The following is a 56,554-nucleotide window of genomic DNA, read 5'->3' on the forward strand; positions in this document are numbered from 1 at the left end:
CCAGACAGCGGAGCGGTAGTTCAGTCGGTTAGAATACCGGCCTGTCACGCCGGGGGTCGCGGGTTCGAGTCCCGTCCGCTCCGCCAGTAAATTGAAAGGCCTTCCCCATCGGGAAGGCCTTTTTGCTTTCTAATACCTCAAGTTCATCTGCTCAACTGCCCCCATTTCCTCTTTGCCGTATCAATTCAACTTCATTCAAGGGCTCTTGCCGCCCCTTTCTTATCCGCCTCAGTAGAACACGCAGAGCCAGACTGTGGTCATGTCGGGGTGAGTCCACTCCACCCTGTGTTTCTGACGGGCGGGAATATTGATGTGATCGCCCGGGCCCAGCTGTACCGATTGTTGCTCCTGGGTCTGCGGATCGATGAACAGCAGGCTGGCCTCTCCCTGCACGACCAGGACCCACTCATGTTCATCCTGATCGTACCATTCTCCCGGTGCCGTCTGATGGCCGTGGGAGAGAATGCGCTCGATCCGCAGGTGGTTGGTGCTGACCAGATCCTGAAAGAGTTCGGTAGGCAGTGGCGAGGGAATATCGTTCAGCAGATTGCGCGTGTGCATGGGTCATCTCCCGTCTGGCAGTGCGAATGGTTCTCTGCAGTATAGAGGCCTGCCTCGTGGACGAAGGTGGGAACAGCAGCAAGCTGGCATGCAGATTTGTGCCCGAACGAGAACGATTACTGCCATTTTGATGAAAAAGTCAGGGAATTCGCTGCAATTTCGACAAATTCTTGCTATTTTGCGCGCCACAAAAGCAAACGATTTCCTTCACACTTTCAGGATGAGTTATGGCAAAGCAAGATATGGCCGCCCAATCAGGGAACGGCGGCTTTTTGGACTCTTATTTTTCCATTTCTGCGCGCGGCAGTAGTGTGCGCCAGGAGCTGTTGGCCGGGCTGACCACCTTCCTGGCCATGGTCTACAGCATCATAGTGGTGCCGAACATGCTGGGCGCGGCCGGCTTCGAGCAGGGCCCCGTCTTCGTGGCGACCTGCTTGATCGCCGCTTTCGGTTCCCTGCTGATGGGACTCTGGGCCAAGCTGCCCATGGCCATTGGTTGCGCCATCTCCCTCACCGCCTTCACCGCCTTCAGCCTTGTGCTGGGTCAGGGGCTGAGCATTCCCGTCGCTCTCGGCGCCATCTTCCTGATGGGGGTGCTGTTTACCCTCATCAGTATCACAGGCGTGCGTCAGTGGATCCTGGACAACCTGCCCTCCGGCATCGCCCACGGCACCGGCATAGGTATAGGTCTGTTCCTGCTGCTGATCGCCACCAACGGCGTCGGCATGGTGATCAAGAACGAAGGGGCGGGTCTGCCGGTGCAGCTGGGTGAGGTGACCTCCTTCCCCGTCATCATGACGGTGCTGGGTCTGGCCGCCATCTTCGGCCTGGAGCGTCGCAAGGTGCCGGGCGGCATCCTGATGGTGATCATCGCCATCTCCATCCTCGGTCTCATCTTCGATCCGAACGTGGCCTGGCATGGCTTCTTCGCCATGCCGAGCCTGACCGGCGAGAAGGGTTCGCTGGTAGGCAGCATGGATCTGCTGGGCGCCCTCAACCCAGTGGTCATTCCGACCGTACTGGCACTGGTGATGACAGCCGTGTTCGACGCCACCGGTACAATCCGTGCCGTAGCCGGTCAGGCGGGTCTCATCAATGAGCGTGGTCACATCATCAGCGGCGGCAAGGCCCTGACTGCCGACTCCGTCAGCAGCATGGTGGCTGGCGTCGTGGGTGGGGCTCCGGCCGCCGTCTACATTGAATCTGCCGCAGGCACCGCAGCCGGTGGCAAGACGGGTCTGACCGCAGCCCTAGTCGGCCTGCTGTTCCTGCTGATGATCTTCCTCTCGCCGCTCAGCTATCTGGTGCCGGCTTACGCCACAGCACCGGCGCTGATGTACGTCGGTCTGCTGATGCTGGGCAACGTCACCAAGCTGGACTTCAGCGACTCTGTCGATGCGTTGGCTGGCATGCTGTGCGCCGTCTTCATCGTGCTCACCTGCAACATAGTGACCGGCATCATGCTGGGCTTCGTGGCGCTGGTCGTGGGTCGCCTGTTTGCTGCCGAGTGGAAGAAACTCAACGTCGGTACCGTCATCATTGCCGTGGCACTGGTGGTCTTCTATGCCGGTGGCTGGGCCATCTAAGGCTGCCGGTTAGCGTGAAGGGCTCCTGCGGGGGCCCTTTTTCATGGTTGTGAGGCCGCTTGCAGTTTCCCTCCCGTTTGCCTCTCGCTGTTTCAGATTGAAACGCCAACGACCTTTCTCCTGTTTCAAATCCGAACCGAACCGGCCGTCATTTTTATCCCGATTTATCCCGTTAGACTGGCTTCATCAACCATTTGCCCACCCGTGCGGTGGCAAGCCAAGGAGTGAGCCATGAAGAAACTGATCAATGCCGTCGATGCCGTGGTCCGTGAACAACTGATGGGGATGGCAGCCGCCCACCCCGAGCTCAAGGTACGTATCGAACCCCACTACATAACCCGCGCCGACTCTCCCGTGATGGGCAAGGTGGCGCTGGTCTCCGGTGGTGGCAGCGGCCACGAGCCGATGCACGGTGGTCTGGTGGGCAAGGGGATGCTGGATGGTGCCTGCCCCGGCGAAATCTTTACTTCCCCGACCCCGGATCAGATGTACGAGTGCGGTCAGGCGGTCGATGGTGGCGCTGGCGTGCTGTTCCTGGTGAAGAACTACACGGGTGACGTGCTCAACTTCGAAACCGCGGTCGAGCTGCTGCACGGTGACGGGGTCAAGGTCGGCTTCTCGCTGATCGATGACGACGTGGCGGTGAAAGACAGCCTCTACACCGCCGGCCGTCGCGGCGTCGCCACGACTGTGCTGTGCGAGAAGCTGGTCGGCGCCGCAGCCGAAGCCGGCTATGACCTGGCCCGTTGCGAGGCGCTTGCCCGTCGCATCAACAATCAGAGCCGCACCATAGGCGTCGCCATGCACGCCTGTACCGTGCCTGCCGCCGGCAAGCCCTCCTTCACCCTGGCGGACAACGAGATGGAGTTTGGGGTGGGCATCCACGGTGAACCCGGCATAGCGCGCCGCCCCTTCACCGACCTCGATACCCTGGTGGGCGACATGTTCAGCGAGCTGGCGGACAACACCCCCTATGGCCGCACTCTGCGCCACTGGGACAGAGCCTCTGGCAGCTGGCAGGAAGAGCACACCTTCATCAAGCCGCTCAACCGGGGCGATCGTGTCATAGCCCTGGTCAACAGCCTGGGGGGCACCCCGATTTCAGAGCTGTATGGCGTCTATGGTCGCCTCGCGGCCCTGTGCGAAGAGGCGGGCATCCATCTGGTGCGCAACCTGATAGGCCCCTACTGCACCGCCCTCGACATGACCGGCATCTCCATCACCTTGCTCAAGGTGGATGACGAGCTGATGACCCTGTGGGATGCCCCCGTTCACACCCCCGCCCTGCGTCGCGGTTGCTAAGGAGCCCTCATTCTCATGCTAAGCAAACATCAAATCGTCAACTGGCTGCTGGATTGCGAACACATCTTCACCGAGCAGCGTGACTACCTCACGGCATTGGATACCGACATCGGCGATGGCGACCACGGCCTCAACATGCAGCGCGGCTTTACCAAGGTGGCGGAGAAGCTGCCCGCGGTGGCAGACAAGGATATAGGCCAAGTGCTCAAGACCACCGGCATGACCCTGCTCTCCTCGGTCGGCGGCGCCAGCGGCCCGCTCTACGGCACCTTCTTCATTCGGGCGGCGGCCAGCACGGACGCCTGCCAGAGCCTGACCCTGAGCCAGCTTGGCAAGATGCTGGCGGATGGTGTCGAGGGAATCGTCTCTCGCGGCCGCGCCGAGCCGGGCGACAAGACAATGTGCGACGCCTGGTGGCCTGCGCTGGCCGCCCTGCAACAGGCGCAGCAGCAGGAGTTGCCGCTGGCCGAGGCGCTGGACAAGGCTGTGGCTGCCGCGGCGGCCGGCACCGAAGCCACCATACAGATGCAGGCCCGCAAGGGGCGCGCCAGCTATCTGGGCGAGCGCAGCATAGGCCATCAGGATGCCGGAGCCACCTCGACCCTGCTGCTGCTGACCGCCCTGCGTGACAGAGCGAGGTTGTGACATGATAGGTATCGTAGTTGTCTCTCACAGCGCCATGCTGGCGGCCGGATTGAAAGCGCTGGCCGACCAGCTGGGCAGCCCGGCACGGCTGTTGCTGGCGGCCGGGGTCGATGATCCCGACCACCCCATAGGCACAGATGCCATCGCCGTGATGAGTGCGATCGAAGAAGCAGACGACGGCAGCGGCGTGCTGGTGCTGATGGATTTGGGCAGCGCCCTCTTGAGCGCCGAGACCGCCCTCGAGCTGTTGCCCCCAGATCTGAGCGCCCGGGTGCGGCTCTGTCCCGCCCCGCTGGTCGAGGGCACCCTGGCCGCCGTGGTGGCGGCAGGTTCAGGTATGAGCCTCGACGAGGTGGCCACAGAGGCGCTCGGCGCCCTGGGGCCCAAGCAGGCCATGCTGCCTGGCAGCGCTGCGCAGGTCGCCACTGAGACGGCACCGGCAGCCGACGAGGGCTGGCTGCGCTGCGAGGTGGTGGTCGACAACCCCCACGGCCTGCATGTGCGCCCCGCCGCCCGTCTGGTGGCTGCACTCAAGCCCTTTGCCGCCGAACTCAAGCTGCAAAAGGGGGATAAAGAGGCCAACCCCCGCAGCCTGACCCGGCTCACCATGCTCAACGTGCGCCAGGGAGACAGGCTCACCCTGCTGGCACAGGGAGAAGATGCCGAGGCCGCCCTGACCAGCTTCCAGCAACTGGCAGACGAGCGTTTCGGCGACTGATCGCCAACCCGTTTCAAGGCGCAGCGCTGGCCTTGTGTGCCAGTGCTGCGCCACTCAAGACGAAGGGCTCCCCGACATAGCCGCCCCTTCGCCCCGATTCTTAAGAGATAAAGAGAGAGGGATAGAATATGGACCGCATCATCATCAGCCCCAGCAAATACGTGCAAGGCAACGGGGCCCTCGCCAACATAGGCAACTACGTCAAGGCGCTCGGCGCCAAACCGCTCATCCTGGCCGATGCCTTCGTCACCAAGCTGGTTGGTGACACGGTTGCCACCAGCTTCCACGGCGTGGGCATCAAGCCCGAGTTCGACTGCTTCAACGGCGAGTGTTCACGCCCCGAGATCGACCGCCTGCTGGCCCGCTGCAACCAGACGCCGTTCGACGTCATCATCGGCATAGGTGGCGGCAAGACGCTCGATACCGCCAAGTCGGTCGCCTTCTACCAGAAGGTGCCTGTGGTCATAGTGCCGACCATAGCCTCCACCGATGCGCCAACCAGTGCGCTGGCGGTCATCTACACCCCGGAAGGACAGTTCAGCGAATACCTGATGATCCCGACCAACCCCAACATGGTCATCATGGATACCGGCGTCGTCTCCCGCGCCCCGGTACGGCTCTTGGTCTCCGGCATGGGGGATGCGCTCTCCACCTATTTCGAGGCGCGTGCCAACAAGGTTTCCGGTTGCAAGACCATGGCCGGTGGTGCCTCTACCCTGGCGGCCCAGGCCATCGCCGAGCTCTGTTACAAGACACTGCTGGCCGATGGCTACAAGGCCAAGCTGGCGGTGGAGCAGGGGCTCTGCACCAAGGCGGTGGAGAACATCATAGAGGCCAACACCTATCTGAGCGGCATCGGCTTCGAGAGCAGCGGTCTGGCCGCCGCCCACGCCATCCACAACGGCCTGACCCAGCTGGCCGAGTGTCACCACCTCTATCACGGTGAGAAAGTCGCATTCGGTACCCTGGTGCAGCTGGTGCTGGAGAATGCGCCCATGGCGGAGATCGAAACCGTGCTGGCTTTCTGCCGCTCGATCGGCCTGCCGACCAACCTGCATATGATGGGGGTCAAGGAGCTGGACATGGCGCGCCTGCTGGAGGTGGCCAAGGCTTCCACCGCCGAAGGGGAGACCATCCACAACATGCCGTTCAAGGTCACCGCCGAGGATGTGCTGGCGGCCATAGTCACCGCCCACCAGCTGGGGCTGTAACCTCGCCACTGCTGACCTTGACATATAAAACGGCCCCGCATCTGCGGGGCCTTGTTGTTTTATGCCTGACCGGTTTCATCGGGTAACAACAGGATCCCAGTCGTCAGGAGCCGTGATAGTCCGCGGGATCGATACCGATAAGCTTGAGCCGCCGCCAGAGGGTGGTGCGGCTGATGCCCAGATGCTGGGCCATCTGGCTCACCTGCCCCTTGCAGGCGTGGGCGCAGCGCAAAATGGCCTGGCGCTCCAGCTCGGCCAGGGTGAGCAGCGGCTGCCCCACCACCTCGTCTTCCACCAGCCGATAACCGTGCCGAATGGCGGCGGGCAGCGCCTCCGGCGGGATCTGCTCACGACTCGAGTGGAGCAGGGCATATTCAACCGCGCTGCGCAGCTCCCCCAGATTGCCGGGCCAGGAGTAGGCGAGCAGGCAGTCGAGGGCCGCCGGACTGAACTGGCGTACTGGCTCGCGCCCCTGCGCCCCTAGCTGCTGGCTGATGAGGGCCGGCAAGTCGGCGCCGCGCTCCCGCAGTCCCGGCAACCAGAGCTCGCACGCCTGCAGGGCGTAGAGCAGCTGGCGCCCAAATTGCCCCTCCTGCACCCTCTGCTCCAGCGCCGCGCTGCTGGTCGCTATGATCCGCACCTTGAGCGGCAGTATGCGGGCCGAGTCGAAGCGCTGGATGCGGCCTGTCTTGAGCAGTTGCAGCAAAGCCGCCTGCATCGGAGCGGAGAGACACTCCACCTGCTCCAGCACGAGCGTGCCGCCATGGGCCAGCTCAAACTTGCCGGCCCGTTCCTGCCCCGCCTCGTCGGAACCCATCAGCTCCAGCGCCATCCGCTCGCTCGGCAGCGCCTGACAGTTGAGGGTGATGAGCGGCCCGGCGGCCTGCTCGCTGCCGAAGTGAATCGCCTCCGCCAGTTGGGCCTTGCCCACCTCTTCCTCCCCGCGCAGCAGCATGGGGCCCTGGCTCCGTGCCGCCTGGCGGGCGTAGCGCAGCAGCTTGCGCATGGCGCTCGATTCGCCCACCAGGGCGGAGAGTTCGGGCACCGCCTGGCGCAGCTGGTTGATGGCCCTGAGCCTGTCCAGCGGGTGCAGCAGGGCGATAAAGCTGACCCCGTCCGGCCCGGGCAGCGGCTTGAGGCTTATCAGCGCATTGATAAACTCCCCGGTCTGCACCCCGATCCGCTCCAGCGTCACCTCCACATGGCTCAGTGGCGTCTGCCCCTTGATGGCGAGCTGCAACCGCTGTGGCAACAGCAGGTGCTGCTCCAGCGGCTGACCGAGGCAGAGCGCGGGATCGAGCCGCAGCCGACTGGCCGCCAGCCCGTTGAGGTAGCGCAGCCTGCCCTGGGGATCCCAGGCCAGCACGCCGTCATCCATGCCGTCGAGCAGGGCGTAGAGTTCGCTCAGATGGTGCTGGGACTCCTGCATCAGAGTCTCCATCTGTAGCAGATGGGCCAGTTCGCGACCGGCGCTGACTGTGAGCGCCAGATCCCCGGCACTCGCCTCTTCCACCTTGCAGATCAGCGCCATGATGGCGACCTGACGGCCATTGCTGTTGTAGACAGGGCTGGCGCAGCAGTGCCAGGGGTGCAGGGTGCGGTTGAAGTGCTGGGGGCCGCTGACGCAGAGTGGCATCCCCTCCAGCGCCGCCAGGTTGATGGCATTGGTGCCGATGCGCCCCTCGCTGAAGAAGGCGCCGAGCCCGAAGCCCAGCGCCTCCAGTTCTGCCAGCGTTTCGCGATGGCCGGTGCGGGCCAGCAGGCAGCCGCTCTCGTCGGTGAGCAGCAGGACGCAGGGGCGCCCCTCCATGAACTCGTAGAGATCCTCCAGCGCCATCTCGCCTGTGGTGAGCAGATCCCGTTTGCGCTGGCGCAGGCTCTGCAGGGTTTGCCCCTTGGCGCTGTGGGGCGGGTGCCAAAGGGTCGGGCTGGTCTGGTGGGCGCAGCGCAGCCAGGAGGCCTGCAGATAATCGGGCCAGGGCTGGAGCGGCTGGAGGTCAGATGGCGTGGTCACAGCTATGTCCGGCAAAAGGAGAAGCCGTCATTTAACCACGCTCCCCCCGCAGATTCAGTGACCTGCCTCAGAGGGTGGCAATGCCATGCCGTCTAGGTCGGTCGCGGCGCGGGCAAACTGTTGCTCCAGCCAGCAGCAGAAGGCGCGGCACTGAGGGCTGCTCTCGCTCTCCTGATGGACCAGCCAGCTCCACTGTGGCCCCTTGACCGTGCGGGAGGAGAGCGGCAGCAGCAAGCCCTGTTGTCGTGCGGGAGCCGACAGCAGCGCGCTCGCCAGCGCCACGCCGAGCCCGGCGCCGGCCGCGTCCAGCAGCAGGCCGGGATCGGAGAAGTTGAGCCCCCGGGTCTGCAACTGCAGATCCTCCCCGCCTTTGAGCGTCCAGTGGTGCCAATCCATCTCCCGCTCTCCATGGAGACTGGTGCGCTCCGCAGGGGGTTGGGCCAGCACGGCCGGAGTGGCGAGGGGGAGCAGAGCGTCCTCCAGCAGTACCCTATGGTGGCACTCGGCCTGGGGGGCGAGATCCCAGCGCAGGGCGATATCTATGGTCTGCTCGGTCATGACGGGTACCTCGTCGCTGGTAAACAGCCAGAGATCGATATCGGGATGCAGGCGGTGAAAGTCGGCCAGCCGGGGCAGCAGCCAGTGGCGGGCTATGGCTGTGCTGGTATTGAGCACCAGCTGGTTCGGTTTGCGGTACTGCTCCAGCCGCTGGATCCCCACCGCCAGTTGCAACAGCACGCTCTGGGTTGTCTCCAGCAGGTCCTGCCCCGCATCGGTGAGGGCGACCGAGCGCCCCTGCCGATGAAACAGCGGCTGGCCGAGCAGCTCCTCCAGCGAGCGGATCTGCTGGCTGATGGCCGACTGGGTGAGGTGCAGTTCCTGTGCCGCCTGATGAAAGCTGCCGAGTCTGGCCGCCGCCTCGAAGCCCCGCAGCACATTGAGTGGAGGCCAGTGTTTGAACATCATTGATTAGCTCCGCTTATCACTTATACCGAAAATCGATCGTTTGTCCGCCATCATCGCGGCGGCTAGTCTATTACTCAGCGTTATCTGATTAACAGCGCTTGTCATTCATATCCTATTTTTGTCATCAATCCGGAGTCGTTCCGCCTCCGAAGGAGCCATCCCATGTCATCCCGACGCCATGTATTGAAACAGCTGGCCGCCATCGGCGCCCTGGCCGGACTGGGCAGCCTGCCACGGGCACAGGCTGCCAATGTGGCTACCCCTACTGGCTCCCAGGCCACTGCCGTTGGCCGTTACCAGATGCCGGACGAGGCCGCGCCTCAGACTCGGGTCTGGGTTGCCTTTGGCGCGAGCGCCGATATCTGGGGCCGCAATTGCAAGGAGGTGCAAGCCACCATAGGCCGGCTGGTGCAGGCCATGGTGCCTTATACCCAGGTGAACGTGCTCTGCCGCAAAGTCGAAGAGGCGCTGGCCCGCAAACTCTGTGGCGAGCAGAACACCCGCTTTATCGTCGCCGAGCTGGACGACATCTGGCTGCGGGATACCGGCGGCGTCTTCGTCCAGAGCAGCGAGGGAGAGCTGGGGCTGGTGGATTTCAACTTTAACGGCTGGGGCGACAAGCAGGAACACGAACAGGATGCGAGCGTGGCCGAGCTGATCAGCAAGCAGGCGGATGTCCACTATCTGCAGAGCAAGCTGACCGGCGAGGGGGGCGGCATAGAGGTGGATGGCAATGGCACCGCCATCCTGACCGAGAGCTGCTGGCTCAACAGCAACCGCAACCCGGGGGTGAGCAAGGCGCAACTGGAGGCGGAGCTGAAAGCCAATCTGGGACTGCGTAAAATCATCTGGTTGCCGGGCATCAAGGGCCGTGACATCACGGATGCCCACGTCGACTTCTACGCCCGCTTCGTGCGTCCCGGCGTGGTAGTGGTCAATCTGGACAACGACCCGGAGTCCCACGACTACGAGGTGACCCGCCGGCATCTGGCCATCCTCAAGCAGGCCACAGATGCGGACGGCAACAAGCTGGAGCTGCATGTGCTGCCGCCACCGCTCGACGTGCGGGACAACCGCTTCAGCCGCAGCCGCGACTTTGCCGCCGGTTATATCAACTATCTGCCGATCAACGGCGCCGTGCTCGCCCCCGAGTTTGGCGACAAGGCGGCCGATAGTTACTGCCGTGAGCTGTTGGCCCGCCTCTACCCCGGCCGCAAAATCGTGCAGATCAATATTGATCCTGTGGCCGCCGGTGGCGGTGGCATTCACTGCATCACCCTCCACCAACCTGCCTGACCCTCCCCTACCGACCGATAACCCGGTGCGTTGCGACGCCCCGGGTTATTTCTTCCAGCTCCCCTATTCCATTCCCCCTGACTCGCCGCCAGACACTTGGCCAGCTACGCCAGATAAGACGTTGCCCCGCTCACACTCCTGACCTGTTCACAACACCAAGGTCGGGTGGCGCTTTCCATTGCCGCTCTAGAAGTGTACTTTTGCCCGATGGCCAAAAATAGAGCCAAAGGAAGACGTCTGGCGAATGCGTTCAGCACCAGAGATTGGTCGGCAATGTTGTGATTTAAAATGAATTTTTCGTGGCGGCGATCAGGGCAAACCGGAGTTATATGGAAGGCTCTATTAACGGATTAGTACCACTTTCCATCGAATCACTGTTAGGCAACACACGGAGGTAGTTCGTATGTGGGTAAGAGATCAATACTCTGGTCCAGGCGGCGGTCGCTACACAGGCCCCGGTGGTGGTTTGTACACTGGGCCTGGTGGCGGCATGTACACAGGCCCCGGAGGGGGGCTATACACAGGGCCAGGCGGCGGCATGTACACAGGTCCCGGAGGGGGGCTATACACAGGTCCGGGCGGCGGCCTGTACTCAGGCCCCGGAGGCGGGCTTTATACGGGGCCTGGCGGTGGTCTCTACACTGGACCTGGTGGCGGGCTTTATACCGGTCCTGGTGGTGGAGGTTATACGGGGCCAAGCAACGAACCGTACATGAGTAACATCCCACCGTGGCATGTTTTCGTGCAAGAACTTGAACGCAGAGGCATGCATCAACTTGCAAATAAAATTCGGTCTGTGTTGCGCATTTGAAGTGGTATCGCCCAACAATATGCTCAAATCGTTCGCTTCGCTCACTGGGACGGGCTAAAGCCCGCCCCTTAGCCAAACGTTATGAAATCAGGACACCCACCTTGCTGAACAAAATTCCGTATAGCCAGCCCGTGGATTTCAATTAGCCGTGAGGCGTAATCGAACTTACATGGGACGGTAATATATGGTGCATGCCGGTTGGCGCTGCTCAGTCAATCTGACACGATCGCCATAAATCACGATCGTCAAAAACAAAAGAGCCGCCCATCGGGCGGCTCTTTGCATCAGCTATTTATGGCTGAACCTTCACTCAGCCTTGGGCGTTGCGGCGACGGCAGCCCCCTCTGGCTGGTGGTCACCCTCCTTGATCCAGGCATCCAGCAGGGTGTAGCCCACCGCCAGCACCACGGGGCCGATAAACAGACCTATGATACCCATCGCCAGCAGGCCGCCGATAACCCCCACCAGAATGAGAATGAGCGGCAGGTCGGCGCCGCGCTTGATCAGGAAGGGGCGCAGGAAGTTGTCCATGGTGCCCGCCAGCAGTGACCACACCAGCAGGAAGGTGCCCCAGGTGGTGTCGCCGCTCCAGTAGAGATAACCAACGCAGGCCAGCAACACGGGGAAGGGGCCGATCTGGGCGACGATCAGCAGGAACATCACCACCACCAGGATCATGGTGTAGGGGATGCCGGCAATCAGCAGGCCGACCCCGGCCACCGAAGATTGCACCAGGGCGGTGACCACCACCCCCATGGCCACGGCACGGATCGCCTGGGAGGCCAGCACCGTGGCATTGTCACCGCGCTCCCCCGCCAGGCGGTGGGCGAAGCGGCGGATGCCGTCGGCTGCTTTCTCACCCGAGTGGTAGAGCAGGCCGCAGATGGCAACGGTCAGCAGGAAATGGACGAACAGCAAGCCCAGATTGCCGGCCTGGGAGGCGAGCCAGCGGGCGGTCTGGCCAAAATAGGGGGCCAGCTTGGTAAACAGCACCTGACCACCGCTCGCCAGGATCTGCTGCCAGAAGTCGTAGAGCTTGCCGCCCACCAACGGTATCTGTTGCAGCCAGAGCAACTCGGGCGGCGGCGAATGGCTGATGGTGGTGCCGAGCTCGATCAGCATGGGGGCCTTCTCCGCCACGTTGGCCAGCGCCATGAATAGCGGGATGACGAAGATCAGCAGCAGTATGCTGGTCATCACCAGCGCCGCCAGGGCGCGCTTGCCCCACAGCAGGCGCTGGGCCATCCGCATCAGCGGCCAGGTGGCTATGGTGATCATGGTGGCCCACACCAGTGCGGGCAGGAAGGGGCGCAGCACCATGAAGCACGAGATGATGAGGATGCTGAGAAACAGCACCCCTAGGGTTATCTTGGCCAAGTCCACTTTTTTCATATTCATAGCAATCCCTTGTCGGGGCCGGAGCCCTTGGGTAGCGGGTCAGAGTTCATGAGTGAGAGTATCCACCAGAGGCCGGCGCTCAACCAGAGCCCCAGGCAACCATAGAGTAGCCACTGGCCGAGCAGGATGAGCCAGGAGCTGGTCAGCCAGAATGGCAACGCCCACAGCAGCGCCCCGAGGGGCAGGCCGCCGAGCAGGGTGATCGCCAGGGTGTACCAGGGTTTTTGCCGCTCTCGCGGCAATGGCAGCCGCATGCCGAGGGTCAGACCCAGACTGAACATGGCCAGGCCTGCCAGCGCCGAGGATTGGCTCCACCAGGCGGCCAGTGTGCAGATGAGGCTGAGCCCGCCCCAGATCCATGGCCGGGCAGCCATGCCGGACAAACCGGAATGGATCGTCAGCATCAGGGCGCCCAGCAGCAATCCCGCCGCCACATCCGACAGGAAGTGGACGCCGAGCCAGACCCGGGCCAGCCCGGTCAGGGCCGCCAGCAGCAGTGCCAGCGAGGCGCCGCGCCAGGGGTTGGCGGGCCAGCACCATCTGAGCAGCAGGCCCCAGAACAGCAGCGCCGAGGCGGCGTGACCGCTCGGCATGCCAAAGCCCTGGGCACTTACGTGCGCCAGCGCGGGATCGAGATGGAAGGGTCTGGGCCAGCCTATGCCCTCTTTGGCTAGCTGAACCAGCAGGGTGAGGGTCAGCATGGCCAGCAACAGCTGACGCAGACGGGGCCAGCCCAGCAGCGGCAGCAGCAAGGGTAGCAGGGCAAGCTGAAAGGCGGCTGAACCAAACAGATTGCTGGCATCAAGCCAGGGTGCACTGGCCCCGATCCAGCGCTGCAAGCGCTGGATCAGCGGGACTTCCGCCCGGTGCAGAGCATTGCCTTCACCGCTGAAATCCGGCAGCCACAGCACCGGGCTGTCGGGGATGTCGGCCAGCTGGGGGGCCAGCCAGTCGAGCTGCGCCGGAAAGCGGCGCTGCCCGTCAGGCAGCCGGGATGGGGCTATCAGCCTGGCGTTGAGGATCTCGCCACCCAGGTTGGGGGCCCGCAGCAGGGAGACGAAGCCCGAGCCTGTCTGCGCCCGGATGGGTTCCAGCGTCTGGCAGGCAAACAGCACGGCGCGCTGCCATGGTCCCAGCTCGGCGATGATCCGGCCGCGCAGACCTGTCTCTTCAAACAGCTCGCGCAGTGCCGCCTGCTGGGGCGTCTCGCCTGCATCTATGTAGCCGCCGGTCAGGCTGTAGCGGGAGGAGACCCTGTCCTGTACCAGCAACAGCTGTTGTTGATGTTTGACCACGCAGACGGCGGCCGTGGGGGTGGCCGAGACAGGCAGTGTCAGCAGCAGGGCGCAGAGCAGTAAAAAACAGGAACGGAACATGGTGCCTGAGCGTTGGGGGACTATGGGCGCAAGGGTCACAGAAATCAGATAGTTGGGCAATGGTTTCCTGCCTGGGGCCCACCGGATGGCGGGTTTGGCTCTGGTCCTGCCTGCGCACAAGGATTGCCCTGTGGTGAGGCAGTCCCTAGTATTGGCAGCTATGTTATTTTCATGCAGCAAACCTTGGGACCTTCCATGAAACAGTTTGGTTTTTTTCTGGGCATCGCCATCGGCGTCATTCTGATACTGTTCGGCAGCATAGTCATCTTCCAGGCCCTGCCCGCCGCCCTGGACGTGCTGGAGATGCCGAGCCGTATCCCGTTCGTGCGCGAGGTCTACACCTGGCTGATGACCAGTGCCAACGGCCTCACCGGCCAGCTGGAGCAGAATTTCCTGGAGGCGTTCCAGACGGTACTCAAACTGATACTGCTCATCACCTTCATGTGGGTCTGCGTCAAGCTGGTCAACATGGGCGTGCTGATCATCCGTGCCGGGGTGGACCTCATCCGCACCGCCATCGAGCACAGCGAAGGTGCCCAGACCAAGAAGTCCGAGCACGACAGCCACTTCCAGTAAGCAGGCGACACCATGAAACAGGCCACCTTCGGGTGGCCTGTTTGCATCTTGTGTTCACTCGATCGTGGGCAGGTGATCCGCCGGCGGTGACTGCACCACATCCTGATAGCGGGCGATAAGCCGCTTGAAGGCCTCCCCCTGTCTGACCTTGTCGAGCGCCTGTTGCAGGCGGGCGACCTGCTGTTTGTCGGCGGCGGGGTTGAAGGCAAAGCAGTTGTCCTGCTCCGCCAGGGTGGCGACCGTGACGAAGGTGTCCGATGGAAAGCCTAATTGCCTGGCCTGATGGAACAGCATCACCTCGTTGCCGGCCACCAGATCAGTACGGGCCATGATGAGCTGGCGCACCACCTGATCCATCCGCTCCACCGCCATCAGGTTGGCGGGGCTGATGCCCCGGTTGAGCAGCAGTTGTTCCCCCACATCCGCCTGCATGACGCCGATCTGCAGCCTGGCGAGATCGGCCTTGCTGGCCACCCTGGGGGCATCCCGCTTGCGGCCCACCAGCGACACCCGGGAGTGGCTGATGGGGCAGACCCAGAGGAAGTGGGGATCCCGCGCCTGGGTGCGGGCCGTGGTGAACAGCACGGCATCCGGCTGCTGGGTCAGCAGATACCAGGCCTTGGCCCAGGGCATGAAGTGGATGGGCTGTTCCGGTTCCCCCATCTCCTGCCACATCAGCCGCAGCAGCTCGACCGCCAGGCCGGTGCTGTTGCCCTGCTCATCCTGGCCGTTGAACGGCATGTTCTGCTCGGAGTAATAGGTGAACGCCGAAGCGGGCAGTGCTGTGCCCAGACAGCAGCAGATCATCAGGCTGAGCAGACGCGACATGGCAGCACTCCTTGCAACAAATCGTCCTTCCAGTTTAGGGGGCTATGTCGAGAAGTTCATGATTTCACGCATCCGGTAGAGTGGATGGCGAGCAGCTGTGGCGGGGAGCTAGGGGGAAGGAAAACAGCCAGGCCATCTTGCGATGGCCTGGGGAGGGACTTACTTGAGCAGGGCTTCCATCTCGGCTTCGGCAGCTGCGCGCGCGGCCTCGGCCTTGGCGGCCGCATCCGCCGCCGTCGTTGCGGTCGCACTGGCGCTGCTGACTGCCTGCTTGGCGGGGCCGGTCACGGTCTTGCTGGCCTGCTGCTGTACTGTGGCAGTGGCGTTGCTGACCGCCTGTTTGGTCGGTTCGACCACGGCCTTGGTGGCCTGTTGCTGTACGGTGGTAGTGGCGCTGCTGACCGCCTGCTTGGCGGGCTCGGTCACGGCCTTGCTGGCCTGCTGCTGTACCGTGGCGCTGGCGCTGCTGACGGCCTGCTTGGCGGGCTTGGTCACGGTCTTGGCGGCCTGTTGCTGTGCCGTTGTGCTGGCATTGCTGACGGCTTGCTTGGCGGGCTCGGTCACGGTTTTGGCGGCCTGCTGCTGTGCCGTGGTGCTGGCGCTGCTGACGGCCTGCTTGGCGGGCTCGGTCACGGCCTTGGTGGCCTGTTGCTGGGCCGAGGTGGTGGCGCTGTTTACTACCTGCTTGGTGGTGTCAGCCATGGTCTTGCTGGCGCCTTGCTGCAGGGAACCCAGCACGCTGCCGAATACCGAGCTGGTCGTGGCGGCGCCGGTCAGGCTCTTGGTCGCCGAGCCGGTCAGACTGTTGGTGGCGCCGGAGAGTGCTGTGGCCGTCGGGTTGCCCTGCGCCTGCCAGTTTTGCATCTCGCTTGGCCAGGTCGGTGCGCCTGCGGCCAGGTTCTCGCCAAATACCTGGGGTGTACCATCGCCCTTGAGCAGCATGACAGACATCTGGTTGGTCTGTGAGTTCCACACCATGCCGGCCTGCTTGGCAACGTCCGGCACGGGGGCGTAGCGGGAGACCACATAGAACAGCGGACCCTCCTGCTGCAGCTCGTTGGCTGTCTTGAGCAACTGCATGGTGCTGTCGTAATTGGGGCCCAGAATGCCGGTCATTCGATCCTTGATCATGGGCTGTTCGAACAGGTTGGCTTCGTTGGGGTCGAAACCGACCAGCGGCTTGAGCAGGGCCCACATCAGTTGACTGGTAGGGCTCATCAGCAAGAGGGGGGCGACGCAGGCGGACAACATCAGGCTCAGGCAGGCCGCCTGGAGCAACGGCATGATACGCATTGGGATAATATCCAAATAACGATTTGATTAATAAGGTTATATTCGTCGAGAACCGACAAATCCACCGGGGTTTTCCTGCGCCGTTTTTGACGGGTGTGAGCAGGCGCTGGCAGGCTATCATATTGGCTTGGGAATGCCAGTCGGCGTATGGCTTATTAATCAAGTTTGCGCCGTTTCCGGTCGCTTTCATTCCGTACTGAGCAAGGAGTGACACCATGAATGCAAGCAAGTGTGGGGTGGGTTGCCTGCTGCTGGTTTGGCTGGGCAGTGCGACTGCTGTCGCCGGGCCAGCCGACGTGACACGGGTGCAGGCGGGAACCGAGCTGGTGCTGCCGCTGGGGTCGTTGCCGGAGCGAGTCTGCTGGTATCAGGATCAGAAATATTCGCTGGGTGCCCGCATTCAACAGGGCGACAGCTGGCTGGAGTGCGGCCCGCAAAACGCGCTGGAGAGCAACGGGCCACTGGCCTGGCGCGAGCCGGAAAGGGCGTCGCATGCGGCCGGCAAGGCGGCGAATAGCAGCACCATCAGCGTGGGTCAGTGAGGCTTTTCTTGATCCAGCTAAAGACATGGACGTGACCTCTATCGCATAATGCGGCTCTTTTCCTCTCTTGGCTGGAACCTAAGAAATGGCTCGTCGCTCTTCCAATGCACAACGTCGTCGCAGTAGCTGGTGGTACAAACGCTTGTTGGCAAGGGAGCGGGAAGAGCGCGAAGCGCGTTCCGTCCGGGATTGATACCGCAGTGAAAACGGAGCCCAGGGCTCCGTTTTTTATTCATCACCGCTGGCGGGTAACGGTGCCGCTCTTCCAATGCACAGCTTGGTTGCCGTAACGGGCGGTACAAACGCTTGTTGGCAAGGGAGCGGAAGAGCGCGAGGGCGCCGCGTCCGGGATTGATACCGCAGTGAAAACGGAGCCCTGGGCTCCGTTTTTTATTCATCACCGCAGGCGGGTAACGGTGCCGCTCTTCCAATGCACAGCTTGGTTGCCGCAGCGGGCGGTACAAACGCTTGTTGGCAAGGGAGCTGGAAGAGCGCGAGGGCGCTGCGTCCGGGATTGATACCGCAGTGAAAACGGAGCCTCGGGCTCCGTTTTTTATTCATCACCGCAGGCGGGTAACGGTGCCGTTTTTCCAATGCACAGCTTGGTTGCCGCAGCGGGCGGTACAAACGCTTGTTGGCAAGGGAGCGGGAAGAGCGCGAGGGCGCTGCGTCCAGGATTGATACCGCAGTGAAAAACGGGGCCTCGGGCTCCGTTTTTTATTTATCATGCACCGTCATTACGAGAATGGGGGCCAGCAGGCCCCCGTTTTGCTTTTGCAGATGTTGGCTGCCTGCGGCTTAGCGTTGCAGGGCGGCCAGTGCCAGTTCGACCCGTTTGGCGTACTCGGGGTCGGCCTGCTCGAAGTGCCTGAGCTGGGCCGCGACTATGGCGTCATCCTCCACGTGGATCAGGGAGCGCGCCAGGTTGGCGGCGAGGCGCGAGCGCTGCCCCTCGTCCATGATCCGGAACAGGTTGCCCGGCTGGCTGTAGTAATCGCTGTCGTAGTCGCGAAAATCGTAGTGCAGGGCGGCTCCTTCCAGACTCAGCGCCGGCTCGTGCTGCTCGCTCGGTTGCTGGGTACCGAAACGGTTCGGCTGGTAGTTGGGGCTGGCGCCGCCGTTGCTGTCGGCCCGCATGGCACCGTCGCGGTGGGCACCGTGGTGGAACGGGCAGCGCGGGGCGTTGACCGGCAGCAGGCCGTGGTTGACGCCGAGGCGGTAGCGCTGGGTGTCACCGTAGGAGAAGAGCCGCCCCTGCAGCATGCGGTCAGGCGAGAAGCCGATGCCGGGCACCACGTTGGCCGGGGTGAAGGCGGCCTGCTCCACGTGGGCGAAGTAGTTGTCCGGGTTCTGGTTCAGCTCCAGCACCCCCAGCGGGATCAGCGGGTAGTCGCTGTGCGGCCACACCTTGGTGAGGTCGAACGGGTGGATCTGGTAGGTCTGGGCCTCGGCCTCCGGCATCACCTGCACATAGACCTTCCAGCGCGGGAAGTCGCCCTGCTCGATGGCGTTGAACAGATCCGCCTGGCTGGTCTCTCTGTCCTGACCGACGGCATTGGCCGCCTCTTCATCTGTGTAGAAGCTGTGGCCCTGCTCTGTCTTGAAGTGGAACTTGACCCAGAAGCGTTCGTTGGCGTCGTTGATGAAGCTGAAGGTATGGCTGCCGTAGCCGTTCATCTCCCGCAGGCTCTTGGGGATGCCGCGGTCGCTGAAGAGGATGGTGACCTGGTGCAGGGATTCCGGATGACGGGACCAGAAATCCCAGGCGGCGGTGGCGCTGCGCAGGTTGGTGCGCGGATCCCGCTTCTGGGTGTGGATGAAGTCGGGGAATTTCAGCGGATCGCGAATGAAGAACACCGGGGTGTTGTTGCCCACCAGATCCCAGTTGCCCTGCTCTGTGTAGAACTTGAGGGCGAAGCCGCGCACGTCGCGCTCGGCGTCGGCGGCGCCCTTCTCACCGGCCACGGTGGAGAAGCGCAGGAACACAGGGGTCTGCTTGCCGACGGCATTGAACAGGTTGGCCTTGCTGAACTGGCTGATGTCATGGGTCACGGTAAAGGTGCCGTAAGCGCCCGAGCCCTTAGCGTGAACCACCCGCTCCGGGATCCGTTCCCGATCGAAGTGAGCCAACTTTTCCATCAACCAGATGTCTTGCATCAGCACGGGGCCACGGGGGCCGGCGGTGAGGCTGTTGTTGTTGTCGACAACGGGGGCGCCATTGGCACTGTGCAGGGTCTTGTCGTTCATGGTGCTTCTCCTTGTTGGTGAGCCTTGAGTCTATAACAAGGAAAAACCCCGGAACCAATGGGCCTTCCCTCGCCCTTTGATAGGCATCACGAATGGGTGGGGCTGGGGGGATGACCGGACCCTTCTGATGCTGCATGATGAGGTTTTCGAGAAGGAGCCTCAGATGCAGATCACCATTCGTCACGCCGAACCGGCCGATGCTCCCGCCTTGCGGGATCTCTATGCCATGCCCAACGCCCAGGCGGGCACCCTGCAACTGCCGTATCCGACCCTGAGCGTCTGGCAGAAGCGGTTGGAGAACGGCAGCGTGGTGGCGCTGGTGGCCGAGGTCGACGGCCTGCTGGTGGGCCAGCTCTCGCTGCATATCGAGCCCAATCCCAGGCGCAAACACGTGGCCTGCATCGGCATGGGGGTGCGGGATGACTGGGCCGGCAAGGGCATAGGCTCGGCCCTGTTGGGGGCCGCGCTGGAGATGGCCGACAACTGGCTCAACCTGCAACGTGTCGAGCTCACCGTCTACACCGACAATCCGGGGGCGCAGGCGCTCTATCGCAAGTTCGGCTTCGTCGAGGAGGGGCTGGCCCGCGGCTTCGCTTTTCGGCAGGGTGAATACGTGGATGCCCTCTACATGGCGAGGATCCGGCCATGATCGACTACCGCCGCCGTCTCGTCCCTGTGCTGCGGGCGCTGGAGCGAGATCCCGATCTCTCCATCGAGGCGCTGGCGGATCGGGCCTGCCTCTCCCTCTACCATTTTCACCGGGTGTTCACCGCAGTGGCGGGCGAGGCGCCGGGGGAGATGTGTCGGCGGCTGCGCATGCAGCGGGCAGCCTGGCAGCTCTGCTACACGGACGCCAGCGTCACCGCCATCGCGCTGGGGGCGGGCCTTGCCAGTTCACAGGCGTTCGCCAAGGCGTTTCGCCGCCATTACGGTTGCACCCCTGGCGAGTTTCGCCGCGACAAGCGCAAGAATGGACACCTGGAGAGCAAGGATGGACACGCATGGGAAGGTTCGTCCCCTTATGCTGAAGGCCACTCATCAGCAAGGAGCAACACCATGAAAACTGTCGAGATGGACGCCCGTACCCTGGCCTATATCCGGGTCACAGGCCCCTATGGCGAGGGGTATGATGCCGTCTGCGGCCGCCTGTACCAGTGGGCGGCCACCCGCGGACTCGATCAGGGGGAGTGGATCTTCATCTACCACGACAACCCTGAGGTGACGCCACCGGCCCAGTGCCGCACCGATATCGGCGTCACTGTGCCTGCCCAGACCCGGGGCGAGGGGGAGGTGGAAACCCAGCTCATTCCCGCCGGGCGTTATGCCCAGTCCCGCTACCTCATCACGGATCGCAGCCTGTACGGGCCGCGCTGGCAGGAGCATGTGGGCGACATAGTCGCGGCCGGGCTGGAATTTGGCAGCGGCCCCTGTTTCGAGCTCTACCACAGCGTGAGCAACGATCCCCTGCGCGACGATGTCAGCTTCTGCTCCAGCGTGCGTTAGGCATCAATCAATGACAAGAAAACGAGGCGCCCACGGGCGCCTCGTTTTCTTGTGAGATGGGTGACACCGTCTCGGCACAGCCGCACCCGTGAGAGCAAGATGTCTGCCCGCATCAAGGCTGGCTCGGCACCTTGTACCGACGCGACTTCCACCACCAGCGCAGGCGGATCTGCGGGATCAGGCATATGGGCCAGCATGAGACTACAGGCCGAATCTGGCCCGCTCGGTTAGGGTTGGCTGGGCACCTTGTCCCGGCGCGATTTCCACCACCAGCGCAGGCGGATCTGGGAGATCAACATGCCTGCCAGCATCAGGGCACAGCCCACCATGGCGCGTTCATCCAGGGTCTCGCCGAGCAGCAGCACACCGCCGATGGCGGCGAAGACAGTCTCCAGACTGAGGATGATGGCGGCGTGGGCCGGATGGGCGCCGCGCTGCCCCACCACCTGCAGCGTGTAGCCGATACCGACCGAGACCAGACCGGCATAGAGCAGCGCCTGCCAGCCCGCCACGGCGCCGCTCATGGTCGGCGTCTCCATGGTGAAGGCAACCCCCAGGCTGAGCAGGCCGCACACCAGGAACTGGACGCCGGCCAGGCGGATCGGCGCGACCCGGCTCGAGTAGTGATCCAGCACCAGCAGATGAATGGCCCAGAACAGGGCGCCGATCACCTGCAACAGGTCGCCGTAGCCTATGGTGAACTCCTCGGTCACGCTCAGGTAATAGAGCCCGGCCATGGCGATGAGGGCGCCGATCCAGGTGTTGGCCCCGGTCTTGTGGCGCAGGGCCAGGCCGATGACGGGTACCAGTATGATGTAGAGGCCTGTGATGAAGCCCGCCTTGGCGGCCGTGGTATAGAGCAACCCCACCTGCTGCAGGGAGGCGGCGCTGAACAGCACGACACCGGCGAGCAGGCCCCCGGTCAGCAGCAGGCGGCGATCACCGGACTGACCGGTGGGCTGGCGTGACTTGAGCCACCATAGCAGCGGCAGCAGGGAGGCGGCACCGAGCAGAAAGCGCAGGCCGTTGAAGGTATAAGGCCCCATGTGATCCATCCCCAGCCGCTGGGCGACGAAGCCCAGCCCCCAGATGGCGGCGGCCATCAGTAACATCATGTTCGAACGCATACGAATTCATCCCTGAAAAGGTGGCGGGCAGGCACCCGTCCGCAAAGCTCCAGCCACCAAGATAACCGTGCTCGGGGGGATTTGTCTTTAACGCTCGCGAGTTTGGTCCGCAGGAGGGGCCGCGAGGGGAAAAGGGTGGCAGCCGCAGAATGGCCGTGCAGGGGCCGGATTGATCCGTATGGCTGCTGAATAAGCGTCGCCTTCAGCTGTTGGCGAGCTTGGCCAGCAAGGGGATCAAGGGGAGCAGCAAGTGCCTTGCTGCCCAGGCTCAGGATCAGCCGTTATTGCGGTTTCATGGCGGCTGCCTTCAGCTGTTGGCGAGTCTGGCCTGCAGGGGGATCAGGGTGAGCAGCAAGAGCCTTGCTACCCAGGCTCAGGATCAGCCGTTATTGCGGTTTCATGGCGGCTGCCTTTAGCTGTTGGCGAGTCTGGCCAGCAGGGGAATGAGGGCGAGCAGCAAGAGGTTGCCGCGCAGGATCCAGATCACCCAGAACTGCTGCTGGATGGAGACCATGGGGGCCCGACCCTGGCGAAGGGAGCGGCGCCAGCGATAGAAGAGGCGGCTGGGGTAGCCAAAGCTGATGGCCATCACGAAGAACAGCAGCAGCTTGGTGCGATAGCCGGGGTTGGCGAGCAGCACGGCGGGCTGTTCGGGGTGGGCGAGCACCTGCAACACCCCCGTGATGAAGATGAGCAGCAGGGCCAGCGCCGCCAGGCCGTCGGCCAGCAGCAGCTTGCGCACCTGTTCGATGGACATGCCGCGCCGGAACAGAAAATACTCTGAGGTGATGGCCCCGGTCAGGGTGATCACGGCGCAATAGTGCAGCGCCATCAGCAGATCCGGGTTCAACATCCGTGTCGACTACCTCTTGTTGAGCACATAACCAGCTTCCTTTTGGACGCCATCCCGTGGTGCTGATATTCTGACACTACATCATGTCTGACGGTAGCAGGAGTCCGGGTTGGATAAGCGTGTTGTCTCCAAGAAAACCTGGTCCCTGGTTGCCCGGATGCGGCTGGGGCTGCTGCTGCTGTTCATTCCCGTGCTGATGCTGGGCGGCATCTACTATCTGCACATGGAACGCAGCCTGCAAAACGAGTTGCAGCAGCGTCTGCTCGCCACCAATCACCAGTTGCGTCACGTCTTCATCGAGCCCTATCTCCAGGAGATGGAACGGCAGTTTACGCTTATCTACGACCAAGTGAAGGTGGAAGATATCAGCGGCCCCCGCCTGTACAATACCGAGACCTATCTGAAGGAGTGGCGGCTCTACAAGGGGGTGATGGCCGACCTCATCTACATCTATGTCGGCACGGCCGAGCGCCAGATGCTGATTTACCCCAAGTGGGAGGCGGATGCCAATTTCGATCCCAGGGTACGCCCCTGGTATCAGCTGGCCAGCCAGCATCTGGGCAAGATAGTCTGGACCGAGCCCTACTACGACTACACCAATGGCAACCTGGTGATCGCCCTGGCGCGGGCCCTGACCGATGCCAGCGGCAAGGTGCGGGGGGTGTTTGCGGTCGATGCCATCCTGGCGCCCTTCTCGGCCCAGCTGAACCGCCAGGCCGACAACGGGTACCAGATGATAGTCAACCAGTCCGGCAAGGTGCTGGTGCACCCGGATCCCGCCCAGTTGCTCAAGCCCATGACCCATCCCCAGTGGCTCTCCCGCTTCAAGCAGGGGGATGGCATCTTCCTGGACAAGGCCTCCCAGCTGTTCGTGGCCTACAGCAAGTTGCCTGAACGCAACTGGGTGCTCATCAGCGTGCAACCGGCGGCCAGCGTCCAGGCCGCGATCGACAGGGTCTCCCTCAATGTGCTGCTGATGGTGGCGCTGGCCTGCGTGCTCTATTTCGTGCTGGCACTGGTGTGGTCCCGCTATTTCCGCCGCATGCTCGACGAGATCTCCTCCATGATCCGGGCCAGCCGGACCCAACCCGATGACGTGCCACAGGGCGGGATGAGGGAGCTCAAGGACGTCTACGCCGAGCTGGCCGAGGTGGGCAAGGATTATCACGAGGCGCGCCAGCAGGCCCATCTGGACAAGCTGACCGGCCTCTACAATCGCCGCTTCTTCGACGAACGCCTGACCCGGCTGTTGCTCGAACACCAGCCCTTCTGCCTGGCCATGGTCGATCTCGATGACTTCAAGCGGGTCAACGACAACTATGGCCACCAGACCGGGGACGTGGTGCTCAAGCGGGTGTCCAAGCTGGCCATGCGGCTGCTGGGGGATCATGGCTGGGTCTGCCGTTACGGCGGGGAGGAGCTGGTGGTGCTGATGGTCAACCCGGACACCCACTTCTGCCTGATGCTGCTGGAGCAGTTTCGCAAGGGGGTGGAGTCACTGGACTGGCGCGAGCCTGGCCTCAGACTCACCTTGAGTGGCGGGCTGGTGGCCAGCCATGGGGTGACGCACGGCCAGACGCTGCTGGAGGTGGCCGATGCCGAGGTCTATCGTGCCAAGCGCGATGGCAAGAACCGCATCTACCTGGGCAAGCCGCAGGAACTGGTGGCCGGAGAGGGGAGCTTGCCAAAAGGCAGCCTGTTGAGCAACGAAGAGGCCTGAGGGCCTCTTCTTCATTCAGCCGATCAGCCGACCAACTGCCAGTCCAGGGTGGGCCAGGCCTGCTCGACGGCGACCTGACGCAGGCCGGGAGCCGGATTGACCGCATGGGGATGGGTCACGGCCCGCAGCAGTGGCAGGTCGTTGTGGGAGTCGCTGTAACCGTGGCTCTCCTGCCAGAGGTTGTCGTTCCCGGTGAAGAGCTGGTTGATGCGGGCCACCTTGCCTTCCCGAAAGCTGAGAGTGCCGCGAGTCTGGCCGGTCAGCATGCCCTCTTCCTCATCCAGCAGTATGGCGACGCAGTGATCCATCCCCAGCATCTGCGCCATGGGGGCCACCAGATGCTCGCCGGAAGCGGAGATCAGCACCAGCTCGTCACCGCGCTCCCTATGCCACTCGATGCGTGCCAACCCTTCCGGATAGATGCGCGCCCGCAGCACCTGCTCGGCGAAGTGCTGGCACTGCTGGCCGAGCCACTGGCGCGACTTGCCCGCCAGCGGCCGCAGGGTGAAGGCCATGTACTGATGCATGTCCATCTTGCCCTGATGGTAGAGGGACATCATGGCCTGCTCCTCGGCAATCATGTCCGCCGGGGCCAGCTCCTGGGCCACCATGTACTCCAGCCAGAGGCTGGCGGAATCCCCGGCAATCAGGGTCTCGTCCAGATCAAACAGTGCCAGTGCCATGACGGCTCCTTGGGTTGGTGGCCGGCATCTTGATGCCGGCCGAAAACAGAATGGGATACATGGCCTTATGCTACCTCACACAGCTGATCCCGGGCCACCGCCAGAGTGACACTTGTGCCTGCCGGCAGCAGATCCCGGGCCGAGCGGTTGAGGCAGTCCACCGTCAAGAGTCCCGCCTCGCACGCCACCTGATAGCGGATGACGTTGCCGAGCAGCTGCTGCTGGCGAACTATGCCGGGCAGGCTGGGCTCGCTACTGGTCGCCCCTGCGGGCAGCAGTGTGATGGACTCCGGCCTCAGCGCCAGCTTGCCCTGAAAACGGGGGCCGAACAGGGACTTGCCCTGCTCTGCGTTCAGCAGGTTGTAGTTGCCGATAAAGCTCGCCACAAACTCGCTGGCGGGGCGGGTGTAGATCTGCTCAGGCGTGCCGCTCTGGACTATGGATCCCTTGTTCATCAGGAAGATCCGGTCCGACATGGTCAGCGCTTCTTCCTGATCATGGGTGACGAAGATGGTGGTAAGCTCGAGGCGCTGCTGGATCTCGCGGATCTGCAAGCGCAGGCTGCGGCGGATGCGGGCATCGAGGGCCGAGAGCGGCTCGTCCAGCAACAGGATCCTTGGCCGCACCACCAGGGCGCGGGCCAGCGCGACCCGCTGGCGCTGGCCACCGGAGAGCTCGCTCGGATAGCGGCGCTCTAAGCCATCCAGCTCCACCAGACTCAAGGCCTCCTGCACGCTGGCCGCCAGCTCCCGTCCCGGCTGGGGTTTCATCTTGAGGCCGAAGGCCACGTTGTCCCACACCGTCATGTTGGGGAACAGGGCATAGCTCTGGAACACCATGCCGATGCCCCGTTTCTGGGGTGCCTGCCAGGTGATCTCTTCACCGGCCACCCGCACCTGACCGCCATCGACCGGGGTGAGCCCGGCCAGCGCCCGCAACAGGGTGGATTTGCCGCAGCCTGAGGGGCCGAGCAGGGTCACCAGCTCCCCCTTGCGGATGCCGAACTCTATCCCCTCGAACACCTTGGTCTCGCCGTAGGATTTGTGCAGTTGGGTTACTTCTAGATGGAACATGGTTGGTCACCGATGAAAGCGAATAATGGGCCAGCCCAGGCTGGGGGCGGTATGGAGTCGGTCGGTGTGGTGCGGGTTGTCCGGTGGATCATGGCGCGTCACCGATGGAATCTGTTTGCCGCCCAGGTGAGCAGCAGGGTCAGCAGGAAGTAGCTCATCACCAGCGCGCTGGTGAAGTGGCCCGAGGTGGCGCGCATGTTGTAGAGGTAGACCTGCAGTGTCTCGTAACGGGTGCCCACCAGCATGTTGGCGAACACGAACTCCCCGAGCAGGAAGGAGAGCGACAGAAACAGCGCCGCCAGCAGCCCCTTGCGCAGGCAGGGGATCACCACCAGCGCGAAGGCACGGGCACTGCTGGCCCCCAGCAGGTGGGCGGCATCCATCAGATCTTTCAGCGGTACACCCTGCAGGCTGTTGGCCAGCGCCCGGTACATGAAGGGCAGCACGACTGTGAACCAGGTGCCGATCAGGATCCAGGGCGTGCCGACTATGGGCAGCGGACCGTCGGCGTAGATCTGCAGCAGCCCCACCGAGGAGACCACGGGCGGCACCGCGAAGGGGAGCAGGATCAGCAGGTTCATCCAGGGATCCAGCCTGGGGAAGTAGTAGGCCACCACCAGCACGGTCGGCACCAGCACCAGGGTTCCGAGCAGCAGGGTGGCGAAGCAGACCAATAGGCTTCGGCCAAACGCCGCCAGAAAGCGCGGGTCGCCCCACAGCTTGAGATACCAGTCGAGAGTGAAGCCGTCTGGCAGCAGGGTCGCCCCCCAGCGGGTGGAGATCGAATAGAGAAAGGTGGCCAGCAGCGGCAGCAGCAGGGTGGCGACCAGCGCCCCCAGCACCCATCTGGGCCAGCGCGGCGTCAGGTCATGCATCTTGTCGTCTCCCGCCATGATGTGGGCCAACTGCACCCAGCTTGTTCGATCCAGAACACGGTGTCAGGTCATGCATGGGATTGCCCCTTGTTCACATAGCTCTTCTTCAGCAGCCACTGGTTGGCGGCCGTCACCACTCCCAGCAGCACCATCAGGATCACCGCCAGCGCCGCCGCCAGATTGGGCTCGAGGAAGATGTCGCCTGAGACCAGGCTGGCCACCCTGATGGTCACCAGGTTGAAGTTGCCCGTGGTGAGGGCGTAGGCGGAGGCATAGGCCCCCACCGCGTTGGCAAACAGGATGATGAGAGTGCCGAGCAGGGCGGGAGTGAGCACAGGCAGCGCCACGTGCCACACGTATTGTCTCTTGCTGGCGCCCAGCAGGGCGGCGGCCTGGGGCCAGTCATCCTGCAGCGCATCGAACGCCGGATAGAGCAGCAGCAAGGCGAGCGGGATCTGGAAGTAGGTGTAGATCAGAATAAGGCCCGACCCCGAGTAGAGGTTGAAGCCGTCGATCCAGCCCCAGGATTTGAGCAGCAGTGTGACGGCGCCGTTGATGCCGAGAATGATGATAAAGGCGAACGCCAGGGGCACGCCGCTGAAGTTGCCGGTCATGGTGACAAAGGCCAGCAGCAGCCGCTTCACCCGCTCGCCGTTGTGGCGCAGCGCAGCGGCGCCCAGGGTACCGATGACGAGCCCCGCCAGGCTGGCTATGCCGGCGATACGCAGGGAGTTGGTGAAGGATTGCAGGTAGAAGGGGGAGCCCAAAATTTCCCGGTAATGGTCGATGCCCCAGCCATCCGGGGTCTGGAAGCTGCCCACCAGCACCCACACCATGGGGGCGAGCTGGAACAACATCATCAGCAGGATAAAGGGGAGCAGCACCAGGGCGGGCAGCCAGTGGCGGCGGGCTCCGTGCAGGATCTTCACGGGTTGATCCGCCGCGATCCTCGTGGTGGCAGGCATCATCAGTGCACCTCGCGCATAAAGGCCGCCTTGAGCAGCTGTGGTGCGGCTGGCTTGTCGTGGGGAATGCCCAGCAAGTCGGCCATCAGGGCGCAGAGCTGGGTCTGGGCGATCGTCGCGCCCTCCGGCCACTGGGCCACAAAGGCATCGCCAAACAGCCAGAGCGGCACGCTGCGCTCTTCTGGCAAGGTGCCGCCGTGGCTGAGATCCTCGTTCATGCCGTGATCCGAGGTGACCACCAGCTGATACCCTTCTGCCAGCCACTGGGGCAGCAGATCGGCCAACAGGCTGTCCATGCGGCGCGCCTGGTTGCGGTACTGGCGAGAATCCAGGCCAAACTTGTGGCCCGCATCGTCCACCCCCATGGGATGGATCAGCAGGAAGTCGGGGTCGTACTGGGTGCGCAGCCATTCGCCGTCCAGCAGCAGGTGGCTGTCGGGGTAGTTGTCATCCCAGTAGAAGCAGCCGTGCTGGATCGGCAACTTCTCGTCATGGGTGTAACGATCCCGCAGCGCCAGCCAGGGGCTGCGGTTATAGAGTTCGCTCACCCAGTGATAGGCCGCGGCGGCGGTGCTTTTGCCCGCGGCCCGGGCGAGATGGAAGATGGATTCATGCTGGCTCAGGCGACTCACCCCGTTGTGGGTGATGCCGCTGGTTACTGGCGGTACGCCGGTCAGGATGCACTCGTAGAGGGGCCGGGAGAGAGAGGGCAGGGCGCAGCTCAGGGTCGTATACAGGCCGCGCTCTGCCTCCACCATGCCTGTGAGGTAGCCCATGGTGTGGGCTACCTCGGCAGACAGGCCATCCACAAGTACCACTATCACCTTGTGTTGCACAGGCTGTCCTTACTGCATGTTGATCATGACGGTTTCCTGCCACTGGCGCGGCAGGGCCTTGGAGCTCTGCTCCCAGGCGGCATGATCCTGCACCGGCTTGGCATTGGCATATTGCTCGGCGGGCAGCAGCTTGGCTTTCACATCGTCCGGCAGCACCACGTTGCTGCGGATGGGGCGGGCGTAGCCACGGGCCAGGTTGATCTGACCGGCATCGGAGAGTATGTATTCCCGCGCCAGCTTGGCGGCGTTGGGGTTCTTGGCCCACTTGTTGATGATGGTGGTGTAGCCGGCGATGACGGAGCCGTCGCTCGGGATCACCACATCAAACTTCTTGGGGTCTATCTTGTCGCGGTAGTTCAGCGCGTTGAAGTCCCACAGCACGCCCACTTCCACCTCGCCCTTCTCGATATTGGCGATGGAGGGGTCGTTCAGCGACAGGCGACCCTGCTTGGCCAGCTGGCCGAACAATTCCAAGGCGGGCTTGAGATTCTTCTCGCTGCCGCCGGTGGCATAGGCCGCCGCCAGCACGCCGTTGTTGGCCTGGGAGGCCACGCCCACGTCACCCAGAGTCACCTTGTAGTCGCCGCCCAGCAGGGATTGCCAGCTGGTGGGGGCGGCCTTGACCAGATCCTTGTTGATCAGGAAGGCGATGGTGCCGGTATAGGCCAGCATCCAGTGGCCGTCCGCGTCCTTGGCCCAGTTCGGAATATCGGCCCAGGTGGAGGGCTTGTAGGGCTGGGTGACCCCCTGCTTGACCGCGACCGGGCCGAAGGCACCGCCCACGTCGCCGATGTCGGCGGTGGCGTTGGCCTTCTCGGCGGCGAACTTGGCGATCTCCTGGGCCGAGCTCATGTCGGTATCCTGATGCTTGATGCCGTAGATGTTGCCCAGCTGCTGCCAGGTGTCCTTCCAGTTGGCCCAGCTGTCGGGCATGCCTATGCTGCTGAGCTGGCCTTCACCGCGGGCGGCTTTCTCAAGATCCGCGATGTTCTCGGCGGCAAACAGTGGCTGACTGATGGCCACCAGGGCCAGTGCACTTGCGATCACGCTTTTCATCATCCCATCCCTCTGGACTAGGTCAGTTAAGGTTCGAGAGGGATGCTAGAGGGGAAATATGACGGTGGCGGGGCGCTTTGATGGCAGTTTGATGACAATCGCCCTGTCACGGCACTGTCATCCACAGCGGTTACAACTCAGGACCGACAGCCGCTGGTCTACTCCAGGCGGACGCAAACCGGAATGACCGACAGGGATGTGACAGTGACAGAGCGATTGAGCGAACAGGGTGTGGCCGCTGGCCGCAGCCCCTCCAAGTGCGAACAGATTTGCCAGACCCTGCGCCGCTATATCGGCAGCGGCCAGCTGGGGGCTGGGCAACAGTTGCCCGCCGAACGGGCCTTGAGCGAGCGTTTCGCCACCACCCGCATCACCATCAAGGAGGCGCTCTCCAGCCTGGAGGCGGACGGCCTCATCTACCGGGCCGAGCGGCGCGGCTGGTTCGTGGCGCCGCCCCGGCTCACCTACGACCCTGCCATCCACACCCATTTTCACCAGTGGATCGGCGAGCAGCAGCGCATTGCCGAGACCCGGGTGCTGGCCCACGGCAGTGCGCTTGCCAGCAGCGAGCTGTGCCGCTGGATGGGGCTGGATCCCTTCACCCCGCTCTACGAGATCCGCCGCCAGCGATTGATCGACGGTCGACCCGTGCTCCACGTCAGCCACCACCTGCTGGCCAGCCGTTTCCCCGATATCGCCAGCGCGCCGCTGGCCAGCTCACTCACCGAGCTCTATCAGCAGCACTATGGCATAGGCCAGGGCGGTGCCAGCCTGGAGATCACCCCCTCGGCGGCGCGGGGCGCCATCGCCCGCGCCCTCAATCTGGCGGAAGGGAGCGCAGTGCTGCGGCTGGTGCGGGTCAACTATGACGAGCGAGGGGGGCTGGTGGATTGCGATATCGAGCACTGGCGGCCGGATGCCATACGAATTCATCTCGACACCCGGGCGCTGTCGCCTGCATTCAGCCCCTCAAAATGTCCCCATATGGCGGAGTCACAATGAATCAGCGCGCACTGGCAGGCACAATGGCGACAGGTATCTGTCGGGATATGCGCGTGCTGCAGCCGATGGCAGCAAGACGATCTGAATTGCCGCTATCGAGCTGACCAAAGCAGACGGATCCCGCAGGATCCGCCGGGATCAGTTGTCGATATTGGGGATCAGGTCGTCGAAGCTCTGGTAACCGCAGTCCGCCAGCTGCAGCGACATAGTGTAGGTCTTGCTGCCCTCGCGCTGGCCGATGGCGGGGCGGTTGAGCTTGAGCTCCTGGTGCCAGTACTCCTTCATCCGCTCGATCAGCGCCATGGCCTCGCTCTCACCCAGATGGAGCTGGCACAGCGCCATGTAGTTGTTGGACTTGTGCATGTTCTCCACCAGATAGTCCCCCAGCACTGACATGGCCTGGCGCGCCTGCTGGCGGGCGAAGCGGCTGTGCTGCTCGAAGCTGATGCGCTCGCTGATGAGGAAGTGGTAGCTGTTGTCTATGCCGAGCTGCAAGATGCCGAGCTTCTCCAGCTTGCGCAGGTAGAGGTAGCAGGAGGCATCGGTCAGGCCGTACTCCCGCTTGAGATCGATGAGGGTCTTGTCGCGCCAGAAGATGTTGGCGAGAAAGGCGTAGAGGCCCGGCTCCTTGTGGAATGCCTCGTCCTGCTCCTGGGTGAAGACGGCGCGGCGGCTCTGGGCATCCTGGGTGCGGTCCAGCAGCTCCTCGAACGAGAGCCCCACCAGGTGGCAGATCTCCAGCAGGGTATCGAACGGCAGGGAGGGTTTGTTCATCATCCGCTTGATGGTGGCGATGGAGACCCCCATGGCTTCTGCCAGGGTCTGATAGCGGATCCCCTTGTCGGTCAGGGTCTTCTTCAGGGTGTCGAGAATATTGTTGGCCAGGGTCTGGCTGTAGGTCATGCAACTATTCCTTTATCTGCATCTTTATGTTGTGTCAGAAACTGGGTTCTTTTTTAGTTATGGGCTCAGATACTGACACTTAAAAAAACCAGAGGAAATAAACCCGTCGTAATCGGTTGAAATGGCCAGACCAGTCAAGTGTGAAGGTTGCAGATAGTGATACTCTGCGGTGCATATCCTTCAACCATTCAACATTTTGCTGGTGGCGCATAAAACATCGCGCATAATTCAAAACGAATCGGATTCAAGACCTTCCTGGTTGAGAAATCGATTGTTTGCTTCCAATTTAAGGGTTTTTTAAACCGCAAGGTTTTTATTCTTTCCTGGCATTGAGCGGAACTCGCAAGAGGTCCGCTTTTTTCTTTTCCCCGAATTTGCGCCCGCCGTCAAGCGAAGGCGATCGCCGCCTCCATCCGTCATGGCTAAGGCTCCCCGGCCTCACTCCCCCTTGCAGGGAAACAGCTTGGGGATCTCCCGCACCAGCCAGCTCTTGGCCTTGCCCATGGTATCGCGCCGCCAGGCCAGTACGACCTGGATCTGGTGACGATACTCGGGGCTGATCACCTTGAGGCGGCCCGCCTTGATGTCCTCTTCTATCCAGCTCAGCGGCATGGTGCCGACGCCTATCCCCGCCAGCAGGGCATCACGTTTCTCCGCCATGGTACTGACGGTGAGACGTGGCTGCTTGTCGAGCAGGCGATAGGTGAGCACCGGCTTGCGCAGCGCAGAGTCCGCCACTGCGATGGCGCGGTAGCGGCGCAGCGTCTCGTCCGCCAGGGGCTCGGGCTCCTGATGCAGCGGGTGATCCGGGTGGGCGACGTAGAGCATCACCTCCTCCTGCAGCGCCTGATGCTTGATGCCGGTCAGCATGATGTCGGGGTTGAGGGAGGAGATGAGCAGGTCGGCCCGGCCATCTTCCAGACACTCCCAACTGCCCGCCAGCACCTCGGCGCGAAACCTGAGCCGGGTATCCGTCAGCTCGGCCAGCCTTTCGACCAGGGGATAGAGCGCCTGCAGCGGCACCAGGGCATCGACGGCTATGGTGATGTCTGTCTCCCAGCCACGGGCCAGCGCCCGGGTCTCGCCCACCAGATGCTCGGCGGCCTCCAGCAGCACCCGGCCCCGCTCCAGCAGCATGCGGCCGGCCGGGGTGAACTTGGTTCTGTGGCCGCTGCGGTCGAACAGCATGGCGTCCAGCTCGTCTTCCAGCTTCTGCACCGTGTAGCTCAGCGCCGAGGGGACCTTGCCCAGCTCGTCGGCGGCCGCCGCGAAGCTGCCACGGCGATCGATGGCGTCCAGCACCCGTATGGCTTCCAGGGTCAGCGCCCGTTCCTTGTTCGATTCCTTGGCCATTTCATACCTTCAATTTTTTTGAACATGTTTGCCAGTTTATCTCGCTAACAACTTAGGCCAAGTGTCTTTAATATTCAATCAACGCTTAGGCAGGAAGGCCAAGCGGCCAAATAAACAGTAGTTCCGGGCTGAGGCATCACAAAGAGTGATGTCTGATGTCGGTAAAAGAACAACACACTATTTGAATAACCTCTTGCATGGATGCATTGATTCTGGCCGAACCGGCCTTGGCAATGACATAAAAACCAAGAGAGTGAATGAACATGAAAAACGTAATCAAGATGCTGGCCGTTGCAGGCCTGATGACAGCCGGCTTTGCTCAGGCTTCCGTTCCCGCTGACCTCAACGCCGCGCCGGGTGTGCTGTTTGTGAACTGGCACGCGAGTGCCGCGGTGGAAGGCAAGGGCAATCCCATGCTGGAAGTGCGTGACGAGTCTGGCGACCTGGTTGCCTCAGTGCATGCCAACCTGATGGGTAGCCAGCAGGTACAGATCCCGAGCCGCACCCAGGGCAACCTGACCGTGAGCCTGGGTGATCAGAGCAGCGACTACCGCATTCCGTTCGGCATCGGTAGCGGCAAGCAGCGTTAATCAACCGTATCGGTACGTGAGGAGCACACCATGATGAAATTGAGAGCCGCAGAAGCGCGCGGCAAGGCCAACTTCGGCTGGCTGGATGCGCGCCACAGCTTTTCCTTCGGGCACTACTACGACCCGGACTGGATGGGGCATTCGGTGCTGCGGGTCATCAATCAGGATCTGGTGGCACCGGGTGGCGGATTCGCCACTCACCCTCACGCCAACATGGAGATCCTGACCTGCGTGCTGCAAGGTACCATAGAGCACAAGGACAGCCTCGGCCACGCCGAGCAGATCCCGGCAGGGGATTTCCAGCTGATGAGCGCAGGGTCCGGCATCCGGCACAGCGAGTACAACCCCTCGCAGACCGAGCCGCTCTCCCTGCTGCAAATCTGGATCGAGCCGAACGAACACGGCACGACCCCCGGCTATCAGCAGAAGAAGATTGAAGCCAACCCGGGATTGACGCTGGTGGCGTCACCGGATGGCGAAGCGGGATCCTTCAGGATCCGCCAGCAGGCCCGCGTCTGGCGGTTGCAGCTTGAACCCGGTGAGAGCCTCGCCTGGGCGCTGGCCGGCCGACACGGCTACCTGCAGATGATTTCAGGGGAGCTGACCGCCAACGGTCTGGCTGCCCGACCCGGCGACGGGGTACTCAGTCGTGATGAACCCAAATGGGATCTGGTGGCAATGAGTGCCAGCCAAGCCCTGTTATTTGACCTACCCTGAAGCAGTCAGCGGTGATTTGACATACAACGAGGAGTTTGAAATGGACAAGATGAAAGATGTGGCACTGCTGGTGGGTCGCGTACTGCTGGCACTGATGTTTGTGATTGCAGGCTGGGGCAAGATCGGCGGCTATGCCGGTACCCAGGGTTACATGGAAGCCATGGGCGTGCCCGGATTCATTCTGCCGCTGGTGATACTGCTGGAGCTGGGTGGTGGCCTTGCCATCATGCTGGGTCTGTTCAGCCGCAGCATCTCTGTGCTGATGGCCGGTTTCACCCTGATGGCCGCCTTTATTTTCCACTATCAGCCTGCGGATCAGATGCAGATGCTGATGTTCATGAAGAACGTCTCCGTGGCCGGTGGTTTCCTGGCCCTGGCGGCGGCCGGTACAGGGGCCTTCAGTCTGGATGCCCGCCTCGGCAAGAACTGGTAATACCCGGATAGTGAGAGTTTTCCAACGCCTTTTGGCCGGTGCAGCAGCACCGGCTTTTTTATGCCCGCCATTGACCCTTTCCCGCCCCGCATGATGGCGACGTGATCTGCGGCAACAAGCGCCTTTTGCATCTTACCCCCCGATCCCCGACAATCCCATTTCGTGTGAAGTGACGGGAATGACTCACCTTTTCTCGCACCCACCCCTCATTTGAATTGGCGGGAGTCGTCCATGTTTACCCTCTACCACTCCAATCAGCTGGATCTGCTCAAGGAGCTGCTGGTGAGCCGCATCCGGCAGGCTCCTCTCTCTCACCCCTTCGATCGGGAGCAGATCCTGGTGCAGAGTCCGGGCATGGCCCAGTGGCTCAAGCTGGAGCTGGCCAAGGCCTTCGGCATCGCCGCCAATATCGACTTCCCGCTGCCCGCCAGTTTCATCTGGGATATGTTCACCCGGGTGCTGGCGGACGTGCCGCGCCAGAGCCCCTACAACAAGGGCGCCATGAGCTGGCAGCTGATGACCATTTTGCCCGCCCTGCTGGGCAGGCCCGCCTTCGCACCGCTCGCCGCCTATCTGGGCGGGGATGAGCACGATCCTGCAGGGGATCCAGAACAGGTGCGGCTGTGGCAGCTCTGCCAGAAGGTGGCGGATCTGTTCGACCAGTATCTGGTTTACCGGCCGGACTGGATCGCCCGCTGGGAACAGGGGGAGGGACTTGTCGGAACAGGGAGTCAAGAGCTGGCCGGGGTGAGCGGTCAGGACTGGCAGCCCGAGCTGTGGCGCGAGCTGGTGGCCCGCACGCTGGCGCTCTCCCCGAGCGGCTACCACAGAGCCAACCTCTACGAGGAGTTTATCCACGAGCTGGCGCGCACCTTGGATCTGCCGGGCAAGCTGCCGCAGCGGGTGTTTGTGTTCGGCATCTCGGCGCTGCCGCCGCGCTATGTGGAGGCGCTGCAGGCCCTCGGCAGCCGACCCGAGGTGGAGGTGCACCTGTTCGTCACCACCCCTTGCCGCTACTACTGGGGCGATCTGCTCGATCGCAAAACCCTGGCGCGCCTCGAAAACAAGCTCAAGCCAGGTACGGATATCGAGACCCTGCAGGGCCCCGCCAACCCGCTGCTCGCCTCCATGGGCAAGCTGGGGCGCGACTACCTGCACCAGCTGATGGAATTGGAGGTGCCGCAAATCGAGGCCTTCGTCGATATCGACGAGCTGGATGCCAAAGGCAATGTCAGCCTGCTGCGCGCCATCCAGAAGGATGTGCTGGAGCTGGCCGAACGGGGGGGGGGGCAGTTCGATCTCGACGCCAGCCACCACAAGAGCCCGATCGATCCGGCGGATGGATCCTTGCAGATCCACGCCTGTCACGGCCCTATGCGGGAACTCGAGGTGCTGCACGACCGCCTGTTGGCGCTGTTCGAGCAGGACCCGTCCCTCAACCCGAAAGACGTAGTGGTGATGATGCCGGACGTGAACAGCTACGGCCCCTACATTCAGGCGGTGTTCGGCGCGCGCGGCCAGATCCCCTTCGCGGTGTCGGATCGGGCGGCGAGTCAGGAGAGCCCGCTGCTGCAAAGCTTCCTCGCCCTGCTCAAGCTGCCCAACGCCCGCTTCGGGGCGGGCGAGCTGCTGGCCATTCTCGAGGTGCCCGCCGTGCTGCGCCGCTTCGAGCTGGATGACGACGAGTTCAACCAGCTGAGGGTCTGGGTGCAGGAGACCGGCATCCGCTGGGGGCTGGACGACGGCTACCCCGCCCGTTTCGATCTGCCGCCCATGTCCGGCAACAGCTGGCTGTTCGGCCTGCGCCGCATGCTGCTCGGCTTTGCCATGGGGGATGGCGAGCCGGTGGCGGGTATCTTGCCCTGTGCCGACAGTATGGGGGGGCAGCAGGGGCCCTTGGCCAGCATATTGCCCTATGCAGAGATCGAGGGGCAGCAGGGGCTGGCGCTTGGCAAGCTCGCCTGGTTTGTCGACTCGCTGGCCGAATTCCTGCCCCGGCTGCAACAGGCGCAGCCGCTGGCACAGTGGAATGCCTGCCTGCTGGCGCTGCTGGAGCGCTTCTATCTGGCCGGTGAGGAGGAAGAGCGTCAGCTGCAGCTCATTCGCAGTCAGCTGGCCGACTGGCAGACCCAGCTCGGTGAGGCTCGCTTCGATCAGCCCATCTCGGCCTCCCTGCTGCAGGATTACCTCGGCAGCGTGCTGGGGGAGTCCCGCTCTAGCCAGCGCTTCCTCGCCGGTCAGGTCAACTTCTGCACCCTGATGCCGATGCGCTCCATCCCCTTCAAACAGGTCTGCCTGCTCGGCATGAACGACGGCGTCTATCCGCGCACTTTGGCCCCCATGGGGTTCGATCTGATGGCGGTGGCTTCGCGGCGCGGGGATCGCTCCCGCCGGGATGACGACCGCTACCTCTTCCTCGAGGCGCTGCTCAGCGCCCAGCAGGGGCTCTATATCAGCTATCAGGGCTTCAGCGCCCAGGACAACAGCGACAAGGTGCCATCTGTCTTGCTGGCCGAGCTGATCGACTATGTGCGTCAGGGTTTCGTGCTGGCGGGGGATGAGAGCCTCGACGACGAGACCTCCGGCAAGCGACTGCTCAAGCACCTGATGGTGCCGCACCCGCTCACCCCCTACAGCCGCAACTACTTCCATCCTGAGGCGGGTTCACGGCTGTTCACCTATGCTGCCGACTGGCTGCCCGCCCTCAATCCGGTGCGCGGCGCCGCCAACTTCCAGAGCGGCGAGCTGCCGCTGCCTCCCGAATGGGGCAAGGAGCAGGGGCTGGAGCTGGCCGAGTTGCTGCGCTTCTATCGTCAACCCACCAAGTATTTCCTCAACCGCCGCCTCAAGGTGTGGTTCGAGTTGAACGAAGCCAACATAGAGGACAGCGAGCCGTTCGAGCTGGACGGTCTGCAACATTATCAGCTTAAAGACCTGCTGCTCGGTGCTCACTTGGCTGAGGGTGATAGTGCGGTGCGCCGCGAGCGGTTGCAGCTCACCGGCCTGCTGCCGCAAGGCTGGTTCGGCAGCCTGCTGCTGGACGATCTGGATGCCGAGATGGGCAAGCTGGCGGAGCGTCTGCGCCCCTGGGTCAGTGAAAAACAGGCGGTGGAGATCGATATCTCGCTGGCACAGGGCCAGTTGCAGGGGTGGATCGACACTCAGAAGGGACGCTTGCTGGTGGTGAAACCCGGCAGCTTCAACGGCAAGGATCTGCTGCTTGGCTGGATCCAGCACCTCTGCCTCTGCCTGAGCAGTGCCCCCGGCGACACCCTGCTGTTCGATGCCAAGCAGAGCCTGCGACTGCCCAAGCTCTCGGCCGACGAGGCGCGCCCCAGACTGGCGGCCCTGGTGGCGCTCTGGGCCCAGGGGATGAAGCGGCCGCTGCCGTTTTTCCCCAACACCGCCTGGGATTGGCTCAAGGCGATGGAGAAGGATCCGGACAAACCGGAGGCGGCCGACAAGGCGGCCCTCACCCGCTTCAACGGCGGCTACATGGTCAATGGCGAAGGGGAGGACGTTTACGTCGCCCGCTGCTTCCCCGAACTGGATGAGGCCGTGCTGGCCCAGTTGCAGGCGCTGGCCCGCGAACACCTGACCCCGCTGCACCAGGCCCTGGAGGAGTTGCAATAATGGCCAACCCGCTCAATACGCTGCGTTTTCCCCTCCACGGTGAACGACTGATCGAGGCCTCCGCCGGCACCGGCAAGACCTACACCATAGCCGGTCTCTACCTGCGCCTGCTGCTGGGCCACGGCCCGATTATTGAACAAGACAGTGGCGAAGAGGGGGCCGATGCCGGTCAGTCCAGCGCTCACGAGCGGCCGCTGTCGGTGACCGAAATCCTGGTGGTGACCTTTACCGAAGCGGCCACCGCCGAGCTGCGGGGACGGATCCGCGCCCGCATCCACGAGGCGCGGCTCGCCTTTATGCGGGGTGAGAGCAAGGATGACTTGCTGGCCCAGCTGCTGATCGAGGTGGAAGATCACGAGCTGGCGGCCCGCCGCCTGCTGGCCGCCGAGCGGCAGATGGACGAGGCGGCTGTCTTCACCATCCACGGCTTCTGCCAGCGGATGCTCAAGCAGAACGCCTTCGAGTCGGGCGCCCTCTTTGAAACCGAATTTCTCACCGACGACAGCCAGCTCAGGCTGCAGGCGGTGAGCGACTACTGGCGCGCCGAGTTCTATCCGGTGGACAAGACCCTGGCCGGCTCGGTGCGCGCGCTCTGGCCTAGCCCCGCCGCCCTGCTGCGGGAGATGAGCAGCTGGCTCGACAACAGCGAGCTGGAGATCCACCCGGCCTTGGGGGATGAGACCCTCGCCGCCCGCCATCAGGCGGCCATGGCCCGTATCGATGCGGTGAAAGATGCCTGGCTGGCGCAGATGGACGAGATCCGCCGCCAGACCGAGGGGCAGATGAAGCTCTATACCGGCAAGAATTACGAAGGCTGGCTCGCCAAGATAAGCGACTGGGCGCAGGACGAGGGGAGCGGCTACGCGCTGCCCAAGGATCTCGAGCGCTTCGGCCAGGAGACACTGGAAGCCAAGTTGAACAAGGGGAAGGCGCCACCGACCCTGCCGCTGTTCAGCCAGATCGACGAGCTGCTGGCGAGCCGCCCCGGTATTCGGGATCTGATCCTGCAACGGGCCGCCAAAGTGGTGCGTAGCCGGATGCAGGCCAGCAAGCGGCAGGCCCATCAGCTCTCGTTCGATGACCTGCTCAAAGACCTCGACGGGGCGCTCGGCTCCAGCTTGGGCGAGCGGCTGTGCGAGCGCATTCGCGCCACCTACCGGGTGGCTATGATCGATGAATTCCAGGATACAGACCCCCAGCAGTACCGTATCTTCCACCGTCTTTATGGTGGTCATAGCGACACGGCGCTCTTGATGATCGGTGACCCCAAGCAGGCCATCTACGGCTTTCGCGGCGCCGACATCTTTACCTACATTCAGGCGCGGCGAAATGTGAGCGCCCACTACACCCTGGGGCGCAACTGGCGCTCCAGCAGTGCGCTGGTGGGGGCGGTCAACGGCCTGTTCGAGCGGGCAAAAGATCCCTTTATCTACGAGGCGGATATCCCCTTCCTGCCGGTAGAGGCGCAGGGCAAGAGCAAGGCGCTGCTGCTGGGTAGCGCCACCGCCCCCGTGCTCCACTGCTGGCAGCTGACCGGCCAGCCCACCTTCAATCGGGGGGATTACCAGAGCAAGATGGCCCGCGCCACGGCCGCCGAGATCCACCGCCTGCTGACCCAGGCCCGCGAGGGCAAGGCGCAGATAGGCGACAAGGCGGTTAAGGCGGGGGATATCGCCGTGCTGGTGCGCACCGGCGCCGAGGGCAAGCTGGTGCAGCAGGAGCTGGCGCGGCTTGCCATCGCGTCCGTCTACCTGTCGAACCGCGAGAGCGTGCTGGAGCAGGTGGAGGCGCGGGAGATACTGTTGATCCTGCACGCCTGCCAGAACCCGAGCGAAGAGCGCAGCCTGCGGGCAGCGCTCGCCACTGGCCTGTTTGATCTGGATGCCAGGGCGCTCGATGGGCTGGCCAGCGACGAGCGGGCCTGGGAGAGCGCGGTGCAGGAGTTTATGGAGTACCGCAAGATCTGGCACCGCCGCGGTGTGCTGGCCATGTTGCGGGCCCTGCTGCACAGGCGCAATCTCGCCTCCTCTCTGCTGGCGAGCCCCTACGGCGAGCGGCGGTTGACCAACTTCCTCCATCTCGGTGAGCTGCTGCAACAGGTGAGCAGCGAGCTGGATGGGGAATACGCCCTGCTGCGCTGGCTGGGGGAGGCGGTGAGCCGCCCCAACGGGCAGGATGCTGAGCAGGTACTGCGGCTCGAATCCGAGCGCAAGCTGGTGCAGATAGTCACCATCCACAAATCCAAGGGGCTGGAGTACCCGCTGGTATTCCTGCCCTTCATCTGCAGCCACAGAACTGCCGAGACCCCGCTCTATCACGAGGCGGACGAGGCAGGCAATCGCACCATACTCGACTTGACCGGCGCCGAGGGATCCTTGGCGGAAGCTGACAAGGAGCGCCTCGCCGAAGATCTGCGGCTGCTCTATGTGGCGCTGACCCGGGGCGTCTACGCCACCTGGCTGGGGCTGGCCCCGGTGCGCTCTGGCAACGGCAAGTCGGAGAAGACGGACCTGCACCACACCGCCATCGGCTATCTGCTGCAAAAGGGCGAAGAGGGGGATGCCGAAACCTTGGCGACCGCCCTCACCGAGCTGTCGCAGGCGCTGCCCGGGGTGGTGGTCTGTGAGCCCTCGCTCACCCGTCCGGCCCCGCTGCCGCCTGAAGAGGAGCCGTTGGGCGAGCCGCAGGTGCGCCGCTTTACCGGTTCCCTCGAGCGGGATTGGTGGATCAGCTCCTACTCCGGGCTGGCGGCGCAAGGAAATGGTCACAGCAAGGGGGTACTGGCCAATCCCGGCTTCGATGACGAGGTAGTGACCGAGACGGCGAGCGCTGCCTTGCTGGCCGAATCGGGGGAGGTGGCAGCGCCCCAGCCCTCCATCTTCACCTTCCCGAAAGGGGCGCGCCCCGGCACCCTGCTGCACAGCCTGTTCGAGACCATCGACTTCCAGAGCGCGGGCGGCGAGTCGCTGGCGCACCATATCGCCAGCCTGCTGGCGCAGGATGGTTTCGACGAAAGCTGGGCCGAGGTGCTGCAACAGCAGGTGGAGGCTGTGCTCGATACCCCGCTGGATACCGGCTTTGGTGATCCGGTGCGGCTGCGGGACTTGAGCGCGAATCGCAAGCAGGTGGAGCTGGAGTTCTTCCTGCCCATGGGGCGGGTGACGGCACCTGCGCTGACCGCGCTCTGCCAGCAGCACGACCCGTTGTCGCGGGGCAACAAGCCGCTGAGCTTTGCCACCGTGCAGGGGATGCTCAAGGGCTTTATCGATCTGGTGTTCGAGTGGCAGGGGCGCTGGTATCTGCTCGACTACAAATCGAACCACCTCGGCATGAGCCCGGCCGATTACAGCCGTCCGGCGCTGGAGCGGGCCATGTGTGATCACCGCTACGACCTGCAATACCAGCTCTACTCGCTGGCGCTGCACCGGCTGCTCGCCCTGCGCCTGCCGGGCTACGATTTCGAGCAGCATTTTGGCGGTGTCTTCTATCTGTTCCTGCGCGGCATGCCGCAGGGGGGCATTTTCCACACCCGCCCGAGCCGTGAACTGGTACTGGGGCTGGATCGGCTGTTTAGCGAAGACAGTGAGCCGCCAGCAGCGGGATCCCACGCATTGAACGAGGTAGAGGCATGAGCGACACCATGATCAGCACGGCGACCAGCGCCATCATGATCGAACGGTTGAAAGCACTGGCACTGACGGGGCGCATCCGCCAGCTGGATCTGCAATTTGCCAAGCTGGTGGCCGATCTTGGCGGCAGCCCCGAGCTGGTGCTGGGGGCGGCACTCACCTGCTTCGAGCTGGGGCGCGGCCATGTCTGTTTGCCGCTTGAGATGTTGGCAGCAGGATCCTTGCGGCCGTTCGGGCTGGATCCCCAGCAGAGCCGGGATCTGCTGCTGGATCTGGCGGATCCGGCCCGCTGGCCCGCCCTGTTTGCAGAGAGTCCCTTGGTTGGTACGGAACAGGATGAGGGGCTCGCCCCGCGCTGGCCGCTGCGGCTCTGGCACGGGCGCCTCTACCTCACCCGTTACCACGACTTTGAGCTGGGGGTGGCCCGCCATCTGCGCACTTTGAGTGAACGCGCCGAATGGCCGGAGATCGCCCCGGCCCTGTCGCGGCTGTTTGCCCGCGACTACGGGCTGGTGTTCGCGGCCCTGCTCAAAGCCCGCCTCGCCCTTGACTTCTCGCCCCGCCACTTTATCGAGAAGTATCTCGATCTGGTGTTCCCGCACGAGGTGGATTGGCCCGCCATAGAGGCGCTGCTGGCGGTTGCCCAGGCTGCCAGCGACTTGAGCAAGCTGGATGCGCTGGTGCCCGAGGCGCTCTGCTGCAACGGCCAGAAGCTGGCGGCGGCCACGGCGGCGGCACGCCCCTTCGCGGTGATCTCCGGCGGCCCCGGCACCGGCAAGACCACCACGGTTGCCAAACTGCTCGCCATTCTGGTGGAGACAGGCCTGCAAGCAGGCAAGGCGCCGGCGATCCGGCTGGTGGCCCCCACCGGCAAGGCGGCGGCGCGTCTCACCGAGAGTATCGGTTCTGCCCTGCAGGCGCTCGACTTGCCCCCCGAGTGGGTCGAAGCCATCCCCACCGAAGCGGGTACCCTGCACCGGCTGCTCGGGGTGATCCCGGGGCGCAGCCAGTTCCGCCATCACGCGGGCAACCCGCTGCACCTGGATCTGCTGGTGGTGGATGAGGCCTCCATGGTCGATTTGCCCATGATGGCGCGCCTGCTCGATGCGTTGCCCAGCCACGCCCGCCTGATCCTGCTCGGCGACAAGGATCAGCTCGCCTCGGTGGAGGCGGGGGCCGTGCTCGGCGATATCTGCAGCTTTATCGAACAGGGCATCAGCCCGGCGCAGGCGGATTGGCTCTCCCGCCAGACCGGCTACCGTTTGCAGGGCACGCCCGCTGGGGCACCCGTGCGCGACAGCCTCTGTTTGCTTTCCAAGAGCTGGCGCTTCGATCAGCATTCGGGCATAGGCCAGCTGGCGCGCGCCTGCAACAGCGGCGATGCCACTGCGGTGGAATCGGTCTGGGGCATGGGCTTTAGGGATATCAGCCTGCACCCCTGGGCGGGGGAGGCCTACGACGCCCTGATTGCCCAGGGGGTGGCCGGTTACGGCCGCTATCTGAAGGCGGCCCGCGCGGGGGAAGATCCCGCCGCCGTGTTCAAGGCGTTCAACAGCTTCCAGATCCTCTGCGCCCTGCGCGACGGTCCGTTCGGGGTGCTGGGGCTTAACGAGCGGCTGGAACTGGCCTTGTCACGGGCCGGGTTGATCGCCCGCGATGGGGACTGGTATGTGGGGCGCCCCGTGATGGTGGTGCGCAACGACCACGGGGTCGGCCTCTACAACGGTGATATGGGGCTCTGCCTGCCCGATGAAAGCGGGCGGCTCAAGGTATGGTTTGAGCAGCCGGATGGCACCCTGCGCGCGCTTTTGCCGAGCCGCCTGCCGCCCCACGAGACCGTCTACGCCATGACGATCCACAAATCCCAGGGCTCGGAGTTTGCCCACACCGTGCTGGTGCTGCCGGACAGCCCCAGCCCGCTTTTGACCCGCGAGCTGGTCTATACCGGCATCACCCGCGCCAAGGCACGGCTCGATCTCTACGGTGATCGCGCCCTGCTGGCACAGGCGGTGCGGAAAAAGACCGAGCGATATTCCGGATTGGCGGAGAGGTTGGGGGAGTGATTGGTGACATTGTTCAGGCTTTATCACCACCAGCATGACAATAATTGAAGGAGTTATATTTTGATTAGTGAAGAAAGAATGGCTGAGGTCATGAGAATACTTGAAATATCTGGTGATCTCAGAAAAGCCAGTGTGAATGATGAAGAATTGATTTTTGCCGCTATCAACAATTTATTAATGCACTCTCCAGGAAGTCTAGCCTACTCTATCGAGCATCTATCTGAGCTCAGAGATTTTATTGATGAAAATATAGAGCAGAGAGTTAATGAGGAAGTTGGCAGGCTGCCTGATACCGATAAAATCAAAGAGTATCTAAATAAAAATAGTGCTTTGGTTAGAGACGTTTCTGTTGGGCGGATGGCTAAAAATAGTATATCTGAATTAATTGAGTTTATTAATAAGTCTGAGCTAGACAGTGATGCCGAAACTTTTGCTGATTTATTGACTGAGGCAATGTCTGACATCAATGACTTCTATATATCTACTAGAATTGTGCCAATGGTACAAAGAGGGATATATGCTACAAGTATTAGTGAGTTAATTGAATCTATGGACCGTGATTTCGTAGATAAAAGAGATAACGAATCTTTCTGGCAAAGAAAGTTCGATTTTAATAAGAAACTTTTAGAGCATCTTCTTGGTGGTAGTATTAGTCTCTGTTACAGAGAGTTTGGTGTCGGTAGTACAGACATTTCAGGGAAAGGTCATCGACGGACTGATTTTGCATTACTTCATTCTTTAAGTAGAAACATTAGTTTGGTTGAAATAAAAACTCCAGGCACAGAACTTTTATCTAAGAGAAAATATAGAGGAACTTTTGGGCTTTCTAATGATCTATCAGGTACTATTTCTCAAGTTTTAATACAGAAATCTGAGTTGATGAAGAATTTTTATAGTAAAAAATGTAATTCTGAAGTTGACTTTGAGGTTTTTGCTCCACGTTGCTATATCATATGCGGTTTGTTATCGGATCTAAATAATGAGAAAGATAAGTTGAGGGCATTTGAAATACAAAGGGATGCAGTATCTTCTCATGTAAAAATAATCACTTTCGATGAATTATATCGTAATTTTTTAGATTTTAATCGTTCTAATTAGGATGATTCCAACTCGTATGTTGGGCTTCGCAGGCTCAGCACCAACCTACTGGTTGTGTTGGTTGTGTTGGTTGTGGCTGAGCGTAGCGAAGTTCAACGTTTACCGTGAAATAACTTATTTTTATGAACATGTGAAACAACCTTCTCCTCATTTTTATAAATTAGCAGGGGAAGGGAACAATACGTTACGGCTGTCAGATTACACTATCGCCAATAGAATGCCACGCTGAGCCAGCGTGAAACGGTAAATGATCCAAGAATAAAGCCCCCACATCGGAGGCCTGTTTTTATATCACTCATAAATTAGCAGAACATTTATTTTCTCAAAAATGGCAGCAATACTGTCATCAGCTGTTCCGGGCATTCTTCCGTTACAAAGTGACCGCACTCGCTGAGCATAGCGCCCTGCAAATTCACCGATCTTCCCTGCATCGTCTGCTGTGGTGCATCACGGGTGGCATGATCTGCACCGATTGCCAGAACCGGCATCATCAATTTTTTCTCAGCCCGCTGTTTATTCTGCTGGATGGTTTGCGGAATCGCCCGGTAATACGCAAATCCAGCACGCAGTCCTCCTGGTGAAGAATAAGCATCGATATAGGTTTGTGCCGCGATGCGATCACGACGATAAGACCAGTGGTCAAAGATAAAATTCAGATATTCCCGTTCTTTGCCGGCCGTCAGCATTTCCGGCAAATCCTGCACCTGATTAAACATAAAGTGCCAGAGGAAAATATTCTCCTGTGGATCGACAAAGATGGACGGTGCCGGCGCCAACCCCGGAATGACTGCCTCGGTTAATGCGATTTTTTTAATGTCTGCGGGATAGTCACTTGCCAGCGCATAACCAATCCACATGCCAATGTCGTGACCGACAACCGAATATTTCTTATGGCCCAGCTGATTCATCATCATGTGCAATGTGGTTGCCACCGCCCCGGTATCATAACCCGTGGTCGGCCGTGCGGAATAACCGGTTCCCGGCGGATCAACCGCTATTGCCATATAGCCTTCGGCAGCGAGTCTGGTCATAACATGACGCCATGCATACCAAGTCTGCGGCCAGCCCGGGATCAGTAATACAGGTTCCCCCTTTCCCATCGTCACGTAATGAATCTTCTGCCCTGCAACGTCGACATACTGATGCTGAAAATCTGCCTCATTAACCTGCGTTGTTGCCGAGGTTTCTGCCGCGCTTTGTGCATTTTCCGCGACGGCAGTGCCATGCAATGGGAACAGCATGACGGCTGCCAGCAATGCCCTGATGAATGATGTGTTCATACCTTTTCCGTCTGAATTATTGATAAAAAAATACCCGCAGCAGGCCATAGACAGAGCCCGTGTCAGCTGCGATAGCGCCTATTGTTTGTCGATCAACAGTGAATAGATTAAGAGGGCTTACAAATCTTTGTCAATCAACAAAAAATAATTCTTTGTTAGTCGACAATGAACTGGTAGCCTCTATCCGAGATGACTTATGCGGAGAGTGTGTTATGGCCGGAAGACCAAGAGAGTTCGATCGTGAAGAGGCATTGCGCAAGGCAAAGGAGGTGTTCTGGCAGCGTGGCTATGAAGGGATATCCCTGTCTGACCTGGTTGCTTCACTGGGGATTGCTTCTGCCCGTATTTATGCCGCCTTCGGCTCAAAGGAAAATCTTTTCCGTGAGGCGATAGCGCTTTATCTGGCCGAAGAAGGTGCTTTTTCAGACGCCGCCCTGTCACAGCCGGATACCCGCCTGGCTATCAGGCAGCTGCTTGTAAACGCGGTTGAAAACTACACCCGAGACGATCGGCCGCACGGCTGTATGGTGGTGTTGTCGCTGACCAACTATGGCCGTGACAACGAAGAGGTCATGGCATGGCTGGCCGGTTACCGCCGGGAGCGGATTGACGGCATCATACAGCGCATCCGGCAAGGCGTTCAGTCCGGTGATCTGCCGGAAAACACAGATATACAGGCGCTCGGGGATTATGTAGCGACCCTGTTTCACGGGATCTCCGTCCAGGCTCGGGATGGCGTCAGCCGGGCGCGTCTGATGGCAATGACAGATATCGCCATGCACACGTTCGATACCATGACGACCCCGCCGGACGCGCACTAAATCCGTTATTTATTTCAGGAGAGTTTCTGATGTCATATTCAGTGCCTTCAGCCTCGCCAATGCGCGACGAGTGGATATGTGCCTGGCTTTCCACCTCTCAGCCTGCATCGGGAGACGCTTTTCCGTTTCCATCGGATATACCGGTAATTGATGGGGATCAGACACTCAGGCAGACACTGCGCATCAGCCTGGGCGGCCAAAAGCTGCGGCTGATCTTTTCCAATCGCTATGGCGCACAGCCGCTGGTAATAGGCGAGAGCTATATTTCCGTGTCTGATCTGTGCGGTGCACTGCCTGTCACCTTTAATGGGCAAACCGGCGCGATAATTCCTGCGGGGGGCACTCTGTGCAGTGATGAAATTCCACAGGATATTCCATCACTATCGGTGATCAATCTACGGACATATCTGCCGGAACAGATTCCGGTCAATACCTTCCACTGGGATGCCCGTCATTTTTCGTTGTTTGAACCGGGTAATCAGGCCATCAGGGAAGAAGCCGGCGATGGTCAGAAAGTCAGTTCCCGTCTTCTGGTTGAAAGTGTCCAGGTTCAGCCGGAATCTGCGTGCCGCACTCTGGTCGTCATCGGTGACTCTATGGTGGATGGTAACGGCGTGGAGATGGACACCTATGGCCGTTGGACCGATTTGTTGGCAGAGCGCTTTATTGCCGAGAATATTGCCGTGGTGAATGCCGGGCAGTCGGGTTCCCGGCTACTGAAAGACGGCGTCGGCATCGCTACCTTGTCGCGTTTTGAGCGTGATGTGGTGCAGCAGCCCGGTGTCACTGCCTGTATCGTGCAGGTCGGACTGAATGATATCGGGTTGGCGGGTACGGCACTGGATCCGGAAAATCCGGTGCCGCCGGCAACCGTGCTGATCAACGCCTATCGGCAATTACTGCAGATGGCGCGGGAACAGGGTATCCGCATGACAGGCGTAACCCTGGTACCGCTGCGGGGAACCGGTGAATATGGTATTGAGCACTTTTATCAGCCTGAGAAGGAGGTTGTCCGGCAGGAAGTGAATCACTGGATGCGAACAAGCGGGGAGTTTGATGCTGTTATTGACAGCGACCTGCTGGTACGGGATCCGAAATGCATTCAACAGCTCAGCGTGCAATATGATTCCGGGGATCACCTTCATCTCAATCATGAAGGGCATCTGCGGGTCGCACAGTCAGTTCCGCTGGCCGTTATTCGGGCTTATTGACTGTTTATTTCCCGGTGATATCAAAAGCCCCGCTATTTAGCGGGGCGTTACAATTCAAAAATAATCCGTTATATCCATCTACACAGGCTGTGTCATTTTTCAATCAAGATTTAGGCCAACCGGAAATAGCGCCAAGGATCTATCCAAGCAGTTGCCTGTAATTAGGTCGCACATACATGGAGCGCTTTGCTGAACCTGTATCTGCAAATGCAGGAGGTGATGAATATCCACACTGCGGATGAGCCGAAAGAGCTAACCCGGATCGCCAGTCTGTTCTTTGGCCAACTTGTGTCGATCCCTATGGACTAGATAGTCAACTCCAGCCGGTTGCCTTCGGGATCCAGAAAGGTGCTCTCGTAATAGCCGTCGCCGGTCCAGCGGGGGCCGTCCAGGTGTTTGACCTCGGCGCCCTTGAGCAGTTTGAGGCGGGCGGTCATCTTGTCCACCTCCTCCTCGCTGCCGAGGGAGAAGGCGAGGTGGGCCAGCCCCTGCAGCGGGTGCGGCAGACTGAGATCTGCCGGAAACAGTATGGGGGTGTGCATCAGCTCCAGACTGGCGCCCCCTTCGAAGCGCACGAAGTAGGACGAAAACTGTTTGGCCGGGTTGTGGTAGCGCTCATTGGCCTGCCCGCCAAACAGAGAGCAGTAGAATGCCTTGAGCGCCTCCAGATCCTGCGCCCAGATGGCGACGTGATGTATGTGCATGGCTGGTCTCCTGTGACTTGATACCGACCATGCTATGCTGGGCCTTGAATGTTCGACATGGCTGAGCCCGTCCTGATGATGTCTGAAACTGCCAATCCTGAAGTCATTGAAGTCTCCCCCGACTGCCGTGAACAGATCTGCTGTGACAGCCTGTTGCCCGCGCTCGCACAAGAGCAGGTATGGCTGGCTGGCCATTCCCACCTGCGCAGCCACTACCGGATCGAGCGCCGCCTGGCGGGCGTGCACTGTTTTCTGCTGACCCTGGGGGGCGAGGGGGAGGTGCTGATCGGCGATCGTCTCGAACGACTCAAGATTGGGGAGTGGGCCCTGATCCCGGCGGGGGAACCGCTCTGCTATCAATTGCCTGAGCCGCAGCTGCCGGACAGATGGTCGTCAACGCCGTGCTGCGACTGGGATCTGGTGTGGCTGCTGCTGCACAAGGACTCCCCCTGGGATGCCTTCGCCAGCCACCCCAGGCTGGGTTGTACCTCCCAGCAGGCCAGCTTGCTGCACACCCTGGAGAACCTCTATGCGGAGCAGGAGCGCCACCAGGACCCGCTGCTCAGCGCCCTGCTGGTAGAACAGCTCGGCTTTTATCTGCGCCGCCTGCTGCAAAAGGGGGAGGGGCAGAGTCGCGGCGAGCGGCTGGCGCTGCGTCTCGAGCTGATGCTGAAAGAGTCGCTGGCCGAGTGCTGGGACATAGGGCGGATGGCCGACGCCCTGCACCTCTCGCAGCGCCAGCTCTATCGCCTTTGCCAGCAGCACTTCGCGCTGGCTCCCATGGCCTTGCTGCAACGGCTGCGGTTGCAGCGGGCGGCTCTGCTGCTGGCCAGTCGCGGCGAGCCGGTGAAGCAGCTGGCCCAGTTGTGCGGCTTCAAGAACGAGTACCACTTCTCCACCGCCTTCAAACGCCAGCATGGCCTGGCTCCCAGCCATTATCGCAGCCTGCATCATCCCGGATTTAAAACCGGACAAGGGTGAGATCCTGAGCCACACTGGTTGCTACTGTTGTTGTTCATACGAACCCGATAGCGGCCGATAACCCTGTTAACCAGAGGTGGATCGTGCGCCGGCAGGCGGATATTGGGTTGCGCTTCATGGTTGTCGTCTCTTCGTTGTCGTTTTCCACTAATCAGGTTTGAATCCCCCGCCTCGGCGGGGTTAGAGGGCAAGGATGGTCTCTATGCTGCAAGACAGTGACACGATCAGGATTTCGGACGTCAGCGAAGCCGTGGTGCACGGCATTCTGGAGGTGGTGAGCGACGGGATCTGGGACTGGAACGCCAACACGGGTTTCGTCTATCGCAATCCCGGCTGGTATCAGATGCTGGGCTACGAGCCCCACTCCCTTGGCAACACCGTCTTCACCTGGGAGAGCGTGATCCACCCGGATGACATTGATCGAGTGATGGCCTGCTTCGATGCCTATCTGAGCGGCACGGCCGCCGACTATCGGGTCGAGTATCGTTGCCGTAGCCGGGAGGGCCTCTTCATCTGGATTGAGGATTGTGGTCGCGTCATAGCCCGCAATCCGGATGGCTCTGTGGCCCGCATGATAGGCGCCCATCGCAATATCCATGCCCAGAAGCTGTTGTATGAACAGCTGGAATCGCGCAACCAGTCGCTGGAGCAGCAGATCGCCGAACGTACCGCCGAGTTGGTGCGGCTCAACGGGGTGTTGCTGCAGAAGGCGGAGGAGAACCGCCAGCTGGCGGAGACGGATGCCCTGACCGGGGCCGCCAGCCGATATCGGCTGGAGCGGGTCATCAAGCAGGAGTGCGAGCGCTCCAGGCGTTTCCATCAGTCCTTCTCCGTCATCGCCATGGATGTGGATGACTTCAAGCAGATCAATGACAACCATGGCCACAGTGCCGGGGATCAGACCCTGATCAACATAGTGGCGCTGGTGCGGACTCACATTCGCGAAATTGACCTCATAGCGCGCTGGGGCGGCGACGAGTTCATGGTGGTGCTGCCCAATACAGGTCTGGCCGATGGCAGGCTGGTTGCCGACAAGCTGCGAGAGCTGATCGTGCTGTCGCGGGTCTGCGAACAGCTCGACATCACCATGAGTTTCGGGCTGGCCGAATACCTGCTGGACGAGCCCATGAGCCAGCTGATGGTGCGGGTGGATAGGGCGCTCTATCAGGCCAAGCTGGCGGGCAAGAACCAGATCTGCGAATAGTCGGATCCAGGGGGCCATAGTGTTGCCCCCGGCCTGCCAGCCGTCGGATTTTTCTCTTTTCCCCCCCGAATGCGTATTGACCGATCGATTGCCTTGACTCCGCCTGAGGGCACTGGTCTGATGCGCGCTCTTTAATCCCCCACGAGACATGAATCGATGAAAAAGCGCATCCTGATTGCCCTGACTGCACTACCCCTGTTCGCCCACGCCGGCCTGATGGATTCCCTGACCGATACAGTGACCAGCAGCGTCACCAGCAGTGCCAAAGAGATGGCCGGTACCGCCATGGACAGCGCCTCCAACGAAGCGATCAAGAAGGCACTGGACATCAAGGAAGGCGGCTCCAACAAGCAGGCCATCAAGGACAAGCTGGGCGCCCCGGCCAGCACCAAGACCGAAGCCGGTCTGGAAGTGTGGACCTATGACCTGAGCGCCCTGAACAAGGTATCTCCCATGCTGGCAGAGACCTCCAAGACCCTGTTCAAGGATGCCGAAGCTGCTCAGAAGAGCGTCGTCATCAAGTTCGAAGGCGAAACCGTCAAGACCCTGAACCTGGCCGACAAAGCCAAGGCCTGAGTCTGAACGACGTGCATGAAAAAGGGGCCCTCGGGCCCCTTTTTGCTGGCTGGCGTTCCTCATCACACCTTGAAGCGGTGCACCAGGGCCAGCAGCTGGCGATTGGAGCTGAGCAGTGACTCTGCGCTCTGCTCCGTGTTGCGGCCATTCTCCACCAGCAGGTTGAGCATGTCGCGAATGCTCACCATGTTGCGGTTGATCTCCTCGGTTACCCGGCTCTGCTCCTCGGCGGCGGTGGCGATCTGGCTGCTGAGATCGTGGATCTGCACCACAGAATCGGCCATGTTGTCGAGCCCTCCCGTCACCTGGCCCGTGGTATCTGCCGCCGCCTGACAGCTGTGCTTGGTCTGCTCCATGGCGATCACGGCTTCGGCCACCCCCTGAGTGAGGCGCGACAGCATGCTGCCCACCTCGGCCGTGCTGTTCTGGGTGCGGGCCGCCAGGGCGCGCACCTCGTCCGCCACCACGGCGAAGCCACGACCCTGCTCACCGGCTCGCGCCGCCTCGATGGCGGCATTGAGCGCCAGCAGGTTGGTCTGGGCGGCTATGCCACCTATCACCCCGAGCACGCTGCCGATCTGCTTGGCATCTTCCTGCATCTCCAGCACCTTGGCGGCGGCGAGATCCACTTCGTCGATCAGCGCCACCACGCTGGCGGAGGCCGATCCCACCACCTTGCGGGAGTTGGCGGCCTGGCCGTTGGCGGTCTCGGTGAAGCTCGCCGAGTCGCTGGCATGTTGTGCCACGCTGTCGGCGGTGGAGCTGAGCTCGGTGAGGGCCGTGACCACCTGATCCGTCTCGGCGGCGTGCTCGCTCAGGATCCGCCGCGCCTGACCCGTCTGTTGATCGAGCTGTGCCAGCTCGCGGGTGATGAGGTCGGTGGCGTCTGTCACCTGCACCATCATCTGCTGCAGATAGGCGATGAAGCGGTTCACCGACAGGGCGATATGATCCAGCTCGTCGTGGCCCTTCACCTGGATGCGGGCGGTCAGGTCTGCATCGCCGGCAGAGAGGGCGTCGATATTCTGCTTGAGGGTCTGCAGCCGGCTGCCGAGCTGGGTGATGGCCAGCACCATCAGCACGAACAGCAGTCCCACCAGGGGCAGCTGGATCGCGGCCAAGGTGGTGAGCACGTCCTGGCTGTCCTGGGTCAGAGTACTGGTCGGCAGGGCCGTGGCGAGCAACCAGGGGGTGCCCTCTATGGTTTGCAGCAGCAGGGTCTGCTCTTCTCCCTGATCCTGGAAGCTGGTGCGCAGCAGCCCCTTGCCCTGGCTCTGGCCGAGCAGGCTGGCGATGGCGCCGGCGAAGGGGTAATCGGTGTGGGCGGAGAGGTTGCCGAGCACAACGTCACCGCTCAGGCGGGCATTTCGGCTCAGGATCTTGCCGTCAGCCTCGACGATCATCACCTGACCGCCGATCTCCTGCTCCTTCCTGGCCACCAGATCGTTGAAGAAGCCCAGGGTCACATCTATGGTCGATACCCCGAACAGGGCGCCATTGCGGTAGATCCCCATGGCGCAGTTGGTTCTCGGCTGCTGACTGGCACCATCCTTGTAGGCGGCGGCCCAGACGCACATGCCCTGGGGCGCCTGCTGGCCAGCCTTGTGCCACGGCTGTTCGAAGTAGTTGGGGGCCTCGGCCGAGTTCCAGTAGGTATTGGGGATCAGCTTGTTGGCCGCATCTCTGTGGTAGAAGGTGCTGAACTTGGCGCGGCCCGCTTCCCGCTGATCCGGCAGTGGCCAGATGCCGCCGCCAAACACCATGGCATTGCCGTATTGATCGATAAGCGCCGGCAGCAGGGCATCGATCTGCTCGCTCGGCAGTTGGGACACCAGTTGCGTGATGCTGCGGGACTGGCTCTGCACCCCGTTGAGCTGATCGCGGATGTCGGTCGCTATCTCGCTGACCCGCAGCGCCACATTCTGCTCACCGGCCTTCTGCAGCGCCGGCTTGATCCAGATCTGGATGCCGATCACCGTCAGGGCACACACCAGCGCCATGAATCCCACGAAGACGGCTGTATATCGTCCCTTGATTGTTCCCAGACTCCACCCCATAACGACTCCTGTCTATTGTTGGCACTGTCTTGCATGGCCTTGTTATTTGAGTCGCCATTATTAGCTATTTCGAACATAAAACGTTTGTTATCGCTCACAGAACCCGGAGCAGAGGCGAAGGGAAATGAGGGGGGGGGGCCGGGGGATCGCAGAGGGCGAGCGGCCGAGCGGGAGGGGGAAACGAAAAAGGGTGGCCTAGGCCACCCTGTTGCAGGTCGAGATGCGTTTACTGGTGCGCTTCGGCGAACTGCTTCATCGCCTCGGCGTGCTTGGTCATGCCGTCGGCACGCAGCGTCAGGTTCTTCACAAACTCGGCCTTCTTGGCCGGGTCTTCGATCTTGTCGTAGCGCTGTTGCAGGTTGGTCTGGATCTGCTCCGGGGTCATGTTCTGCATGCGGGCCATCTTGTCATGGCGGCTACCGTGGTGCTTGCCGCCCATCATGCCGCTGCCGTCCATGGGGCAGTCGGTCATCATGCCGGCCTGGGTGGTGGCGACGGCTTCGCTGGCGGCATAGGCGCCGAGCGGCAGGCCAAGGATCAGGGTGGCGGTCAGCAGGGTTTTGGTCAGGGTTTTCATGGTCTATCTCCTCGCGGATTGAGTTCGGGTTCGGCTTGCTCGCCTTGACCCTAAGTAAACACCAGACTGGTGTCTGAACTTTGCCAGTTGAAGCCTATTTTGTAGCAGAGTGTGACACTGTGAGGCTGTGCTGTGGGTTAACGAAAACCGGGTCTGTCACAGTGTTCGAGGATAGGCCTGTCACCCTGAAAAGCCAGCGCCAATCCGCCTGGCAAAATATGCGCCAGCCAGGGGCCAGAATAGCGTTCTCCGGGGCGGAAAATGAAATACCCCGCCGGACAGCGTCTCTGGCGGGGTATTTCATGTCACCGGTCAGGCAACATGGTTATCGTGAGAAAACCACAGGGTGAATGGCTCGGCTCAGCGCTGGCGGCCGCTGCCAACGCTGTAAGGCATGCGATAGCTGTCGCTCTCACCGTCCAGGCTGAGGGTGAGATTGCCCTGGGCTCTCATCGGCAGTCGTACCTGCTGCATCCCTTTCAACTCGGCGGGCACCCGCTTGAGCACGTCGCCGGAGGCGTTGCGGATCATCAGGGTCGGGTTGGCGTTGCTGCTGCTGGCGTCATCGTGCCAGTTGACGAACAGCAGGCCGGGGGCGGCGCTGACGTCGGCCGGAATGGCTGCTTGTGCCATGCCGATCTGGGCCAGTCCGGCCAGTGCGAACAGGGTCAGGGTCTTTTTCATCATCATTGTCTCCTTGGTATGGCTCGCCGAAGGATGCCGGCGTTGTGTGTCATGGTGCCAGGCGCCGCCCTAACAATCGGGCGCTGCCTGTCATCATGGGGAAGGGAAGTGTGTCTCGCCGGGCGGGCAGAGGCCGGCCTCATCGTCATCCAGGGGGGAAGCTTGCGTCAGGTTGCTGGCCTGTGCGGGCTGATGCGGCTTGGCCGCCATTCTGGCAAGGGCCTCGCTGGCGGCATAAGCCAGCATGAAGGGCGTGGTAAGGGTGAGCATGGCCTGTCTCCTGCAATGAGCAAATATGGACGAGTTGGTGTGCCCCAAGTAAACCCTCGCCTTGTGTCTCAACTTTGCCGAGTGACCGCTTTTTTGTAGCAGAGTGTGGCATCTTGCTGATCTGGCACACTTTGACACAAACCGTCCGACAGATTTTCGTATACTCGTGCCAGCTCTAACAGGAGAGGCCTCATGAACCAAAGCAGCACCCACATTCTGGTCGTCGACGATCACGGCGAGATCCGCGATCTGCTGAAACGCTTTTTGGAGCAGCATGGCCTGCGGGTCAGCTGTGCCCGGGATGGCAAGGAGATGAAGCGGTTGCTGGAGGAGCGGGAGTTCGATCTGCTGGTGCTGGATCTGATGATGCCGGGAGAGGATGGCCTGACCCTGTGCCGTGAGCTGAGGGCCAAATCCAGCCTGCCCATCATAATGCTCACCGCCATGGGGGAGGAGACGGACCGCATCATAGGGCTGGAGATGGGCGCCGATGACTATCTCGCCAAGCCGTTCAATCCGCGCGAGCTGCTGGCCCGCATCAAGGCGGTGATGCGCCGCACCCAGGTCGAGCCGCAACCCGCCCCCGAGACCCTGACCCGGGATTTGCGTTTCGATCGCTGGCTGCTCGACATCAACCGCCGCGAACTGGTGGATGAGGAAGGGGTGGGGCTGAGCCTCTCCACCGCCGAATTCGACCTGCTGCGGGT

The 56,554-nt window shown here is 61.9% G+C and carries 49 protein-coding genes and 1 tRNA gene (1 of these 50 cut by a window edge); 26 read left to right on the forward strand and 24 right to left on the reverse strand.

From position 1 onward, the window contains the following. Positions 1 to 9: 9 nt before the first annotated feature. Positions 10 to 86 (forward strand) — tRNA-Asp (locus AACQ95_RS05085). 142 nt (positions 87 to 228) lie between these two features. Here the strand turns inward: AACQ95_RS05085 and AACQ95_RS05090 are convergent. Further along, a complete protein-coding gene (locus AACQ95_RS05090) occupies positions 229 to 561 on the reverse strand; it encodes a cupin domain-containing protein (RefSeq protein ID WP_043142538.1) in 333 nt (110 codons plus the stop codon). A 227-nt stretch (positions 562 to 788) separates the two neighbouring features. On the opposite strand from AACQ95_RS05090, the gene AACQ95_RS05095 reads away from it, so the two are divergent. From AACQ95_RS05095 to AACQ95_RS05115, 5 genes are all read left to right on the forward strand, one after another. After that, a complete protein-coding gene (locus tag AACQ95_RS05095; RefSeq protein WP_241280832.1) occupies positions 789 to 2,147 on the forward strand; it encodes an NCS2 family permease in 1,359 nt (452 codons plus the stop codon). Positions 2,148 to 2,378: 231 nt separating this feature from the next. Continuing rightward, positions 2,379 to 3,449, forward strand: a complete 1,071-nt coding sequence (dhaK, locus tag AACQ95_RS05100) for a dihydroxyacetone kinase subunit DhaK (RefSeq protein WP_241280833.1) — start codon at positions 2,379 to 2,381, stop codon at positions 3,447 to 3,449. A gap of 15 nt (positions 3,450 to 3,464) precedes the next feature. After that, positions 3,465 to 4,094, forward strand: a complete 630-nt coding sequence (gene dhaL, locus AACQ95_RS05105) for a dihydroxyacetone kinase subunit DhaL (RefSeq protein WP_098981669.1) — start codon at positions 3,465 to 3,467, stop codon at positions 4,092 to 4,094. 1 nt (position 4,095) lies between these two features. Next, positions 4,096 to 4,812 carry a dihydroxyacetone kinase phosphoryl donor subunit DhaM gene (gene dhaM, locus AACQ95_RS05110; RefSeq protein ID WP_241280834.1) on the forward strand — a complete coding sequence of 239 codons (717 nt, stop codon included), beginning with the start codon at positions 4,096 to 4,098 and terminating at the stop codon, positions 4,810 to 4,812. A gap of 128 nt (positions 4,813 to 4,940) precedes the next feature. After that, positions 4,941 to 6,023 carry a glycerol dehydrogenase gene (locus tag AACQ95_RS05115; RefSeq protein ID WP_043141519.1) on the forward strand — a complete coding sequence of 361 codons (1,083 nt, stop codon included), beginning with the start codon at positions 4,941 to 4,943 and terminating at the stop codon, positions 6,021 to 6,023. A gap of 103 nt (positions 6,024 to 6,126) precedes the next feature. On the opposite strand, the gene dhaR is transcribed toward AACQ95_RS05115, so the two are convergent. Continuing rightward, the gene (gene dhaR, locus AACQ95_RS05120; protein ID WP_241280835.1) at positions 6,127 to 8,037 is read right to left on the reverse strand and encodes a dihydroxyacetone kinase operon transcriptional regulator DhaR; all 1,911 of its coding nucleotides are present in this window, start codon (positions 8,035 to 8,037) and stop codon (positions 6,127 to 6,129) included. Between the two features lie 54 nt (positions 8,038 to 8,091). Continuing rightward, the gene (locus tag AACQ95_RS05125) at positions 8,092 to 9,003 is read right to left on the reverse strand and encodes a LysR family transcriptional regulator (protein WP_082030529.1); all 912 of its coding nucleotides are present in this window, start codon (positions 9,001 to 9,003) and stop codon (positions 8,092 to 8,094) included. Positions 9,004 to 9,165: 162 nt separating this feature from the next. Here AACQ95_RS05125 and AACQ95_RS05130 point away from each other — a divergent pair, with 162 nt between their 5' ends. After that, positions 9,166 to 10,299 (forward strand): agmatine deiminase family protein, encoded by a 1,134-nt coding sequence (locus tag AACQ95_RS05130; RefSeq protein WP_241280836.1) that lies wholly within the window; start codon positions 9,166 to 9,168, stop codon positions 10,297 to 10,299. Between the two features lie 1,117 nt (positions 10,300 to 11,416). Here AACQ95_RS05130 and ydiK read toward each other — a convergent pair. Both ydiK and AACQ95_RS05140 read right to left on the reverse strand, forming a co-directional pair. After that, entirely contained in the window at positions 11,417 to 12,508 is a 1,092-nt protein-coding gene (gene ydiK, locus AACQ95_RS05135; RefSeq protein ID WP_241280837.1) for an AI-2E family transporter YdiK, read from the reverse strand. Continuing rightward, complete coding sequence (locus AACQ95_RS05140) at positions 12,505 to 13,884, reverse strand: bifunctional NUDIX hydrolase/phosphatase PAP2 family protein (RefSeq protein WP_241280839.1); 1,380 nt, start codon at positions 13,882 to 13,884, stop codon at positions 12,505 to 12,507. The genes ydiK and AACQ95_RS05140 overlap by 4 nt, the downstream gene beginning before the upstream one ends. Before the next feature lie 195 nt (positions 13,885 to 14,079). Here AACQ95_RS05140 and AACQ95_RS05145 point away from each other — a divergent pair, with 195 nt between their 5' ends. Beyond that, on the forward strand, positions 14,080 to 14,460 hold the full coding sequence (locus AACQ95_RS05145; RefSeq protein ID WP_172955256.1) for a hypothetical protein: 381 nt from the start codon (positions 14,080 to 14,082) through the stop codon (positions 14,458 to 14,460). 54 nt (positions 14,461 to 14,514) lie between these two features. On the opposite strand, the gene AACQ95_RS05150 is transcribed toward AACQ95_RS05145, so the two are convergent. Then, positions 14,515 to 15,288 (reverse strand): substrate-binding periplasmic protein, encoded by a 774-nt coding sequence (locus AACQ95_RS05150; protein ID WP_103472883.1) that lies wholly within the window; start codon positions 15,286 to 15,288, stop codon positions 14,515 to 14,517. A 159-nt stretch (positions 15,289 to 15,447) separates the two neighbouring features. Then, on the reverse strand, positions 15,448 to 16,581 hold the full coding sequence (locus AACQ95_RS05155; protein ID WP_241280840.1) for a hypothetical protein: 1,134 nt from the start codon (positions 16,579 to 16,581) through the stop codon (positions 15,448 to 15,450). A 215-nt stretch (positions 16,582 to 16,796) separates the two neighbouring features. On the opposite strand from AACQ95_RS05155, the gene AACQ95_RS05160 reads away from it, so the two are divergent. Further along, positions 16,797 to 17,123 carry a YnjH family protein gene (locus tag AACQ95_RS05160; protein WP_241280842.1) on the forward strand — a complete coding sequence of 109 codons (327 nt, stop codon included), beginning with the start codon at positions 16,797 to 16,799 and terminating at the stop codon, positions 17,121 to 17,123. 798 nt (positions 17,124 to 17,921) lie between these two features. Here AACQ95_RS05160 and AACQ95_RS05165 read toward each other — a convergent pair. Continuing rightward, positions 17,922 to 19,370 (reverse strand): catalase, encoded by a 1,449-nt coding sequence (locus AACQ95_RS05165; protein WP_241280844.1) that lies wholly within the window; start codon positions 19,368 to 19,370, stop codon positions 17,922 to 17,924. 163 nt (positions 19,371 to 19,533) lie between these two features. Here AACQ95_RS05165 and AACQ95_RS05170 point away from each other — a divergent pair, with 163 nt between their 5' ends. Then, positions 19,534 to 20,019: a GNAT family N-acetyltransferase gene (locus tag AACQ95_RS05170; protein ID WP_043556093.1), complete on the forward strand. Its 486-nt coding sequence runs from the start codon at positions 19,534 to 19,536 to the stop codon at positions 20,017 to 20,019. Beyond that, positions 20,016 to 20,873 (forward strand): AraC family transcriptional regulator, encoded by an 858-nt coding sequence (locus AACQ95_RS05175; RefSeq protein WP_241280846.1) that lies wholly within the window; start codon positions 20,016 to 20,018, stop codon positions 20,871 to 20,873. The genes AACQ95_RS05170 and AACQ95_RS05175 overlap by 4 nt, the downstream gene beginning before the upstream one ends. 227 nt (positions 20,874 to 21,100) lie before the next feature. On the opposite strand, the gene AACQ95_RS05180 is transcribed toward AACQ95_RS05175, so the two are convergent. Together AACQ95_RS05180 and AACQ95_RS05185 are read right to left on the reverse strand one after the other, a co-directional pair. Further along, positions 21,101 to 22,000 carry a DMT family transporter gene (locus AACQ95_RS05180; protein WP_241280847.1) on the reverse strand — a complete coding sequence of 300 codons (900 nt, stop codon included), beginning with the start codon at positions 21,998 to 22,000 and terminating at the stop codon, positions 21,101 to 21,103. Between the two features lie 412 nt (positions 22,001 to 22,412). Continuing rightward, positions 22,413 to 22,853 (reverse strand): DUF2214 family protein, encoded by a 441-nt coding sequence (locus AACQ95_RS05185; RefSeq protein ID WP_241280848.1) that lies wholly within the window; start codon positions 22,851 to 22,853, stop codon positions 22,413 to 22,415. Positions 22,854 to 22,962: 109 nt separating this feature from the next. On the opposite strand from AACQ95_RS05185, the gene AACQ95_RS05190 reads away from it, so the two are divergent. Then, positions 22,963 to 24,573 carry a sensor domain-containing diguanylate cyclase gene (locus tag AACQ95_RS05190; protein WP_241280849.1) on the forward strand — a complete coding sequence of 537 codons (1,611 nt, stop codon included), beginning with the start codon at positions 22,963 to 22,965 and terminating at the stop codon, positions 24,571 to 24,573. Positions 24,574 to 24,596: 23 nt separating this feature from the next. On the opposite strand, the gene AACQ95_RS05195 is transcribed toward AACQ95_RS05190, so the two are convergent. From AACQ95_RS05195 to AACQ95_RS05220, 6 genes are all read right to left on the reverse strand, one after another. Further along, the gene (locus AACQ95_RS05195) at positions 24,597 to 25,256 is read right to left on the reverse strand and encodes an HAD family hydrolase (protein ID WP_241280850.1); all 660 of its coding nucleotides are present in this window, start codon (positions 25,254 to 25,256) and stop codon (positions 24,597 to 24,599) included. A 65-nt stretch (positions 25,257 to 25,321) separates the two neighbouring features. After that, positions 25,322 to 26,329 carry an ABC transporter ATP-binding protein gene (locus AACQ95_RS05200; RefSeq protein WP_043556044.1) on the reverse strand — a complete coding sequence of 336 codons (1,008 nt, stop codon included), beginning with the start codon at positions 26,327 to 26,329 and terminating at the stop codon, positions 25,322 to 25,324. A gap of 98 nt (positions 26,330 to 26,427) precedes the next feature. Further along, positions 26,428 to 27,204, reverse strand: a complete 777-nt coding sequence (locus tag AACQ95_RS05205; protein WP_241280851.1) for an ABC transporter permease — start codon at positions 27,202 to 27,204, stop codon at positions 26,428 to 26,430. Positions 27,205 to 27,272: 68 nt separating this feature from the next. Next, entirely contained in the window at positions 27,273 to 28,172 is a 900-nt protein-coding gene (locus AACQ95_RS05210; protein ID WP_241280852.1) for an ABC transporter permease, read from the reverse strand. Then, positions 28,172 to 29,005, reverse strand: a complete 834-nt coding sequence (locus AACQ95_RS05215) for an alkaline phosphatase family protein (RefSeq protein ID WP_241280853.1) — start codon at positions 29,003 to 29,005, stop codon at positions 28,172 to 28,174. The genes AACQ95_RS05210 and AACQ95_RS05215 overlap by 1 nt, the downstream gene beginning before the upstream one ends. Before the next feature lie 9 nt (positions 29,006 to 29,014). Then, the gene (locus AACQ95_RS05220; protein WP_241280855.1) at positions 29,015 to 30,061 is read right to left on the reverse strand and encodes an ABC transporter substrate-binding protein; all 1,047 of its coding nucleotides are present in this window, start codon (positions 30,059 to 30,061) and stop codon (positions 29,015 to 29,017) included. Positions 30,062 to 30,244: 183 nt separating this feature from the next. Here AACQ95_RS05220 and AACQ95_RS05225 point away from each other — a divergent pair, with 183 nt between their 5' ends. Next, positions 30,245 to 31,063: a UTRA domain-containing protein gene (locus AACQ95_RS05225; RefSeq protein ID WP_181003729.1), complete on the forward strand. Its 819-nt coding sequence runs from the start codon at positions 30,245 to 30,247 to the stop codon at positions 31,061 to 31,063. A 138-nt stretch (positions 31,064 to 31,201) separates the two neighbouring features. Here the strand turns inward: AACQ95_RS05225 and AACQ95_RS05230 are convergent, their stop codons facing one another. Continuing rightward, positions 31,202 to 31,966: a helix-turn-helix domain-containing protein gene (locus tag AACQ95_RS05230; RefSeq protein ID WP_043141465.1), complete on the reverse strand. Its 765-nt coding sequence runs from the start codon at positions 31,964 to 31,966 to the stop codon at positions 31,202 to 31,204. A gap of 438 nt (positions 31,967 to 32,404) precedes the next feature. Continuing rightward, entirely contained in the window at positions 32,405 to 33,319 is a 915-nt protein-coding gene (locus AACQ95_RS05235) for a LysR family transcriptional regulator (protein ID WP_043556051.1), read from the reverse strand. A gap of 257 nt (positions 33,320 to 33,576) precedes the next feature. On the opposite strand from AACQ95_RS05235, the gene AACQ95_RS05240 reads away from it, so the two are divergent. The 7 genes from AACQ95_RS05240 (at position 33,577) to AACQ95_RS05270 (ending at position 45,482) form a co-directional block, all read left to right on the forward strand. Then, a complete protein-coding gene (locus AACQ95_RS05240; RefSeq protein ID WP_241280856.1) occupies positions 33,577 to 33,909 on the forward strand; it encodes a hypothetical protein in 333 nt (110 codons plus the stop codon). Positions 33,910 to 33,939: 30 nt separating this feature from the next. Next, on the forward strand, positions 33,940 to 34,626 hold the full coding sequence (locus AACQ95_RS05245; protein ID WP_043141459.1) for a pirin family protein: 687 nt from the start codon (positions 33,940 to 33,942) through the stop codon (positions 34,624 to 34,626). A 40-nt stretch (positions 34,627 to 34,666) separates the two neighbouring features. Next, on the forward strand, positions 34,667 to 35,059 hold the full coding sequence (locus AACQ95_RS05250; protein WP_241280858.1) for a DoxX family protein: 393 nt from the start codon (positions 34,667 to 34,669) through the stop codon (positions 35,057 to 35,059). 231 nt (positions 35,060 to 35,290) lie between these two features. Next, positions 35,291 to 38,692 carry an exodeoxyribonuclease V subunit gamma gene (gene recC / locus AACQ95_RS05255; protein WP_241280860.1) on the forward strand — a complete coding sequence of 1,134 codons (3,402 nt, stop codon included), beginning with the start codon at positions 35,291 to 35,293 and terminating at the stop codon, positions 38,690 to 38,692. Then, on the forward strand, positions 38,692 to 42,324 hold the full coding sequence (recB, locus tag AACQ95_RS05260; RefSeq protein ID WP_241280862.1) for an exodeoxyribonuclease V subunit beta: 3,633 nt from the start codon (positions 38,692 to 38,694) through the stop codon (positions 42,322 to 42,324). Before recC ends, recB begins: the two co-directional genes overlap by 1 nt. Further along, the gene (gene recD, locus AACQ95_RS05265; RefSeq protein WP_241280863.1) at positions 42,321 to 44,384 is read left to right on the forward strand and encodes an exodeoxyribonuclease V subunit alpha; all 2,064 of its coding nucleotides are present in this window, start codon (positions 42,321 to 42,323) and stop codon (positions 44,382 to 44,384) included. The genes recB and recD overlap by 4 nt, the downstream gene beginning before the upstream one ends. Before the next feature lie 60 nt (positions 44,385 to 44,444). Then, positions 44,445 to 45,482 carry a Shedu immune nuclease family protein gene (locus AACQ95_RS05270; protein ID WP_241280864.1) on the forward strand — a complete coding sequence of 346 codons (1,038 nt, stop codon included), beginning with the start codon at positions 44,445 to 44,447 and terminating at the stop codon, positions 45,480 to 45,482. Positions 45,483 to 45,796: 314 nt separating this feature from the next. On the opposite strand, the gene AACQ95_RS05275 is transcribed toward AACQ95_RS05270, so the two are convergent. Then, positions 45,797 to 46,762 carry an alpha/beta fold hydrolase gene (locus AACQ95_RS05275; RefSeq protein ID WP_241280865.1) on the reverse strand — a complete coding sequence of 322 codons (966 nt, stop codon included), beginning with the start codon at positions 46,760 to 46,762 and terminating at the stop codon, positions 45,797 to 45,799. Positions 46,763 to 46,974: 212 nt separating this feature from the next. Here AACQ95_RS05275 and AACQ95_RS05280 point away from each other — a divergent pair, with 212 nt between their 5' ends. Both AACQ95_RS05280 and AACQ95_RS05285 read left to right on the forward strand, forming a co-directional pair. Next, positions 46,975 to 47,583 carry a TetR/AcrR family transcriptional regulator gene (locus AACQ95_RS05280; RefSeq protein ID WP_241280866.1) on the forward strand — a complete coding sequence of 203 codons (609 nt, stop codon included), beginning with the start codon at positions 46,975 to 46,977 and terminating at the stop codon, positions 47,581 to 47,583. A 29-nt stretch (positions 47,584 to 47,612) separates the two neighbouring features. Continuing rightward, positions 47,613 to 48,794 carry an SGNH/GDSL hydrolase family protein gene (locus tag AACQ95_RS05285; protein WP_241280867.1) on the forward strand — a complete coding sequence of 394 codons (1,182 nt, stop codon included), beginning with the start codon at positions 47,613 to 47,615 and terminating at the stop codon, positions 48,792 to 48,794. Between the two features lie 305 nt (positions 48,795 to 49,099). On the opposite strand, the gene AACQ95_RS05290 is transcribed toward AACQ95_RS05285, so the two are convergent. Next, on the reverse strand, positions 49,100 to 49,498 hold the full coding sequence (locus AACQ95_RS05290) for a VOC family protein (RefSeq protein WP_241280868.1): 399 nt from the start codon (positions 49,496 to 49,498) through the stop codon (positions 49,100 to 49,102). 57 nt (positions 49,499 to 49,555) lie between these two features. Here AACQ95_RS05290 and AACQ95_RS05295 point away from each other — a divergent pair, with 57 nt between their 5' ends. The 3 genes from AACQ95_RS05295 (at position 49,556) to AACQ95_RS05305 (ending at position 52,259) form a co-directional block, all read left to right on the forward strand. Continuing rightward, positions 49,556 to 50,479, forward strand: a complete 924-nt coding sequence (locus AACQ95_RS05295) for a helix-turn-helix transcriptional regulator (protein WP_241280869.1) — start codon at positions 49,556 to 49,558, stop codon at positions 50,477 to 50,479. A gap of 202 nt (positions 50,480 to 50,681) precedes the next feature. Then, positions 50,682 to 51,683: a sensor domain-containing diguanylate cyclase gene (locus tag AACQ95_RS05300; protein ID WP_241280870.1), complete on the forward strand. Its 1,002-nt coding sequence runs from the start codon at positions 50,682 to 50,684 to the stop codon at positions 51,681 to 51,683. A gap of 156 nt (positions 51,684 to 51,839) precedes the next feature. Next, positions 51,840 to 52,259 (forward strand): hypothetical protein, encoded by a 420-nt coding sequence (locus AACQ95_RS05305; protein ID WP_043141437.1) that lies wholly within the window; start codon positions 51,840 to 51,842, stop codon positions 52,257 to 52,259. A gap of 62 nt (positions 52,260 to 52,321) precedes the next feature. On the opposite strand, the gene AACQ95_RS05310 is transcribed toward AACQ95_RS05305, so the two are convergent. The 4 genes from AACQ95_RS05310 to AACQ95_RS05325 all read right to left on the reverse strand — a co-directional run bounded on the left by AACQ95_RS05310 (position 52,322) and on the right by AACQ95_RS05325 (position 55,847). Next, a complete protein-coding gene (locus tag AACQ95_RS05310; RefSeq protein WP_241280872.1) occupies positions 52,322 to 54,316 on the reverse strand; it encodes a methyl-accepting chemotaxis protein in 1,995 nt (664 codons plus the stop codon). Positions 54,317 to 54,542: 226 nt separating this feature from the next. Continuing rightward, complete coding sequence (locus AACQ95_RS05315; protein WP_043141431.1) at positions 54,543 to 54,893, reverse strand: hypothetical protein; 351 nt, start codon at positions 54,891 to 54,893, stop codon at positions 54,543 to 54,545. 360 nt (positions 54,894 to 55,253) lie between these two features. Then, entirely contained in the window at positions 55,254 to 55,580 is a 327-nt protein-coding gene (locus AACQ95_RS05320; protein ID WP_080741176.1) for a hypothetical protein, read from the reverse strand. Positions 55,581 to 55,670: 90 nt separating this feature from the next. Next, entirely contained in the window at positions 55,671 to 55,847 is a 177-nt protein-coding gene (locus tag AACQ95_RS05325) for a hypothetical protein (RefSeq protein ID WP_241280873.1), read from the reverse strand. 192 nt (positions 55,848 to 56,039) lie between these two features. On the opposite strand from AACQ95_RS05325, the gene AACQ95_RS05330 reads away from it, so the two are divergent. Then, positions 56,040 to 56,554 carry the 5' portion of a response regulator gene (locus AACQ95_RS05330; protein ID WP_042873218.1) on the forward strand. It continues 208 nt past the right edge of the window, so the window shows 515 of its 723 coding nt (coding positions 1-515); the start codon lies at positions 56,040 to 56,042; the stop codon falls past the right edge of the window.

It is taken from the genome of Aeromonas sp. MR19, assembly GCF_963899305.1.
In the GTDB taxonomy this organism is placed as follows: Bacteria; Pseudomonadota; Gammaproteobacteria; order Enterobacterales; family Aeromonadaceae; genus Aeromonas; species Aeromonas bestiarum.

Bases quoted from the DNA above. Each gene is read 5' to 3' on its own strand.
- AACQ95_RS05090 (WP_043142538.1), bottom strand. From the start codon at position 561: ATGCACACGCGCAATCTGCTGAACGATATTCCCTCGCCACTGCCTACC.
- AACQ95_RS05095 (WP_241280832.1), top strand. From the start codon at position 789: ATGGCAAAGCAAGATATGGCCGCCCAATCAGGGAACGGCGGCTTTTTG.
- dhaK (WP_241280833.1), top strand. From the start codon at position 2,379: ATGAAGAAACTGATCAATGCCGTCGATGCCGTGGTCCGTGAACAACTG.
- dhaL (WP_098981669.1), top strand. From the start codon at position 3,465: ATGCTAAGCAAACATCAAATCGTCAACTGGCTGCTGGATTGCGAACAC.
- dhaM (WP_241280834.1), top strand. From the start codon at position 4,096: ATGATAGGTATCGTAGTTGTCTCTCACAGCGCCATGCTGGCGGCCGGA.
- AACQ95_RS05115 (WP_043141519.1), top strand. From the start codon at position 4,941: ATGGACCGCATCATCATCAGCCCCAGCAAATACGTGCAAGGCAACGGG.
- AACQ95_RS05125 (WP_082030529.1), bottom strand. From the start codon at position 9,003: ATGATGTTCAAACACTGGCCTCCACTCAATGTGCTGCGGGGCTTCGAG.
- AACQ95_RS05130 (WP_241280836.1), top strand. From the start codon at position 9,166: ATGTCATCCCGACGCCATGTATTGAAACAGCTGGCCGCCATCGGCGCC.
- ydiK (WP_241280837.1), bottom strand. From the start codon at position 12,508: ATGAATATGAAAAAAGTGGACTTGGCCAAGATAACCCTAGGGGTGCTG.
- AACQ95_RS05140 (WP_241280839.1), bottom strand. From the start codon at position 13,884: ATGTTCCGTTCCTGTTTTTTACTGCTCTGCGCCCTGCTGCTGACACTG.
- AACQ95_RS05145 (WP_172955256.1), top strand. From the start codon at position 14,080: ATGAAACAGTTTGGTTTTTTTCTGGGCATCGCCATCGGCGTCATTCTG.
- AACQ95_RS05150 (WP_103472883.1), bottom strand. From the start codon at position 15,288: ATGTCGCGTCTGCTCAGCCTGATGATCTGCTGCTGTCTGGGCACAGCA.
- AACQ95_RS05155 (WP_241280840.1), bottom strand. From the start codon at position 16,581: ATGCGTATCATGCCGTTGCTCCAGGCGGCCTGCCTGAGCCTGATGTTG.
- AACQ95_RS05160 (WP_241280842.1), top strand. From the start codon at position 16,797: ATGAATGCAAGCAAGTGTGGGGTGGGTTGCCTGCTGCTGGTTTGGCTG.
- AACQ95_RS05165 (WP_241280844.1), bottom strand. From the start codon at position 19,370: ATGAACGACAAGACCCTGCACAGTGCCAATGGCGCCCCCGTTGTCGAC.
- AACQ95_RS05170 (WP_043556093.1), top strand. From the start codon at position 19,534: ATGCAGATCACCATTCGTCACGCCGAACCGGCCGATGCTCCCGCCTTG.
- AACQ95_RS05175 (WP_241280846.1), top strand. From the start codon at position 20,016: ATGATCGACTACCGCCGCCGTCTCGTCCCTGTGCTGCGGGCGCTGGAG.
- AACQ95_RS05180 (WP_241280847.1), bottom strand. From the start codon at position 22,000: ATGCGTTCGAACATGATGTTACTGATGGCCGCCGCCATCTGGGGGCTG.
- AACQ95_RS05185 (WP_241280848.1), bottom strand. From the start codon at position 22,853: ATGTTGAACCCGGATCTGCTGATGGCGCTGCACTATTGCGCCGTGATC.
- AACQ95_RS05195 (WP_241280850.1), bottom strand. From the start codon at position 25,256: ATGGCACTGGCACTGTTTGATCTGGACGAGACCCTGATTGCCGGGGAT.
- AACQ95_RS05200 (WP_043556044.1), bottom strand. From the start codon at position 26,329: ATGTTCCATCTAGAAGTAACCCAACTGCACAAATCCTACGGCGAGACC.
- AACQ95_RS05205 (WP_241280851.1), bottom strand. From the start codon at position 27,204: ATGCATGACCTGACGCCGCGCTGGCCCAGATGGGTGCTGGGGGCGCTG.
- AACQ95_RS05210 (WP_241280852.1), bottom strand. From the start codon at position 28,172: ATGATGCCTGCCACCACGAGGATCGCGGCGGATCAACCCGTGAAGATC.
- AACQ95_RS05220 (WP_241280855.1), bottom strand. From the start codon at position 30,061: ATGAAAAGCGTGATCGCAAGTGCACTGGCCCTGGTGGCCATCAGTCAG.
- AACQ95_RS05225 (WP_181003729.1), top strand. From the start codon at position 30,245: ATGACCGACAGGGATGTGACAGTGACAGAGCGATTGAGCGAACAGGGT.
- AACQ95_RS05230 (WP_043141465.1), bottom strand. From the start codon at position 31,966: ATGACCTACAGCCAGACCCTGGCCAACAATATTCTCGACACCCTGAAG.
- AACQ95_RS05235 (WP_043556051.1), bottom strand. From the start codon at position 33,319: ATGGCCAAGGAATCGAACAAGGAACGGGCGCTGACCCTGGAAGCCATA.
- AACQ95_RS05240 (WP_241280856.1), top strand. From the start codon at position 33,577: ATGAACATGAAAAACGTAATCAAGATGCTGGCCGTTGCAGGCCTGATG.
- AACQ95_RS05245 (WP_043141459.1), top strand. From the start codon at position 33,940: ATGATGAAATTGAGAGCCGCAGAAGCGCGCGGCAAGGCCAACTTCGGC.
- AACQ95_RS05250 (WP_241280858.1), top strand. From the start codon at position 34,667: ATGGACAAGATGAAAGATGTGGCACTGCTGGTGGGTCGCGTACTGCTG.
- recC (WP_241280860.1), top strand. From the start codon at position 35,291: ATGTTTACCCTCTACCACTCCAATCAGCTGGATCTGCTCAAGGAGCTG.
- recB (WP_241280862.1), top strand. From the start codon at position 38,692: ATGGCCAACCCGCTCAATACGCTGCGTTTTCCCCTCCACGGTGAACGA.
- recD (WP_241280863.1), top strand. From the start codon at position 42,321: ATGAGCGACACCATGATCAGCACGGCGACCAGCGCCATCATGATCGAA.
- AACQ95_RS05275 (WP_241280865.1), bottom strand. From the start codon at position 46,762: ATGAACACATCATTCATCAGGGCATTGCTGGCAGCCGTCATGCTGTTC.
- AACQ95_RS05280 (WP_241280866.1), top strand. From the start codon at position 46,975: ATGGCCGGAAGACCAAGAGAGTTCGATCGTGAAGAGGCATTGCGCAAG.
- AACQ95_RS05285 (WP_241280867.1), top strand. From the start codon at position 47,613: ATGTCATATTCAGTGCCTTCAGCCTCGCCAATGCGCGACGAGTGGATA.
- AACQ95_RS05290 (WP_241280868.1), bottom strand. From the start codon at position 49,498: ATGCACATACATCACGTCGCCATCTGGGCGCAGGATCTGGAGGCGCTC.
- AACQ95_RS05295 (WP_241280869.1), top strand. From the start codon at position 49,556: ATGGCTGAGCCCGTCCTGATGATGTCTGAAACTGCCAATCCTGAAGTC.
- AACQ95_RS05300 (WP_241280870.1), top strand. From the start codon at position 50,682: ATGCTGCAAGACAGTGACACGATCAGGATTTCGGACGTCAGCGAAGCC.
- AACQ95_RS05305 (WP_043141437.1), top strand. From the start codon at position 51,840: ATGAAAAAGCGCATCCTGATTGCCCTGACTGCACTACCCCTGTTCGCC.
- AACQ95_RS05310 (WP_241280872.1), bottom strand. From the start codon at position 54,316: ATGGGGTGGAGTCTGGGAACAATCAAGGGACGATATACAGCCGTCTTC.
- AACQ95_RS05315 (WP_043141431.1), bottom strand. From the start codon at position 54,893: ATGAAAACCCTGACCAAAACCCTGCTGACCGCCACCCTGATCCTTGGC.
- AACQ95_RS05320 (WP_080741176.1), bottom strand. From the start codon at position 55,580: ATGATGAAAAAGACCCTGACCCTGTTCGCACTGGCCGGACTGGCCCAG.
- AACQ95_RS05325 (WP_241280873.1), bottom strand. From the start codon at position 55,847: ATGCTCACCCTTACCACGCCCTTCATGCTGGCTTATGCCGCCAGCGAG.